Here is a 57,671-nt window from a genome sequence, read left to right as displayed (position 1 = left end):
CTGCGTGGTCTTCTGGATCTCCTGCATCTTCTTCAGGCGATCGTTGAGCGCGTCCTCGCTCTGGGACTGCAGCAGCGCCGGGCCGAGGCTGGCCAGGCCGGAGCTCTGCGCCAGCAATTGCAGGCTCGACGTGAGGCGCGGAATCTCGCGGTCCGAGAGCTCGACCATGGTGCCGCCGACGTGTCGCAGCATCAGTCCCGCAGCGACGCTGATCGCGATCGCCATGCCGGCGATCACTGCGAAGGCTGCGAACAGGCTGCCGCGGACGCCCCATCCAGGTCGCAGGACTCCGAGCACCCTGCTGAAGCTGAACCGAATCGCCATCTCTGGTGTCCCCCGATATGCACTACTTGGAGCTGTTGCTTGCAGGCAGTATCGCGGCGGGCGGTTAACAAATCCGGGAAACTACTCGGGCAGTGCTGGGTTTTCTCGCATTTTCGCATTTCACCGTGCGGCATTTAACAGGACGGAAAGGATTGTTGGGCCGCGCTTTCGATAACCTATGACAGAAAGGCCGGCATCGCTGCCGGCCTTCCCGTCGTTTGTTGTTATTTGACGCCTGCGGATCAGTAGCGGGCCGCGAGCGGAGCGCCCCAGTTGAAGCGGTAGTTCACGCCAGCCTTGAAGGTGTGGTCGTCGGTGGTGAAGCTGCCGGTCGGGACCAGCGCGGCGGGCGCCGTGAAGGTGGCGCTGCCGAAATTGTAGTACTGATACTCGGCCTTGGCCGACCAGTTGGGCGCGAACATGTATTCGAGGCCGGCGCCGACGGTCCAGCCGTTGCGGTGGTCGCCGTTGGTTGCGAAGCCGACCGGCGTGCCGGCGAACGTCACCTTCTCGTTGTTGTCGGAATAGGCGTAGCCGCCCTTCACGTAGAGCAGGCCCGGACCCCAGGTGTAGCCGAAGCGGCCGGTGATCGAGCCGAGGCCGCGCTGGCTGTTGGTGTAGACGAGGCCGCCGGGGAAGGCGGCGCCGACGCTGCCGCTCAGCCAGCTGTACTGGCCCTCGGCGCCGATCACCCAGGTCGGTGCGAACTGCCAGTCGGCGCCGACCTGCACGCCGCCCAGGAAGCGGCCGTTGGAGTTGTTGCCGGTGGCGAGGCCGGAGAAGTTGTTGTCGCTGGAGAACGCGCCGCCGAGATGGGCGCCGAGATAGAAGCCGGTCCAGTTGTAGATCGGAGCGGCATAGGCCGGCGGCGCCTTGGTGGCGTAGGGATAGGTCCGGGCGCCGAGATCGGCGGCGACAGCGGACTGGGCCGAGGCCAGCGCGGCGACTGCAACGGTTGCGAACAGGATCTTCTTCATGGCGGGTCTCCGATACTCAACTAACAAGGCTCGCGCAGCGCGCGCCGTCGATGGATCGGAGATAGATCGCTTTCGAATAAAATGCTGTCACTCGCGCAGCACACTGGCCTCCAACCCGACCTTCTGCGGGCAAAGGTTCTGGCGTAGTTAGCAATGCACTAACGAAGGCTGGAGCAGGAGCTGACGCCGGGCCTTGCTGTGCCGTCGCGGCACAACCGGTTAAGGCGCGTTAAGAGCTCGATGCAAGGCCGCGACTGCGTCGCGCAGCTGCTCGCGATGGATGATGTCGTCCTTGGGCATCGAAGCGATGCCGGCGGCGAGCTCGTGAAGGATCGCGGCGAGCAGTCCAAAGTTCAGATGCATATGGATCGATTTGCGGACGTCCTCGGGGCCGGGGCGCTCCAGGGTCAATGCCAGGCCAGATGATTCGAGATGGGCTTCGAACCGCGAGGAATGCTCGAACGTGCCGGCATAGAACTTGTCGGGATATTCGAGCGCGATCTCGGCCTTGTCCGGGATGGGTTTCGACATGGTGGCTCCTGAGCGGCGATGCGCGGATGTTCGCAGATCCGCCTCCCGCCGCCTTGCGCCAGGTCATAGTGGGCGGAGCGCCTGCGTCCCCCGATCGAGTCGGGCCGGACCGCATTTCTACGGGGGCGGAAATTTACCTTACCCTGAGAAAAGGTTGTGCACGCTGATCAAATTGACGACTCGATGCCGGTCGTTCCGGACGGACCAGCTCCATGCAAGCGAGCGGAGAGGGCTCCGGCGGGGCGACGGCGGGTGCAGTCCACCCTCCAGCGAATGTGCCGCCGACATGAAGATGCGTCTCTCCATTTCCACGTTCATTGCGGCTTTTGGCCTTGTGCTCGCGCTCGGCTTCGGTGCGGTCGTGCTGACCAGCGCCTATGCGCTGCGCGAGCTCAAGGTCGGCGGGCCCCTCTACGACAAGATCAAGCTCGGCAATGATCTGGTGGCCGACATCCTGCCGCCGCCTGAATATGTGCTCGAGGCCTATCTCGATGCGACCCTCGCACTCCGGACGCCGAAGGATCTCGACACGCATGTCAAGAAGCTGGCGCAACTGAAGATGGACTATGAGGATCGCAAGACGTTCTGGACCGGCTCGGCGCTGCAGCCTGATCTGAAATCGCTGCTGGTCGAACGATCGGACGGCGAGGTTCGGAAATTCTGGCAGGCCCTGGAGGCCGAGTTGATCCCGGCGCTGCGCTCCGGCGACATGGCGAAGGCCGATGCCGCCTATGCCCGGCTGGCCGAAGCCTACGCCGCCCACCGCGCGGTGATCGATACGCTGGTCGACAAGGCAAACAAGCTGAATTCGGACATGGAGGCGACGGCGGCGACCCAGGATCGCAGCATCTCCATCGTCGTGTGGACCGTGTCCGGCATCGTTCTGGCTCTGGTCGTCGCCGGCATGTCCGGGCTGGTGATCGGCGTCGTCCGTCCGCTGTCGCGCATGACCGGCCTGATGCGGCGGATCGCCGAGGGCGATCTGTCGGCCGACATTTCCTATTCGGAACGCGGCGACGAGATCGGCGCGATGGCGGGCGCGCTGAGCATCTTCAAGACCAACGCGCTGGAGAATGCGAGCCTGCGCGACAAGCAGGAGCGCGACCGTTTGGCCGCCGAGGAGCATAAGAAGCGCGCCATGCTCGAAATGGCCGACGTGATCGAGCGCGAGACCGAGACGTCCGTCGAAGCTGCGGCCGGCGCATCGCGCCAGGTCGAGGCCGTCGCCGCAGGCCTCTCGAAACTGGCCGAGGAGCTGTCGACCGATGCGCAATCGGTGGCCGCAGCGTCGGAGCAGTCGCTCTCCAATGCCCAGACGGTCTCGTCGGCAGCCGAGCAACTGAGCTCGGCGATCCGCGAGATCTCGAGCCAGGTGGCGCGCGCCAGCACGATCACCAAATCGGCGGTGACGGAGCGCGAGAAGGCGAAGAACACGATGCTCTCCTTGTCCGCGGCCGTGGACAAGATCGCCGAGGTCTCCAACCTGATCGGCGGCATCGCCGAGCAGACCAACCTTTTGGCGCTCAATGCCACCATCGAGGCGGCGCGCGCCGGCGATGCCGGCCGCGGCTTTGCCGTGGTTGCGGCCGAGGTCAAATCGCTGTCGGATCAGACCGCCAAATCGACCGAGGAGATCTCGCGCCTGATCGGCGAGGTGCAGACCACCACGCAGGCGACCGTCGACGTCGTCGAAGGCATCGGCAGCCAGATTTCCGAGATCGACGAGGTCGCAGCCTCGATCGCCGCGGCGATGGAGGAGCAGCACGCGGCGACCCAGGAAATCAGCCGCTCGGTCCAGTCGTCGGCGAGAGCGGCGCGCGACGTGTCGTCCAAGATCGGCAATGTCGGCAGGGACGCCGGCATGGTCAACGATCGGGCCGCCGAGGTGCGCAACGCCATCGGCTCCGTGGCAACGGGCCTGACCTCGCTCCGTGCCACGCTGGTGAAGGCCGTCAGGACGGCGACCGCCGAAGCTGATCGCCGTCAGTCGCCGCGGCTGAAGTCCAGCCTGGCGATCAAGGTCGTCGACGATCGCAAGGGCGTGGTGAAGGCCGATCTGGTGGATATTTCCGAAGGCGGCGCCTGGATCCGGTTCGATCCCGAGCCCGGCATCGGCGATCGCGGCGTCATGGAGTTCAGCGGCTTCGACGGCCGCGTGCAATATCGGGTCTGCGCCCGTGACAAGGACGCACTGCATGTCGAGTTCGACCCCGGCCAGAATCGCGAGGCGTTTCTGGCGTGGTTCAGGCGGACCTTCGCACGGCAGGCGGCGTAGACGGAGCGCCGTCGCTTGCCTCCGCTCTCGGCCAAGAGAACGGAGGCTTCGTGCCGGTCCTCAACGCGCCATCGTCATTGGCGCGAGACCAGATCGCTGATCCGCACTGGGAAGCGCCTGATCCGAATGCCGGTCGCATGCGCCACTGCGTTGGCCACCGCCCCGGCGGAGCCGGTGATGCCGATCTCGCCGACGCCCTTGATGCCGAGCGGGTTGACGAACGGATCGTGCTCCTCGACCGTGAACGCCTCGATCGCCGGGACGTCGGCATTCACCGGCACATGATACTCGCCGAGATTGGCGTTCATGATGCGGCCGCTGCGCCGGTCGGTGACGGCCTCCTCGTGCAGCGCCAGCGAGATGCCCCAGATCATGCCGCCGATGAGCTGGCTGTTCACCAGCTTCGGATTGATGATCCTCCCGGCCGCAAACGCGCCGACCATCCGCGTCACCCTGACCTGGCCGAGATCGGGATCGACCTTGACCTCGGCGAAGACGGCGCCATGCGAGCTCATCGCGTACTGCTCGTTGGCGGCGGGATCGGGCACGCCTGAGCCGGAGCCCTCGATCTCGGCGAGACCGGCGCGGGCCAGGATGTCGGCATAGCTCTCGCCGCGGCTGTCATCGTCGCGCCGCAGCAGCCGCCCGTTGCGAGCGATCACGCCGGCATTGCCGGCGCCGAACAGTGGCGAGCGCTCATCCGCCGTCGCAAGCCCGGCAAGCTTCGCGATGACCGCGGCTCCCGCATTGTGGATCGCGGTGCCCACGGTCGCCGTGTGGGCCGAGCCGCCGGCGATGCCGGCATCCGGCAGATCCGACGTTCCGGCCTTGAACGTGACCTGGTCGAGATCGAGCGCGAGAGAATCCGCGGCGATCTGTGCGAACGCGGTCCACGCGCCCTGGCCCATGTCGTGCGCGCCGCTCTCCACCACGCCGCTGCCATCGCGCCGGATCACCGCGCGCGCCTGGCCTGCGAACATCAGCGCATGGAACGTCGCCGTGCCCATGCCCCAGCCGACTAGGAAGCCGTCCTTGTCGCGCATCGTGCGCGGCTTCAGCGGCCGCTCCCACCAGCCGAAACGCTCCGCACCTTGTGTGTAGCACTCGCGCAGCGCCTTGGACGAGAACGGCTTGCCGGTGGCCGGCTCGACCTCGGCGTAGTTCTTGACCCGGAAGGCGAGCGGATCGAGGCCGCAGGCCTCGGCCATCTCGTCGACGGCGCTTTCCAGCGCGATCGAGCCCGGCGCGATGCCGGGCGCGCGCACGAACAGCGGCGTGCCGGTGTCCATGCGCACCGCGTCATAGGTGGTCGCGATCGCCGGCGCGGTATACAGCGTGTGCGTGACATGCGCCGCCGCCTCGTAGAAATCCTCGAAGCTCGAGGTCGCGATCCGCGCGTGATGATGGATCGCCGACAATTGTCCCGCGCCGCTTGCGCCGAGCTGCAACGTCTGCCGGGTCGGCGAGCGATGGCCGAACGGACCGTAGAGCTGCTCGCGGCGCACCACGAGCTTCACCGGACGTCCGGTCAGCTTCGCGGCGAGGATGCCGAGGATCTGCGGTCCCGCGATGAGGCCCTTGCCGCCGAAGCCGCCGCCGAGATAGGGGCTGCGGATCAGGATGCTCTCCGGCGCGATGCCGAACAGCTCGGCGAGGCGCCCGCGCATCATCACGAGGCCCTGGGTCGGCGTGTCGATGACGAGGCGATCGCCCTGCCATTCGGCGACGATCGCATGCGGCTCCATCGCGTTGTGATAGTGCGCCGGGGTCTCATAGGTCGCGGTGATCTGCCTGTCGCTGCCCGCCAGCGCGGCCTCGACATCGCCATGGTAGCTCTCGGCAGGAAATCCCATGCCGACCACAGGCGGCACGTAGGCGTCGCTGGCGTCGAGCCCGATGCGGGCCGGCTCGACTTCGTAGCGCGGGGACAGCAGAGCGGCGCCTTCGGTCGCTGCTTCCAGGCTCTCGGCGACGACGAGCGCGATCGGCTGGTTGGCGTAGCGCACGCGATCGTTCTGCAGCGCCTCGAACCGGAACGCGAACGGATTAGGCTTGCCGTCGGGATCGGCGTGCAGCGGCGGCCGGTTGGCGGAGGTCATCACCTCGACCACGCCGGGATGAGCCTTGGCGGCTTCGACGTCGAGCGAGACGACGCGGCCGCGCGCGATGCTGGAGACGGCGAGCACGGCATAGAGCAGGCCGGGCGGATTGTTGTCGGCGGCGTAGCGTGCCGTGCCGGTGACCTTGGCGCGGCCATCGACGCGCGACAGCGACTGGCCGATGTTGGAGCCGTGTCTGATATGGGCGGGATCGCGGGAGAGATTGAGCTCAGGCGTCATGAAGCACTCCTGGAACGGAGGAGAAGGGAGAGGCCGGCAGCGCCGGCATGCGCGACGGCGTGCCTTGGCTCGCGGCTTGCAGCGCGCGCACGATCAGGCTGCGCGCGAGCGGGATCTTGTAGGCGTTGTCGCCGGAGGGCTTTGCGTCGTGCAGCGCCGCCTCGGCGGCGCGTTCGAACAGGCGCGCATCCGCGGGCTGCCCTGCGAGCAGTGCTTCGGCCTGGTGGGCACGCCATGGCTTGGCAGCGACGCCGCCGAGCGCCAGGCGCGCCTGCTTGATGCTGCCGTTCTCGATCACGAGACCGGCTGCCGCCGAGACGATCGCGAACGCGTAGGAATTGCGCTCGCGGACCTTCAGATAACGCGCATGCCTGGCGAAGGCGCGTGCAGCCGCCGGCAGCCGGATCGCGACGATCATGTCGCCCGACGCGAGCACGGTCTCCTTCTCCGGCGTGCTGCCGGGCAACAGATGCAGCGCCTCCAGCGCGACCTCGCGCCGGCCCGCTTTGCCTTCGATCTCAACCACGGCATCGAGGGCGGCGAGCGATACGCAGAAGTCGGAGGGATTGGTGGCGATGCAGGCCTCGCTCCAGCCCAGCACGGCGTGCTGATGGTTGTCGCCGCCGCGGGCGTCGCAGCCGGCGCCGGGCGTGCGCTTGTTGCACGCCGACGCCGGGTCGTAGAAATAGGCGCACCGCGTCCGCTGCAGCAGATTGCCGCCGACGGTGGCCGCATTGCGCAATTGCGCCGACGCGCCGGACAGCAGCGCTTCCGCCACCGCCGGAAAGTCGCGCGCGAAGCCTGAATCATGCGCGAGATCGGCATTGCGCACCAGCGCGCCGATCCTGACATCGCCATTGCCGAGCGTCTCGATGCGCGTGAGCTCGGCGAGATGCGAGATGTCGACCAGCCGCGCCGGCCGGACGACATTGCCCTTCATCAGATCGAGCAGGTTGGTGCCCGAAGCGAGATAGGCGGCGCCGGGTGCGCCGGCGGCGGCAATCGCTTCGGCGACGCTCGACGGCTTCACATAGTCGAACCGGTTCATGCCGCGCGCTCCTTCGTATCAGAGAGCGTCGCCTGCGCGTCGAGCACCGCCTCGACGATACCGACATAGGCGCTGCAGCGGCATAGATTGCCGCTCATGCCTTCGCGCACGCGCTCGGGATCGGAGCCCGCCTGGCCTTCGTTGATGAGCCCGACCGCGCTCATGATCTGGCCCGGCGTGCAGAAGCCACATTGCAGGGCGTCATGATCGATGAACGCCGCCTGCACCGGGTGCAGCTGGTCGCCTTGAGCAAGTCCTTCGATGGTGGTGATCGCGGCGCCGTCGAGGCTGACGGCCAGCGTCAGGCAGGAGTCGATGCGGCGGCCGTCGACCAGGACGGTGCAGGCGCCGCACTGGCCGCGGTCGCAGCCCTTCTTGGTGCCGGTGAGGTGGAGGCGCTCGCGCAGCAGGTCGAGCAGGGTGACCCTGGGGTCGTCGAGCGCAAGCGTTCGCGGCTCACCGTTGACGGTGAGTCTGACAGTCCAATTCATGCGTTGTTCCGATCGAAGCGATGGCCTAATCGGATCGCAGCGGGCACCGCCTTACGAGCGGTGGTCCGTCCAGATCCAGCGACCGCGGGACGACAGCTCAGGAAGGTTGGCTGTCCCGGGTGGCAGGTCTATTTATACGGAGGGTTCCTCCGTTTAGCAAGGGGACATGAACGGTCCGTCATCAAGAGCTGGTGAGATGCAGACGAAACCACAAGAGCGGCCGCGCAAGCCGCGCGCCGATGCGCAGCGAAATCGCGAGCGCGTGCTGGAGGCCGCCAAGGCGGTGTTCAGCGCCGGCGGCGCCGAAGCCAGCCTGGAAGCGGTGGCGCGCCAGGCCGGCGTCGGCATCGGCACGCTGTATCGTCACTTCCCCACCCGCGAGGACCTGTTCGAGGCGGTGTACCGGCGCGAGGTCGAGCAGCTCTCGGAGCTCGCCGAGGCGCTGAAGAGCGAGCCGTCGCCGGTCGAGGCGCTGCGGCGCTGGCTGCGCTCGACGGTGCAGTTCGTCGCCACCAAGAAGGGCATGATGGCCGCACTGGCGATCGTCATGAACGCGAACTCCGAGCTCGCCGCCTATTCGCACGGCCATCTCACCCGCTCGATCGGCGCGCTGCTGTCGCGGGCCGTCCAGGCCGGCGAGATTCGCAGCGACATCAGCGCCGACGACGTCCTGCGTGCGCTGATCGGCATGTGCTACATGCACGACCAGACCGGCTGGCAGCAGAGCGTGCTGCGGCTGTTGGATGTGTTCGTGGATGGGTTGCGGGTGGGGAAGGGAAGAGTCAGCGAAGCGTAGTTGGCTTTCCGTCCTGGCTTAGCGGGGCGGGAATAGCAACAACGTCAACAATGTCAGGAAAGTTTCCTGGTTTTGGACGCGAGCGGCTTCGAAGCTCGCCAATGCAGCTCTCGCCATTCTGATGGCGAGCTGCGCATCCAGGGTTTTGACGCGGATCATCGGATTATAGTCGGCTTCATGGCGCTTCTCTTGCAGCTCCAGGACAGCGAATGCGAACGCTTGAAGGCTTGCTCCAAAGCCTCCAGAGGGCGCAAACGGGAGATATTTGGCGGAGAGCTTCGACTTTTTGATCTCCTCGCATAGCAATCGGAGGTCTCGATGATCCACGGCTCTATAGACGAGGGCGTATGAAGGTGTCCCTTGTTTCGTCTTGCCAACGAATTGATCTGCAGCGGCGATGAGCGTTGCATGAAACAATCCATAGTACGCAGCCGAAATTGCGCGACGGATGTTCACCTGCCGTGGTGGCCCCGCCGCAGGCGGAACGATCAACTGCTCAGCCTGCTGAAACAGATGCTCCGGATTAAGTATCGCCAACGGCCTCGTTCTCCGCCTCGTATTCGATCAGCGGAAAGCGGTCCTCGCCTGCGGCCTGGAGCTGCTCTTGGATCTGGACCAGCGTATCCAGTACTGCTTCTCCCTCGATGTTGGTCCCTTGGATGGGGCTCAATACGATGGTGATCCGCAGCGCGTCACGGCCTTCGGAGTCCGCATAGGACGCCGTCGTGACGTCTGTTACCGCGGCGGAGCTGCTCAGATTCGCAGTGGCGACCTCGCGGGCGATCTTGGCGATTTTGGCGTTATCCAGCATTGTCGCAATATACGCTGCATTCCGGTGAGTTGCCACCGGCCAGCGTGCGGAGTCTCATATGGCTCATTGGCGATCTCACCCCCTGAGCCACTCCATCAGCGCCTGCGCGGTCTCCTCCGGCTGCTCGGGCTGCGGCAGGTGGCCGCAATTCTCCAGCACGACGAGCCAGCTGCCGTCGATGCCGTCGGCCATCTCCTTCGACAGGCTGTTCGGGATGGTGTTGTCGGTGTCGCCGGTGAGCACCAGGGTCGGGCAGCGGATCGCGGTCAGTGTCGGCCGCGAGTCCGGGCGCGACATGATGGCCGTCAGCTGCCGGATGAAGCCGATGACGCCGACCTCCTCGGCCATGTGGTGCACCAGCTGGCGCAGCCGCGGATCGTCCTGGCGCGACGGATGGACGAAGCCTGAGAACAGCTCGTCGACCACGCCGTGATAGTCGCCCTCCTTGGCGCGGGTGATCATGGTGCGGCGGCGCGCGCTCGCCTCCGGCGTGTCGGGCCTCGCCTGGGTGTTGATCAGCGCCAGCCGGCCCACGCGCTCCGGCGCCTGGCGCATGATCTCGAAAGCGATGTAGCCGCCCATCGAATGTCCCGCGAGCGCGAAGCGCGGCGGCGCCTCGGCCAGGATGCGGCGCGCGATCGCGGCCATGCTGTCATCGCGGACGTGGTTGGCCACCATCACCGGCCCGAGCCGCCACAGCGCGGGGATGACAGGCGCATAGATGCGGGGCGACGAGATCAGTCCAGGCACCAGCACGAGCGGCAGCGCATCAGTCATGGGTCTTCCCCCGGAAACGGCGTTCACCTGGTCCGGGTGTTTTCCACCCGGCATGCCATTTACGCGCGTGAGGCGGCCGATGTCCAACGATGTGCCCCGCTTCGCGCCCGCCGCCCCGGGGCGACGACCTCGTCCTCAGCCTTGCCCTGGCTCCTCCTGCGCCTCTTCGCGACGGCGTATGGCCGGACGGACGCAGTGATCGGGTCGCACGCGATGCTGCTTGGGCCGCGGCGCCTTTGGCTTTCGTGATTGCGGCGCCATTCGCGGCAATCTGGTGGCGTCGTCCGCAATTCGCGCGCGAGGCGGAGGTCGAACTACTTCCGCTCCGGATCATGCCACCATTGCATGCAGCGCGATGATACCTGGATGGATCGTCAATCGTGGCAAACAGGGTCGGGCGTCACGATAATATCACGTAATGGGCGTGGGGCCAGGCGTCGGAAGGCTTGCGACTACAACGATTAGTTCGGGCAGCCGGTAACTTCACGTGGCCGGCGATGGCCGGCTCTCTCGTGCTGCTGCGGCGATAAGTTGGTAGCACCGCGCTGTCGGTGATGACATCGGAACGATTGTCGCGCGAAGTCCGACTCTCACGAGAACGGCGAGTGCGCCGATCCGCGATGCAGCGAGGGGCGGGACGACGTGCTCGATCAGCGGCGCGACGATGCCTCTCGGCGATGTCGCTGCCGGATGGAGCAGCGGCGCTCGTGGCCGCGAGTTCGATGCGAAGGTTGCGGTGGCGTGACCTGATGCGCGAGCGAGAGCCAGCGCGCCAGCGGCCGAGGCCTCTCCCCGACAATCAGACGAGCAGTGGCTGCGCCGTGGCTGCGAGCTTCTTCAGCAGCGGCAGGAAGCGCTCCTTCATCTCGTCGACGCCGATGCGATCGACGTGGCCGCCGATGTTGACGGCGGCGATGATGCCGCCGTCATAACGGCGAATCGGCACTGAAATCGAGCGGAAACCCTGCTCCGCCTCACCGTCGACGAGCGAGTAACCGTCGTCGCGGACGGCGATGATCGACGCGAGCAATGCTTCCTTGTCGGTGATCGTCTGCGGCGTCATCTCGGTCAGCGTCATGCGCTCGACGGCCTGGCGCAACTGATCGTCCGGCATCCGGCTCAGCAACACGCGGCCGACCGACGTGCAGAACGCCGGCAGCCGATAGCCGATTTCGAGCCCGGTCGAGAACATCCGCGCCGACGTCGCGCGCGCGATGAAGACGACCGACTCGCCGTCGAGGACGGCGAGCGAGCAGACCTCGCGCGCCTCGCCGGCCGTGTTGTCCATCAACGGCTGCATCACGCTGTTGATCTGGTTGGAGGCGAGATAGCTGGAGGCCAGCAGCAGCACGCGCGGCGTCAGCGAGAACAGCCGATCGTCGCCATGGACGAAGCCGGAGGCCTTCAGTGTCAGCAGAATCCGTCGCACCGTGGCGCGGGCGAGGCCGGTGAGTTCCGCGGCCTTGCTCAGCGTCATCGGCCGGCCCTCGCGGCTGAAGGCTTGTATCACCCGCAGGCCGCGATCGAGCGCTTCCACGAACTCGGGACCGTCGCCCCGAGCCTGCTTCTTCTCCTCATCAGTGCGCTTCAGTTTCGGCATCGGCCTGACATGATCCGCTGTTGTTGTTTTCGGCTGTAGTGAAGCTGCAGTCCGTTTGCCCCTCGGCTTCGGTTGTAGCTTTTTCACTTGCGCTTCTCCCCACTTAAAGCGAATCTAATCTGGGCGAACATGTGTTCGTCTAGCGAACATTATTAGATGATCGCGTGACGCTCAACGCCCGACTTGCGACGGAACAGGAGAGACGGCCATCATGATGAGCCAGGAGCAGAACGACCTGATCACGCGCGTCGGACCCGGCGCGCCCGCCGGTAAACTAATGAGGATGTACTGGCAGCCGGCGGCGCTGGTCGATGAGCTCGCGGGCGAGCGGCCGGTGCGCGCGGTGAAGCTGCTCGGTCAGGACTTCGTGCTCTTCAAGGATGCGCAGGGCCGCTACGGACTACTTGATCGCGATTGCCCGCATCGCGGCGCAGATCTCGCCTTCGGACGGCTGGAGAACGGCGGGTTGCGTTGCGCCTTCCATGGCTGGCTGTTCGACGCTGACGGCAATTGTCTGGAGACGCCGGCCGAACCGGCCGGCTCGCCGCTGTGCAAGAACGTCAAGCAGCGCGCTTATCCGGTGGTCGAGAAGGGCGGCATCCTCTGGGCCTGGCTCGGCGATGGCGCAGCCCCGGCGTTCCCGGATCTCGACTGCTTCACCGCGCCCGACGCCTACACCTTCGCCTTCAGGGGCCTGATCGAATGCAACTGGCTGCAGGCGCTGGAGGTCGGCATCGACCCGGCGCATGCCTCGTTCCTGCACCGCTTCTTCGAGGACGAGGATACGTCGACCGCCTATGGCAAGCAGTTCCGCGGCGCCTCCGCCGACAGCGAGCTGCCGATGACCAAGGTGCTGCGCGAATATGATCGTCCGATCATCAATGTCGAGCGGACCGAATACGGCCTGCGCATCATCGCGCTGCGCGAGATCGATGCCGAGCGCACCCACGTCCGCGTCACCAATCAGCTGTTCCCGCATGCCTTCGTGATTCCGATGAGCACGGAGATGACGATCACGCAGTGGCACGTGCCGGTCGATGACGAGACCTGCTACTGGTACGCGATCTTCACCAGCTACGGCGCGCCGGTCGACCGGGCGAAGATGCGGGCACAGCGGCTCGAGCTCTATGAGCTGCCGGACTATCGCTCGCGCAAGAACAAGAGCAACGACTACGGCTTCGATCCACGGGAGCAGGCGACCGCGACCTACACCGGGATGGGCAACGACATCAACGTGCACGACCAGTGGGCGGTGGAGTCGATGGGCCGGATCCAGGACCGCACCCGCGAGCATCTGGGCCAATCCGACAAGGCGATCATCCAATATCGCCGTCTGCTGCGCGAGCAGATCGAGAAGGTCGCGGGCGGCGAGTCGCCGATGCTGTTCCTCGATGCCGCGGAGGCCCGCAGCGTGCAGGGCCCGGCGACGATGGACGGCATCGGGCCGACGCGCGGCTGGGAGACCTACTGGATGGAAGTCGACGTCCGCCGCCGCCGCAACGCCCCCTGGGCCCCGCCGGTGCCGGCGGATATCATTCGGCTGGCCCCGCATCTGAGCGCGGCGGAGTAGCTACTTTGCTCCGAGTTGCCGTACGGTGGCCAAGGCCGGCGGAACGGCGCAGCGTGCCGTCCGACGGCGTGCCCACCATTCACGTGCACCGTCGCGGCGGTGGGCGCGTCGTGTTCGCAGCGTCCACTGGCGCAACGGCGGAGGCCGCGCCGCGAACGCGCCTTTGCCCGTCCTACGATTCGAGGAGCCATCGTTGAGTTTCGTCGACAAGCATCAGTTGTGGACCGTGGAGCAGGCCGAGGCCGCAGTGCGCATGCGCCGCCTCGCCGAGGAGCACGGCCTCACCACCATCCGCTTCTCGTTCCCGGACCAGCATGGCATCCTGCGCGGCAAGACGCTCACCGTCGATGCGGCGCTGTCCTCGCTCGAGGACGGCTGCTCGATCACGACGACCTTGCTTGCCAAGGATACCTCGCATCGCACCGTGTTTCCGGTGTTCACCGCCGGCGGCGGCTTCGGCATGGCCGAGATGCAGGGCGGCAGCGATGCACTGATGGTCGCCGATCCCACCACCTTTCACGTGCTGCCCTGGGCGCCCGGCACGGGCTGGGTGCTGTGTGATCTGTACTTCGCGAATGGCGCGCCGGTGCCGTTCGCCACGCGCAATCTCTATCGGTCGGCATTGGCGACGCTCGACCAGCGTGGCTATCAGTTCAAGGCCGGCCTCGAGGTCGAGTGCCACATCTTCAAGGTCGAGGATCCCAGGCTCGCGCCCGGTGACGCCGGCTCGCCCGGTCAGCCCGGCGTGCCGCCGACGGTCAGCCTGCTGACCCAGGGCTATCAATATCTCACCGAGCAGCGCTTCGATCAGATGGAGCCGGCGCTCGAGATCATCCGGGCGAACCTCGTCGCGCTCGGCCTGCCGTTGCGCTCGATCGAGCTCGAATACGGGCCGAGCCAGTGCGAATTCGTGCTGCAGCCGGGCATCGGGCTGGCGCCTGCAGATACGATGGTGCTGTTCCGCAGCGCCGTGAAGCAGATCGCGCAGCGCCACGGCTATCACGCCACCTTCATGTGCCGGCCGCGCATCCCCAACGTGATGTCGTCGGGCTGGCATCTGCACCAGTCGCTGGTGGCGCGCGACGGGAGCAACGCGTTCATGACGGAGGACGCCGAAGGACTGTCCGCGCTCGGCCGCCACTACATGGCGGGCCTGCTCGCGCATGCGCGCGCCTCCGCGCTGTTTTCGACGCCGACGATCAACGGCTACCGGCGCTACCGCGCCTATTCGCTGGCACCGGACCGCGCCATCTGGGGCCGCGACAACCGCGGCGTCATGATCCGCGTGCTCGGCGGCCCCGGCGATCGCGCCACCCGCCTGGAGAACCGCATCGGCGAGCCCGCCGCCAATCCCTACCTCTACATGGCCTCGCAGATCGCAGCCGGCCTCGACGGCATCGACCGCAAGATCGATCCCGGCCCGTCCGCTGACGTTCCCTACGAGACAAAGGCAGATCTCCTGCCGAAATCCTTGGGCGAAGCGGTCGATGCGCTGAAGCAGGACGCGTTCTTCCGCGAAGCCTTCGGTGCCACCTTCATCGACTACTACACCTTCCTCAAGACCGCCGAGATCGAGCGCTTCCAGGCCGAAGTGTCGGACTGGGAGCAGCGCGAATATTTCGAGATGTTCTGACCACGATGCAGCGCATCGCACGCTGCGCGTCAGCCCGCCGTCGACCCGGATGCTCTGCCCGGTGATGTAGGCCGCGCTCCGTCGGCGGACGCGCAACATCCTCGTCGCGCGCGCAATGCGCCGACGATGATGCGGCGCGGGCATTTCCATATCCGCCGGTTTTGTTCCCCCGCCGCCTCCTCGCATTTTCGTGAGCCCTGTGTCCGCCATCCCGCGCGCAGGCATGCCTGCGGGAACCCGATCCCATCCATCGGCATATCGAAGGGGCGCGTTGCGCAACTCACGCCGGTGCCGGCGCGACCCTGCATGTCATGGAGAGAGAAGGCGGAGCAAGGAAGCATGTTGGAACACAAGCCGCAGCGCGATCGCGCGGTCGTCGACAGCGGCGATGCATCCGATCTGTCGTCGGAGCGCCACGACATCTTCTTCGCGGCCGTCGAGACCACGCGGATGCCGATGATCGTCACCGATCCGCGCCAGAACGACAATCCGATTCTGTTCGCCAACCGGGCGTTCCTGGAAATGACCGGCTACGAAATCTCCGAGATCGTCGGCGCCAATTGCCGCTTCCTGCAGGGGCCGGACACCGACCGCGACACCATTGCAGCGATCCGCACGGCGATCGCCAACCGCCAGGACATCGCGGTGGAGATCCTCAATTATCGCAAGAATGGTGCTGCGTTCTGGAATGCGCTGTTCGTCAGCCCGGTCTACAACCGCGACGGCGAGCTGGTCTATTATTTCGGCTCGCAGCTCGACGTGTCGCGCCGCCGCGACGCCGAGAGCGCGCTGGTGCAGTCGCAGAAGATGGAGGCGATCGGCCAGCTCACCGGCGGCATCGCGCACGACTTCAACAACATCCTGCAGGTCATCATCGGCTACACCGAGACCCTGCAGGGCGCCGTCGCCGATCTGGCCCCGCGGCACCGCCGCGCCGTCGAGAACATCCGCACGGCCGCCAATCGGGCCGCGACCTTGACGCAGCAGCTATTGTCGTTCGCGCGCAAGCAGCGGCTCGACAGCCGGCCGATCAACCTCAACAACATGATCGAGACCATGGTGCAGATGGCGCGCCACACGCTCGGCGACAGCGTGCGCATCGTCGTCAAGGCGCAGCCGGGCCTGTGGAACAGCCGCGTCGACCAGACCCAGGCGGAGGTCGCGCTGCTCAATCTGTTTGTCAACGCGCGCGATGCGATGCCGCACGGCGGCACGTTGACCATCCGCACCGAGAACAAGGAGATCGCGGAGGAGGACATCGTGCAGTTCGGCGTGCCCAAGGGCGGGCGCTATGTCGCGCTGAAAGTGTCCGACGACGGCGTCGGCATTCCGCACCATATTCTCGCGCGAGTCGCCGAGCCGTTCTTCACCACCAAGGAGGAGGGCAAGGGCACTGGGCTCGGCCTCGCCATGGTCTACGGCTTCACGCGGCAGTCCGGCGGCAGCACCTATATCTACAGCGAGGTCGGGCTCGGCACGACCGTGCAGCTGCTGTTTCCGGCGACCGAGCAGGCGATCGCCGCGCCCTCGATCCGGCCGCAGATGGCGATGGAGCGGTCGGGCAGCGAGCGCATTCTGATCGTCGAGGATCGTCTGGATGTGGCCGAGCTCGCGCGCTCGATCCTGGAGGATTTCGGCTATCGCATCGAGGTCGCCGCCAATGCGCATGCCGCGCTCGAGCTGCTGGATTCGGAGGCCCGCTTCGATTTGCTGTTCACCGATCTCGTGATGCCCGGCGGCATGAACGGCACGGTGCTGGCGCGCGAGGCGCGCAAGCGTCAGCCGAAGCTGAAGGTGCTGCTGACGACCGGCTATTCGGATGCCGCGGTCGAGCGCGCCGATGCCAACATCGGCGAGTTCGAGATCATCAACAAGCCGTACCGCCGCACCGATCTGGTCCGCCGCGTCAGGCAATTGCTCGACGGCCCGACCGGCGTGACCTGATGCGACGCTTGACCCGGCGAGTCCGCGCGTCGAAAGTCGGTCCGGAAAGCGGAGATTCAGCCATGCGTCCCGTCACGATGCAGACAGCGGCCGATGCGCCGGCCGTGCCCACGCGCGGCGCGTCGCGCGAGCCCGGCGTGGTCGCGGCCAGCGTCTATGCCGATGGCCGCCGCGTCGCCGACATCGCCATCGAGGAGGCCGGCGCCTGGCGCAGGCGGCCGGGCCATGTAGTGTGGATCGGGCTGCATGAGCCTGATGCTGAGCTGCTGCAGCGCGTGGCCGAGCAGTTCGGACTGCACGAGCTCGCGATCGAGGATGCGTCGAAGGCGCATCAGCAGCCCAAGGTCGAACGCTACGGCGATGCGCTGTTCGTCGTCGCCCGCACCGCGCAGCTCGTCAACGAGCACATCGTGTTCGGCGAGACCCACGTCTTCGTCGGCCCCGGCTTCGTCGTCTCGGTGCGCCACGGCGCCTCGACCTCCTATGGCGCGGTGCGCGAGCGCTGCGAGAGCTGTCCCGGCTCGCTCGCCAAGGGCGAGGACTACATCCTCTATGCGATCCTCGATTTCATCGTCGACAACTACCGCCCGGTGACCGAGAGCATCATGGCGGAGGTCGAGACGCTGGAGGAGGTCGTGCTGCAGCGGCCGCTCGCGCGTCACGAGGTCGACCTTCTGTATCGCCTGCGGCGCGACCTGCTGCGGCTGCGCCGCGCCGTCGGCCCGGTGGTCGACGTCTGCAAGCGGCTCGAGCACGTCGACAACGTCGCGATCGATGCCGAGATGGCGCCGCTGTTTCGCGACGTCCTCGACCACGCCAAGCGCGCCGAGGAGGATGCGGATTCCCTGCGCGAGATCCTCGCCTTCGTGTTCGAGGCCAGCATGATGGCCGGCCAGGCGCAGCAGACCGACATCGCCCGTCGGCTCACGGCCTGGGCCGCGATCCTTGCGGTGCCGACCGCGGTCGCCGGCATCTACGGCATGAACTTCGAGCACATGCCGGAGCTGAAATGGCAATACGGCTACTACGCGGTGCTCGGCTTCATCGCCACTGTCTGCAGCGTGCTGTATTGGCAGTTCAGGCGGCGCGGGTGGCTGTGAGTTGACGGACCGTCGGTCCCTCCTCCCGAAGCGGGGCGGGTCACTTGCGAGCGGCGCGAGGCGTTGCCCCGAATCCCTGCGCCAAAGCGAGGCGCGATGCCAGCGCACTGAGTGCGGTGGCGCCGAGACCGCCGAGCACGTCGTGGCGGCGTGTGGCATCGAAATCCGAGCTGCTCATTGGACCCGCCTTGCGGCATGATAGGTTTGCCGTTGAGGAGGCAGGCGCGTGCCATGGCGCAGCGGTCACGCCGCCGCGGATCGCCCCTGATGCGCGAACCACCACGCGGCGATGGCGTCCGTCAGTTCGTCCCAGATCGCGGTCGGCAGGTCGGGCACAGCGACGCGCACGCTGTAGCGATCCGTGGTGGCGTCGTGAAACCATTCCGTCGCAGCGAAATCGAAGCCGAAGCTGCCGGCGTGGCGGATCGGCAGCCCGGCGCGCCGCAGATCATCACTCATGGCGGTTGCGGCTTGCCGCGCGGTGGCCTCGTCGAGCGGCGCGCGACCGGCGAGCGTGACGTAGAGGCCGTGCGCGAAGTCGAGCTCCGCGGTCAGGCCGTGCAGCGCGGTCGCGAATTGACGCCGCACGCGCCGGCTGTTGCGCAGGATGCCGGCGCCGCGCCGCGCGGTCAGCTCGCGATAGGCGGGCATTCCGACATAAGGCGGGAAATGCGCGGGTAGCGCCGCGCCGCCGAGCAGCCTGACGGCGTTGCGCGTCTCGCCCGGCAGCGCTTGAAGCGCAACGCGGCTTGCAGAGCCGGCATTGGTCCAATCGCTGAAAGCGACCGAGCCGAGCCGGCCGTACTCGGCGCCGAGCGAGTCGAGCTTGGTGTGGCTGCGCACCATCACGACCGGCACGTCCCAGCGCCGCGCCCAGGCCAGCACGCGGCGAATGCGGCCGGAGCCATTGGCAAAGCAGGTGGTGTCGAAGATCAGGAGATCGATCGCCGGGCGGTCGCAACTCAGCGCGGCTTCGAAGCGCGGCGCGGTCGCGCTGGAATCGATCAGCAGCAGCCGCGGCGCCGGCGAGGGCTGCGCCAGCGCGGCGGCAAGGTCGCGGGTCAGCGTCACCGGGCGCAGATGCCGCGCATGCGCCGCGACCAGCTCCTGCGTCTCGCCATAGGAGCCCGGCAGCATCAGCAGGTCCGCCGTACCGAGAACGGGCCGCGTCGCCAGCAGCAGCGCCGCGATCGCGGCCATGCCGGAGATGGTGTAGATGGTGTCCTGACGGCTCTCGCCCACCGCATAGAATGACGGCCCGCGCACGTCGAGATCCGCGCGCTGATAGTCGTAGCTGAAGGCGAACGGGCCGGCGCGATGATCGGCGGCATCCGCCCAGGCGGTCTCCGTCGCGGTCCAGTCGCCCAGCGCGTGCTCTGCCTTCAGCGCGGCCGTGAGCTGAAACTTGCGCCGGATGACCTCCATCACGGCGCGCGGCGCCGGCAGCGCATGCGGTCTCCGCAGGCAGCCGTTCAGGAGCTGCAGCTCCTGATGCTTGCGGGCGAGATAGGCTTCGATCGTCTCCATCTGGCTCTTCACGGGTGATGCGGCCGGGATGCAACGCGCAGGAACTTCCATGGATCCAACGGAGCGCGGCAATGCCGCGCGATTTGCTGTAGTCTGGCCGGACGAGGAGGAGATGATGAGCAGGGAACTGGAAGGCAAGGTGGCGGCGGTCACCGGCGCGGCGTCGGGCATCGGGCTGGCCAGCAGCGCGGCGATGCTGGCGGCCGGTGCGCGCGTCGTCATGATCGATCGCGACGCCGCGGCGCTGGCGAGCCTGCGCGAGCGGCACGGCGACGCCGTGATCCCCGTGGTCATCGACCTGCTCGATCCCACGGATTGCGCCACCCTGCTGCCGCGCGTCCTCGATGCGGCCGGCCGGCTCGACATCCTCCACGCCAATGCCGGCAGCTATCTCGGCGGCGATCTCGTCGACGCCAGGACCGACGCCATCGACCGCATGCTGAACCTCAACGTCAACGTCGTGATGAAGAATGTGCGCGACGTTCTCCCGCACATGATCGCGCGCGGGTCCGGCGACATCATCATCACCAGCTCGCTCGCGGCGCATTACCCGACGCCGTGGGAGCCGGTCTATGCGTCGTCGAAATGGGCGATCGACTGCTTCGTGCAGACGGTGCGCCGCCAGGTGTTCAAGCACGGCATCCGCGTCGGCGCGATCTCGCCGGGTCCGGTGGTGACCGCGCTGATCGCGGACTGGCCGGCCGAGAAGCTGAAGGAGGCGCGCGAGTCCGGCAGCCTGCTGGAGCCGGGCGAAGTCGCCGACGTCGTGCTGTTCATGCTGACCCGCCCGCGCCATATGACCATTCGCGACGTCGTGATGCTGCCGACGAACTTTGATTTGTAGGCGGGGCGGGCCGGGCGCTCGGTCCGCTCGCGGCTCGAACAGCAGCCCGCTCGGATGGCCTGGTGCACATACGCTGGGGCCAGCCCCCGTTGAAATACGGGATTCGATTTAAGCACAACCTTAATCATAAGGAACCTAGCGTGGGCCCGCGTAATCCGGGGGCAATGATGAAAATCGGCCGACTTTTTGCAATTTCGATGCTTTCCGTGACGGCTTTGGCCGTCCTCCCTGCTGCACAAGTCGTGATCGAGCAGGTGAAGGCGGTCAGCGACAAGGCCGAAGCGATCAAGACCGTCGAGGCCTTCGGCGCGGTGCTGCTGTTCGCCCAGGATGTCGTGGGTCACCGCGCGCCCTACATCACGCCGATCTTCCAGGAAGGTCCCGCAACCCCCGCGCAGCTCGAAGGCGTGCGCAAGATCAGGCAGTCGTCCGAGGCGTCCTTCGCGAAAGCGCGCGCACAGTTGACGAGCGTGTCCGACAGCGAGGCGATCACCCGCAGCCTGGACCAGGCGTCGTCCAAACTGTCCGAGATTCTTGCCAAGGTGGACCCCGCGCTGACCGCGCCGCTGAGCGCGCGCGACCCGGCCGCGATCAAGAGCTTTCTCCCCGGGGTCACCCAGGTGGCCCTTGCCATCGAGCCGATTCTGAACCGTCTGCAGAACCGCATCGCCAATGCCGACGCGTCGCTGACGACGCTGCTCGACGTGGCCCGCACGGCACAAGACCTGCGCGTGACCGCCGGCGGTCGTGCCGCCGCGCTGTCGCCGGCGCTCAGCGCCCGCCGCGCCGTGGCTCCGGCCGAGAAGGCGGCGATGGATCGCGCCCAGGGCCGCACCGAGGTCGACCGCGAGCGCCTGGAGGCCGGCATCGACCAGCTCGGCAATCCGGAGCGCCTGCTCACGGCCTTCAAGGACGCCCGGGAGGCCTATTTCGGACGCGCCGTTCCGATCGTCGACAAGGACATCGCCGCCGGGCTCGGCGATCTCAACTACGCACTCACCGCTGACACCCTGGCCGATGCGGTCGTCCCGGCCGTGCAGAAGTTCTTCGTCGTGCGCGACGCCGCGATCGCCGAGGCGCGCGACCGCGCCGTCGCGGCGCGCGATGCAGCCTATCTGATGCTCGCGCTGGCGACGGCGGTGGTCGTTGCCCTCGCCGGCATTCTCGTGTTCGTCACCATGCTGCTGCGCCGCCGCGTGATCAACCCGATCGTGAACCTGACCGGCCTGATCGGCCAGATGGCGGCCGGCAATGACGACGTGGCGATTCCGACGATCAATCGCGACGACGAGATCGCCGCGATGGCCGGCTCGCTGCAGACGTTCAAGGAGGCGCTGCTGGAGAAGAAGCGCGCCGAGCAGGCGGCCGCAGCCGACGCGCAGGCCAAGATCGAGCGCGGCCAGCGCGTCGAGCGCTTCACCCGCGAGTTCGAGATGGCGATCGGCGAGGTCGTCGGCGTCGTGTCGTCGGCGTCGGCCGATCTGGAACGCTCGGCCTCATCGCTGACGACGACGGCGGGTCGCTCGCTGGAGCTCGCCACCGTGGTCGCATCGGCCTCCGAGGAAGCCTCGACTAACGTGCATTCGGTTGCCGCGGCCGCCGAGGAGATGAGCTCGTCGGTCACCGAGATCAGCCGCCAGGTGCAGGACTCCGCGCGCATCGCCAACGAGGCGCTGGCGCAGGCGCGCAAGACCAACGACAACGTCGCGGAGCTCGCCAAGGCCGCGGCGCGGATCGGCGATGTCGTCGAGCTGATCAATGCGATCGCCGGACAGACCAACCTGCTCGCGCTCAACGCCACCATCGAGGCCGCCCGCGCCGGCGAGGCCGGACGCGGCTTCGCGGTGGTCGCCTCGGAGGTGAAGGCGCTGGCCGAGCAGACCGCCAAGGCGACCGGCGAGATCGGCCAGCAGATCGGCGGCATCCAGGCGGCGACCCAGGAGTCGGTCGGCTCGATCAAGGAGATCGGCGAAACCATCGCCCGGATGTCGGAGATCGCCTCCGCCATCGCCTCCGCCGTCGAGGAGCAGAGCTCGGCGACGCGCGAGATCTCGCGCAACGTCCAGCAGGCCGCTCACGGCACCCAGCAGGTGTCGGCCAACATCGCCAGCGTCCGGCAGGGCGCCGACGACACCGGCTCGGCCTCGTCGCAGGTGCTGTCCGCCGCGAAGTCCCTGTCCGGCCAGAGCAGCCGCCTCCGCGACGAGGTCAGCCGCTTCCTGAACTCGGTGCGGGCGGCGTGAGGAAGCGCCGACCGCGGCGTGGCGGTCCGCTGATGCGCATAGCCCGCATGAGCGTCAGCGACATGCGGGGGGCCTTCGTAGGTGTCGCGAACGTACAACCCAGGTTGGCGACCTCTGCACGGTCCACGGTCGAACGTGAGAGACAATGACCCGGACCGAGCCTTCTCAGTGGCCGTGTATAGACAGGCTCCTGCGCTGCTCCGCGATTTCCCTGACCGCGCCGAGCATGCGCCGGCGAATGAGGCCGCTCGTCGGCCGTATCAACAGCCAATGTGGCAGGAACATCAGATACGACGTGCGGTCGGGACAATGCACGCGCGTCTCGGTGATCAGGCGCGTGTGCTCGCCTTCGGGCTCCGCCGCTCGCCGCGGCCGCTCATCAAGGCGCGGATCAGCCAGACGCTGAAACCTTTGACCTGCTCGAGTTCGGACGAGGTGATCGACCTGGCGAAGGAAAATCTGCTGCCGCGATGAGATGTGAGCGGAAGCAGCCGAGTGAAAGAGGGAGTGCGCCGGCGCGTAGTTCGAGCCCAGCTCTTGTCTCGCGCGAGCGCTCCACTCCCTTCCCCGCGTGCGGGGAAGGCTCGCTGTGTATCAGCCGCGTGAGCAGTTGTCGCGGGAAATCGCCCCGACCAATTGTTTGCTGAGCCTTGCGACACGCCGGGCATGGCGGGTCTATTGCCCGCCAACACGACCAAGGAATTTGCGGAGTGTCCGTTTGATTTGCCGCTCGTCTTCAAGCTCGCATTGCCATAGCACCAAGGTTCGCCAACCGAGATCACTCAGCTCTTGCAGGACACGTGCATCGCGTTCCTTGTTCTTCGCCAGCTTGGGGCCCCAGTACGAGGAGTTGGAGCGCGGCGGTCGACCATACCGGCAGTTCTCATGCCCGTGCCAGAAGCAACCGTGCACGAAGATTGCGGCCCGACGTTTGACGAACACAAGATCGGGTGATCCCGGCAAATCTCGACGCGAAAGGCGATACCTGTAGCCGAGCCCGTGTGCGATCTTCCGGACCCGAAGTTCGGGCCCGGTGTTCTGCGACTTTACTTGGCGCATTATGTGCGACCGAACCTGCGCCCGGTCTTTAAGCGGCCTAGGCGGGTGGGGGCTTGCAGTGCGACGCGTCACAGTCATTGCACAGCCTGCCCCGTGACTACTCCGCTGCCGATGCGAGTGCGACTTTGCCCAAGGACGCGCCACGCATCCGTGCTTTTCTCTGAGCAACGCGTTCTTCGTCTGACATTGTCATCGGGGCGGCCCGATTGGTCGGGTCGCCTTTGAACCGTCTCGGTGACAGCGTCCATCGCATCTGCTCTGCAACGCATTGGGCAATCGCCGCGGCAAGAGGAGGAGGAACCGCATTGCCGACCTGTCGGTACTGCTGAAGGCGAGGGATGCGATCCGGCCAAATGAAGTCGTCGGAAAAGCCCTGAAGCCTTGCGCTCTCGCGAACGGTCACGACGCGGTCGTACTTGTAGTGGATCGGTCTCAGAGGGGAGAAATTTCCGCTGCCAGCACGAAGGGTATACGACAGGCGATCGGGGTGGAGTCGGTCATGGAATGAGCCACGTTCACGGCGTCCCTGCTGAAGTGAGCGGAATCGCTCCACCATGTCGGCGCTGTGCATTGTCGGCTCATGATTGTGAATGCCGGTACTTCCGAACTCGCCAGCATCCGGAAGATCGCCGATCGCTTGCTTCGTGGTGGTGTACGGCTGCAAGTTCGGCCCATGTGTTGCCGTGGGACCTCGGACATTCTTACGGCCTAGAATGCCGATTACGATCAGTCTCTTTCGCGCTTGCGGCACGCCGAAATCCGCAGCAGACAGCACGTCGTGCCAAATCCCATAGCCGAGGTTAGAAAGCCCCCGCATCGTCTGCTCGAAGATTTCGCCCCCACCCAACTTCGCTAAATTGGGTACGTTCTCTAAGACGATTGCTTTGGGCCGCAGTTCGCCAACAAGCCGAACGTAGTGCCCCATCAAGTCTGCGCGTTCGTCGGCCGCCCCACGCCTCTTGCCTACAATAGAGAAGGGCTGGCAAGGCGGGCCACCGATCAGGAAGTCGATCGAGCTGAGCCCCGAAAGCTCAAGCAGCTCACTTCCCGACGCTGTCGCTAGGTCGGCGACGAATCCTTTGCTTCCCCGGTACTCATGGTTGTAACAGAAGGCGTCGACAGCGCGGCGGTCGATCTCAAATCCTGCGGCAATATGCAGGCCAGCGTCGAGGAATCCGGTAGACAGCCCCCCGCAACCTGCAAACAGTTCAATACCGATCTTTTGACCATGTGACATTGGGTTACTGCTTCGGAGCGTTGGTGGCGCGAATCGCGGCGATCTGCGCCTCTGAGGTGGCGATGGTGTAGCTTTTGGCCCGTACGACCTTCAAGTCCGCGGCCTTATTGGGAGAGTTGAACTCCATGATGTGAACGACCGACTGGTAGTCGACTTTCACCGCAAGGGGGCGCACGGTGAGCCCTGGAAAGTAACGGCGTGCATACTGAACCATGTTGTGAATCTGGACCCTGTTGAGGGCGTCTGCCACGGCCTTTGCCTCAATCGGGAAAATGATGGGGACATCGTCGTCGGACTTCGCGATGCCGACGTCGATTGCGTCCAGTTCGGCTTGACCGACGCCCGGCACCGATTTCCGAACGTGGGAGCGAAGTCGGTAGATCGTCATGCCCGTGAAGTGGTCAAGAATTCGGCAGTAGCTGATGACAGACAATAGCGCTTGTTCGTCCATCTCGGCCACCGTTTCCGGTAACAATCGCCGAACGGGCATAGGGGTCGTATCGATGGCGGACGTCGGCGCCGTTGCCGGAGGCTCGATGATGCCTGCGGTAGCCTTTTCGAACTGGTATTGACCTCGGCCGATCGGTCGAAGGATGTGGAATCCGAGATTGAGAATTTCATCCGGCAAAACCGTACGTGACCGCATACGATAGACCACATCCGCCGGATTGCGTGAGGAGATCGCGTTAGGGTCTTTCGATTCCGCTCGAACCTCCTCCACGGCGTTTCGCACATCGTCGAGGCTAAACAGCACGCTCGATGCACCCGGTCGGTATCTCGCCTTAAAAATCTTCAAAATTACTGGAACGTAGACCTTTGAGTTCTTGCCATGGCTTTGCAGGGCCTTGACCTTCTGCGGCGCGATAGGCTCAGCTATAGCATCCGTGACCTGATCTGCTTTTGACGCACGTTTGCGGGCTTCTTTCTGTGAGCCGTTATCTTCGCCGCCCATGGTACTCGTCCGCCCCAATTGTTCAAATCACTATTGCCCGGAATGTATCGGCACGTCGACACGGCGCAGAATACACCTTGGGGACAAAAGCACTGATTGCAGGGAACTGGAATGATCATCCCCAAATTGCGCAGGAGTCGATCCCGCGTTCAGCTTGACGACCCTAGTCGCGGCAGGTTCATCCTAGCCGCTATCGGCTGTAATTCTTGATAACATGCGGGCGACCCGTGCTGGCGCCCATAAATCTGAACCGCGCGGAGTGGCGATACGCCGTTCGTTCAGAGCCCTCGCGATGCCGCTCAGTGAGGTGACGCCGGCTGCCCGTATCTCCTGAACGATTGGAGCTAGATCCCTGGTCCGCTCAGCGGCTCGAACTGCCTGCGCCTCCCGATCGGCCTTGCGGGCAGCATGAGATAGTCGCGCTCCGCGGTCCCCGCCGAGCTGCACGCCGCGCTTCTTCGCCGCCGCCAGGGATTACGGTGACGGATTACGGGATTAGGGTGACGCTGCACCAAACAAAGCCCCCTCCGCCGCTCGCATCCCAGCTCTGCTAAAACTGCCCGTCGTGCCACTCTGCCGCACTCATTCCCCTTGTGTCGTCGGGCAAATCACCTGCACATTTCTGGCCGTCCCGTGCCCATCGAAGAGGGGCGTTCGCGAGTCGTCACGAGCGTTGGGTGTGGGATGCGGTGGCCGGGTCGGAGTTGCAGCGCGCATTCGCGAGCGGACGAACAACTTCGAGTCGGACGGTGAAGTCGCGTGGTCCTGGCCTCCCGATGCTGAGGTCAAGCTCGCTGATGTGCGTCAGTGCATCGCGGGTGATGGGGGCAACAAAGCCCGGTCCCCAGGGAGAGCGCGTATAAATCGTAAGCCCATTGCGCAGGGAGGGCCGGGTGTGTTCGGCCAGACCTGTGGTACCTGCCGCCTGCATTTTTTTCCGCAGGCGGGCCACGGGCGCGGCCAGCGCCCGGCCTTCCCTGCGCCCTCGATTTCCGGAGAGGGCGGTGCTGCAGCAGAGCTCGGACGCAAATTGCGCCGCGAGGCCGATGACGCGCATCTGTGCGTGGCCTGCGGTCCCGAGGCGTCGCCGAAGATCATGTCGGGGAAGAATGCCCTGGTGCTGCCGGACAGGATTGAACTGTCGACCTCTCCCTTACCAAGGGAGTGCTCTACCACTGAGCTACGGCAGCAAAGGGACTGGCGGGGACGGGCCCGAAGGCCGCGACCGAACGCGGGCGGTTCTTGCCACAAGGTCCCCGCCTGCGCAAGCGCGGCTCGTCCGGTTTTCGGGGAAAGACGTCAGCGTGATGCATCGAAAGGGAGCGAAAGACCTCCGAAATCGGAGCGAAATCGCCCGTTCACAGCGGATTCTCGCGGTTGGCCGCCCTTGGCGTCCCCAATGCCCGGGTCGCGCCGGCAACTCCCCATCCGGGCAGGCGACGGCCGGTCGGGCGGAACCTAGCGTCTGCGTCGCCAACGCCTCTTGGCTTTCGCATCTGCGGCCCCAATTGTGCCTCTGGTATGGGGTGACCGGGGGAAGGGGATGACGGAGAAGACCGGGAAGGCGGCGCCGAAGGGCGCGCGCGAGGAGCGGCTGAAGCAGGCGCTGCGCGAGAACCTGAAGCGGCGCAAGGCGCAGAGCCGCGAGCGCAGCCAGGCGGTCGCGGCCGAGGAGGACGGCTCGGACGAGGCCGCTGCCGGCGGCCCGAACGATTCGAAGCATTGAGCAGATGGCAGGCGGGGTGGGCGTGATGGCAGCGGATGAAGGGATGACGGTGGAGACGGGGGCACAGCGGGCGGAGCTGGCGAAGACGCTGCCCCGCTTTGAGCAGACCTTTCCAGAGCTGACGCCCCAGGAGATCGCGCGTCTGCGCGGCTTCGGCGAGATCCAGACCTATCGCGACGGTGAGCTGCTGTTCGAGACCGGCAAGCCCGGCCCCGGCATGTTCGTGATTCTCAAAGGCCATGTCGCGATCACCCAGCGTGACGGCCTCGGTCACGTCACGCCGGTCATCGACCAGGGGCCAGGGCAGTTTCTGGCCGAGATCGCCCAGCTCTCCGGCCGCGTGGCGCTGGTCGACGGCCATGCCGAGGGCGACGTCGAGGTCATCCTGATTCGTCCCGAAAGGTTGCGCGCGCTGCTGATCGCCGAGGCCGAGCTCGGTGAGCGCATCATGCGGGCGCTGATCCTGCGCCGTGTAAATCTCATTCAGGGCGGCGCCGGCGGCCCGGTCATGATCGGCCCGCCGCAATCGGCTGCGATCGCGCGGCTGCAGAGCTTTCTTACCCGCAACGGTTTTCCGCACCATCTGCTCGATCCCGCTGATGATCACGACGCGGCCGACCTGATCGCGCGCTATTCGCCGACGCCGGCCGAGCTGCCGCTGGTGGTGGTGTCCGACGGCAGCGTGCTGCGCAATCCCAGCGAGACCGAGCTGGCGCGTGCCGTCGGCATGATCGGTGGCCCGCGCGGCGAGAAGATCTACGATGTCGCGGTCGTCGGCTGCGGGCCGGCGGGCCTGGCCACCGCGGTGTATGGCGCCTCCGAAGGTCTGTCGGTGGCGGTGCTGGATTCGCGCGCGTTCGGCGGCCAGGCCGGCGCCAGCGCGCGCATCGAGAACTATTTCGGCTTCCCGACCGGCATCACCGGCCTGGCGCTGACCGCGCGCGCCTTCAACCAGGCGCAGAAGTTCGGCGCCGAGATCATGATCCCGGTGGCGGTCAATGCGCTCGACTGCGAGCGCAAGGCCGGCGCCTTCGTGCTGGCGCTCGAGGGCGGCGACGAGGTGCGGGCGCGCTCGGTGGTGGTTGCCAGCGGTGCGCGCTATCGCCGGCCTGATCTCGACCGGCTCAAGGAGTTCGAGGGCCGCGGCGTGTGGTACTGGGCCTCGCCGATCGAGGCGCGGCTGTGCGCTGGACAGGAGGTTGCGCTGGTCGGCGGCGGCAACTCCGCCGGCCAGGCCGCGGTGTTTCTGTCGGGGCACGTCAAGACGGTGCGGATGATCATCCGCGGCGGCGGGCTTGCCGCGTCGATGTCGCGCTATCTCATCGAGCGCATCGAGGCGACGCCGAACATCGAGCTGTTGTTCAATACCGAGGTCGTCGCGCTCGATGGCGGGGCCGACACGGGGCTCGAACGCATCACCCTGAAGAGCCGGCTGTCCGGCGAAGAGACGCCCGCCGACATCAGCAATCTCTTTCTGTTCGTCGGCGCCGATCCCGCCACCGGCTGGCTCGACGGCTGCGGCATCACGCGCGACCGCGCCGGCTTCGTCGTCACCGGCGCGCAGTCGGAGCAGAATGCCGGGCGGATGGCGTCGCCGCTCGAGACCTCGGTGCCCGGCGTCTATGCGGTCGGCGACGTCCGCTCCGGCTCGGTCAAGCGCGTCGGCGGCGCGATCGGCGAGGGCGCCCAGGTCGTCGCCGCGCTGCACGGGTTTCTGGCCGATGCGCTCGTACCGCCGGTCTGATTCGCGCGTTCCCGCCGCGGCGGGCCGCACCGTCAGGGGATGAATTCCCCGGCGATGCGACCTGCCGTTGCGAACCCATCAAATCGCCGTAATGTCGGTCCTGTTGCGCCGACCTTAGCCCAATTTCCCGGCCAGCCCCACAGGACCAGCATGGATCGCATTCGCATCGTCGGCGGCAACCCGCTTCGCGGCACCATCCCGATTTCGGGCGCGAAGAACGCCGCCCTGCCGCTGATGATCGCGGGTCTTTTGACGCCGGAGACGCTGATCCTGGACAACGTCCCGCGCCTTGCCGACGTCGCGCAGCTTCAGCGCATTCTCGGCAATCACGGCGTGGACATCATGTCGGTCGGCAAGCGTCCCGGCGATGGCCAGTACCAGGGCCAGACGCTGCAGATCTCGGCGGCCAACATCATCGACACCACGGCCCCCTATGAGCTGGTGTCGCGGATGCGCGCCAGCTTCTGGGTGATCGCGCCGCTCTTGGCGCGGATGCACGAGGCGCGGGTGTCGTTGCCGGGCGGCTGCGCCATCGGCACGCGGCCGGTCGACCTCCTGATCATGGCGCTGGAAAAGCTCGGCTCCAGCATCGAGATCGATGCCGGCTATGTCGTCGCCAAAGCGCCGGGCGGCCTGCGCGGCGGCACGATCGATTTCCCCAAGGTCACCGTCGGCGGCACCCATGTCGCGGTCATGGCCGCGAGCCTCGCGAAGGGCACGACCGTCATCGCCAACGCCGCCTGCGAGCCGGAGATCACCGATCTCGCCGACTGCCTCAACAAGATGGGCGCGCACATCACCGGCGCCGGCACGCCACGCATCGAGATCGAGGGCGTGGCGTCTCTGCACGGCGCGCGTCACACCGTGCTGCCCGACCGCATCGAGGCCGGCACCTATGCGATCGCCGCGGCGATGACCGGCGGCGATGTCCGGCTCGCCGGCGCGCGGCCGGAGCTGTTGCAGTCCGCGCTCGACGTGCTGATCGAGGCCGGCGCCGAGATCACGAGCGACGCCGAAGGCATCCGCGTCGTCAGAAACGGCCACGGCATCCGCCCGGTGCAGGTGACGACCGCGCCGTTCCCCGGCTTTCCGACCGACCTGCAGGCCCAGCTGATGGCGCTGATGGTCTGCGCGCAGGGCGCCTCGGCGATCACCGAGACCATCTTCGAGAACCGTTTCATGCATGTGCAGGAACTCGCGCGGTTCGGCGCGCGGATCAGTCTCGATGGCGAGACCGCGCGGATCGAGGGCACCTCGAGCTTGCGCGGCGCACCTGTGATGGCGACCGATCTGCGCGCCTCGGTGTCGCTGGTGATTGCCGGGCTTGCCGCGGAAGGCGAAACCATGATCAATCGCGTCTATCATCTCGATCGCGGCTTCGAGCGGCTGGAGGACAAGCTGAAGGCCTGCGGCGCCACGATCGAGCGCATCCGCGAGTGAGGGCGCTGCCAAGAGGATGAGACCGTGACCGACCGGCTCAAACTGATCGCGCTTGATGCCGACGATCTCGCCGTGATCTCGGCCCATGTGCAGGATGCGCGGGTGCAGGCGGCCGACATCATCTGGCGCCAGGCCGAGAAGCGGCTGGTGATCGGCATGAACCGGCTCGACTGGGACCAGGCGCTGCATGGCGAGAGCGAGCCGCGCCGTCTGCTCGCGGCGCTGCGGTTCGACCGGGTGCTGGCCTGCAAGTCGCGGCGGATCGAGGTCGATGCGCCCGATACTGTGCTGGAGCTGATCGGCATCGAATTCCATGCCGGCGCCGAGCCGCCCGGCGGCAGCGCGCTGCTGCTGTTCTCCCATGGCGGCGCATTGCGGCTCGATGTCGAATGTCTGGAATGCGAGCTGACCGATCTTGGCGAGGACGATCTCGGCACCAGCGATATCGATGGCGGTCCGCCGCTGACCCGGTAGGCGCCTGTTCAAAGGGTTGACGGCCCCGCGCTGCCGCGCCATTGAGCAGGGGGTCGGGGGCAGCCACCCCTTCGGAAAGTGCCAGAGATGCCCATTCGCCTGTCCCGCGCCAGCACCGATTTCGACACCCAGTTTCGGCAGTTTCTCGCCGCCAAGCGCGAGACCTCCGCCGACGTCGAAGCCGCCGCCCGCGCCATCGTCGACGACGTCGCCAAACGCGGCGATGCGGCGCTGCTCGAGGCAACGCGCAAGTTCGACCGGCTGGAGCTCGACGCCTCCTCGTTGCGCGTCAAGCCTGCCGAGATCGAGGCCGCCTTCAAGGCCTGTGACGTCGCGACCTTGGATGCGCTGAAATTCGCCCGGGACCGCATCGAAGCCTTTCACCTCAAGCAGCTGCCGCAGGACCAGCGCTTCACCGATGAAGCCGGCGTCGAGCTCGGCTGGCGTTGGAGCGCGATCGAATCGGCAGGGCTCTATGTGCCGGGTGGCACTGCGGCCTATCCGTCCTCGGTGCTGATGAACGCCATTCCGGCCAAGGTCGCAGGCGTCGCGCGCCTCGTGATGGTGGTGCCGGCGCCGGACGGCAGGCTCAATCCGCTGGTCTTGGCCGCCGCCCATCTCGGCGGCGTCTCCGAGATCTACCGCGTCGGCGGCGCCCAGGCCGTGGCGGCGCTGGCGCATGGCACCGCGACGATCGCTCCCGTCGCCAAGATCGTCGGCCCGGGCAATGCCTATGTCGCCGCGGCAAAACGGCTGGTGTTCGGCAAGGTCGGCATCGACATGATCGCGGGCCCGTCCGAGGTGCTTGTCATCGCCGACGACAGCGGCAATGCCGACTGGATCGCGGCCGATCTGCTCGCGCAGGCCGAGCACGACGCCAGCGCGCAGTCGATCCTGATTACCGACAGCCGCCGCCTCGCCGATGATGTCGCCCGCGCCGTCGAGGGCCAGCTCAAGACGCTTCCTCGCGCCGCGATCGCCGGCGCGTCGTGGGCCGATTTCGGCGCCATCATCGAGGTCGAGCATCTCGACCAGGCGGTGCCGCTGGCGGACGCCATCGCCGCCGAGCACCTGGAGATCATGACGGCCGATCCCGACGCGTTCGCGGCCAAGGTCCGCAATGCCGGCGCCATCTTCCTCGGTGCGCACACGCCGGAGGCGATCGGCGACTATGTCGGCGGCTCCAATCACGTGCTGCCGACCGCGCGCTCGGCGCGGTTCTCCTCGGGCCTCGGCGTGCTCGACTTCATGAAGCGCACGTCGCTGTTGAAATGCGGCCCCGAGCAGTTGCGCGCGCTGGGGCCAGCGGCGATGACTCTGGGCAAGGCCGAGGGTCTCGACGCCCATTCACGCTCCGTGGGAATACGCCTCAACCTGCCATGACCCAGCACCCGCCAGGCGACGACCGGACCAATCGCATCGTGGCGGTGACGCTCGACGAGGAGTCGATCGGCCGCTCTGGTCCGGACATCGAGCATGAGCGGGCGATTGCGATCTACGACCTCGTCGAGGAGAATCTGTTCGCGCCCGAAGGTGCCGACGGCGCCGGTCCGTTCACCCTGCATCTCGGCATCACCGCCAACCGGCTGATGTTCGACATCCGCCGCGAGGACGGCACGCCTGTCGTGACGCATCTGCTGTCGCTGTCGCCGTTCCGGCGGATCGTGAAGGACTATTTCATGATCTGCGACAGCTACTACCAGGCGATCCGCACCGCGACGCCCGACAAGATCGAGGCCATCGACATGGGCCGCCGCGGCATCCATGACGAGGGCTCGCGCACCCTGCAGGAGCGGCTGAAGGGCAAGGTGCGGGTCGATTTCGAGACTTCGCGCCGGCTGTTCACCCTGATCACCGTGCTGCACTGGAAGGGCGAGGGCCAGTGATGCCGTCCGCGCTGCGTCATCGCCTGCTGCCGGGCCCGGCCACCTTCGCGGCCGAGGGCGCCTAGGCGCATGGCTGAGGTGCCGCCGCGCGCGCGCCAGCCGCAGGCGGTGCTGTTCGCCTGCGGCCAGAACAGCGTGCGCTCGCCGATGGCCGAGAGCCTGCTGCGCCAGATGTATCCGCAGGCGCTCTATGTCCGCTCCGCCGGCGTCAAGAAGGGCGAGCTCGACCCGTTCGCGGTGTCGGTCATGGCCGAGCTCGGCCAGGACATCTCGCAGCACAAGCCGACCACCTTCGAGGAGCTCGAGGACTGGGAGGGGCTGAATTTCGACCTCATCATCACCCTGTCTCCCGAGGCCCATCACAAGGCGCTGGAGCTGACCCGTACCATCGCCGCCGACGTCGAATATTGGCCGACGCCCGATCCGACCGGCGCCGACGGCAACCGCGAGCAGAAGCTCGCCGCCTATCGCGAAGTCTGCGACGGCCTGTTCACGCGGATTCGCAAGCGTTTCGGCAAGCCCGGGCCGGCGGGCTTGTAGGGTCCCGGTTCCTGCACAGGTGTCATCGAACCGAAATACCAACGTCGTCCGCCGCTCAAACTGAGGCCGTAGAGCAGGCCCGTCTCGGCCTTGTCGCACGCCTCGCGGGTTGTGGAATGGCAGCCCTTCCGATAGGTTCCGCGCGCCCGCCCCACAGCTTCCGAATCCCCTAGCGAAATCAGCATGCTCGGCCGTCCCAAAATCGTTCTTGCATCCGGTTCGCCCAGGCGTCTGGCGCTGCTCAACCAGGCCGGCATCGAGCCCGACGCGCTGCGCCCGGCCGATGTCGACGAGACGCCGAGGCGCGGCGAGCTGCCGCGCGCCTGCGCCAATCGCCTCGCCCGCGCCAAGGCCGATGCCGCGCTCAAATCCGTCCAGCTCGACGACGAGCTGCGCGGGTCGTTCATCATCTCCGCCGACACGGTGGTCGCGGTCGGCCGCCGCATTCTGCCGAAGGCCAATCTGGTCGACGAGGCCTCGCAGTGCCTGCGGCTGCTGTCGGGCCGCAACCACCGCGTCTACACCGCGATCACCCTGGTGACGCCGAAGGAGGCGTTCCGCCAGCGCCTGGTCGAGACCCGCGTCCGCTTCAAGCGGCTCAGCGAGGACGACATTCAGGCCTATATCGGCTCCGGCGAATGGCGGGGGAAGGCCGGCGGCTACGCCGTCCAGGGCATCGCCGGCTCGTTCGTGGTCAAGATGGTCGGCTCCTACACCAACGTCGTCGGCCTGCCGCTGTACGAGACCACGACCCTCCTCGCCGGCGAGGGGTTCCCGATCCGCTTCGGCTGGCTCAACACCGTCGGCGTCTGACCATTTGCGTGCGGGGGTGCATCCGCGCGTCCAGCCCATTAAATAGCCGCCGATGTCCGACGAATCGCCCGACCGGGGCGCCCCCGCTTCGAAATCCGCCAAGCCCATCCGCCGCTGCCCGATCTGCAACCGGCCCGCGGCCGAGGCCGTCCGCCCGTTCTGCTCGCCGCGCTGCCGCGACGTCGACCTGCATCGCTGGCTCAGCGGCTCCTATGTCATCCCGGCCGCCGAAGGCGACGAGGACGACGTCGAATAGTGTCGTGTTTTCATCATCTTGCCCCTGCGGTGCCGGCCGGTCGGGACGTGCGTCCCGCGCCGCCGCGCAACCGCACAAGGAATGTGAAAACTTGCCCTCAGGGCGGTAGACAGCGCGGTCCGGTCCCACTATAACCCGCCGGCTCGCCGGGCTTTTTTGCCCGCAAGAGACCTGCCCAGGTAGCTCAGTTGGTAGAGCATGCGACTGAAAATCGCAGTGTCGGTGGTTCGATTCCGCCCCTGGGCACCATCATCCCCTCCGAACCCGTTCGTTGTCGTTCGCGCAGGTTCGCGGCGCGACGATAATCGCCATAAAATCAAGCGCTTCCTTTGATATTGTCGCCCGGTACGGTTCGCGACCGTTCGGGAGCATCCGGCGTTTTCGGGTACACTGTGGGTACACTGAAACGGCCGGGTACACTGGCGGGTCGCTCGATGGCGGGGGACCTTCCCATGGATGAGCTGAGCGACACGAAGATCCGGAACGCGACGCCGGCGGCCAAGGAATACGCGCTTGCCGACGGGCAAGGCCTCAGCGTCGTCGTTCGGCCCAATGGCACCAAGCTCTGGCTGTATCGCTACCGTTTCGGCGGCAAGCGCAAGAACATGTCTTTCGGCACGTTCCCCGGCGTTGGCCTGAAGGCCGCGCGTGACAAACGCCATGGCGCCGAGAAGCTGCTCGACCAGGGCCAGGACCCGGTCGCAGTGCGCGAGGCCAAACGGCAGGAAGACGAAAAGCTCGAGCACACCTTCCGCGCGGTCGGGGAAGAATGGGTGCGCACGAAGCTCGAAAAGGAGAACAAGGCCAAGGCAACGATCAAGCGCGAGCGCTGGAATCTCGATCAGCTCAATCGTGAGATTGGCGACCGGCCGCTCTGTGAGATCGCTCCGCCTGAACTGCTGATAGCACTGCGTCGGGTCGAGGCGCGCGGCAGGTTCTACACCGTCGGGCGCCTACGATCGACCGCTTCGCGGGTGTTTCAATTCGGCGTCGGAGCCTCCTACTGTAACAGCGATCCCACCCGCGACTTGAAGCACGCCCTGACCAAGGCACCAAAGGGCAATCCGCGCCCGGCGCTGACCGATCCCGACGCCGTCGGCGAGCTGATGCGCCGGATTGAGGCCTACGACGCCAAGAACGGCGGATTGGTCCGCTACGCGCTCAAATTGATCGCTTTGACCATGGTGCGGCCCGGCGAGTTGCGGCTGTCCGAGTGGACTGAGTTCGACGAGAAGAACTGCATCTGGCTGATCCCCGCCGAGAAAATGAAGATGCGCGAGGATCACGAGGTGCCGCTCTCTCGCCAGGCCCTTGCGATCCTCGCTGAGCTGCGGCCTTTGACTGGTCGCGGCCGCTATCTGTTCTCCCATGACGATGATGTGCCGATGTCAGACAACACCATCAACAAGGCGTTGCGGATCATGGGCTACGACACCGGCCCCGGCGGGGACCACTGCGCGCACGGCTTTCGTTCCAGCGCCTCAACCTTGCTCAACGAAGAAGGCGTTTTCGACGGCGATGTCGTGGAAGCTCAGCTCGCCCATGAAACGGACGAAAAGAAAAGGCGGCGGCGCGACGAGGTGGTGCGGCGCCAGCTCGCCAAAGGCGACAAGAACAAGATTCGCGGTATCTACAATCGAGCCGCCTATTGGAGCGAACGCGTGCGTCTGATGCAGCATTGGGCCGATCGGCTCGATGGGCTGCGCAAAAAGGTTGCCGGGCCGCTGCGCAAGTCGGCCTAAAGCGCAGCGCGGGATTCGACCGGTGGCAGCGAGGCATGATACTCATCGACGCTGTCGAGATCGATGAGTGTCTTGCCTCCCATCTTGTAAGCCCTGATCCGCTCCCGTGCGATCAACTCATACGCTTTTGTTTTGCCGAATTTGCCATAGCGGCAGCCGTCCCTGAATTCGACAAGCCGGCGCCGCTTGTTGTTGTCGGTTTCTGCCATGGTCTTAGCGACTTTGATCTTGACGATACGAAGCGTACCGGACCGGTTGCGAGAGAAAGCGACTTCCCTTGCCAGGTTCGGAGCGTGCTGACTTTGTCGTGCCAATGATAACGAACAAAAGGCTTGTCGATGAAGCATCGAACTATCGCGTACAGAATAGTAAGATCGGCGCTCGCTAGCTGGCATGGGTGTCGCGTCCAAGCCGGGGCTGCACCTCACTCCGGCTATTGATCGAGGAGACGAGATTGTCTGAGGAACGGACATCGAAAGCGGTCGGGAGCGCGCGTACAACCCGGCGCGCTTGCCGCCATTCATCGTTTCAAATGCAACATTGAACGGCTTTCCAAACGAGATTGGGCGCTGCGTCGTTCGAAAGCGCAAATGGGAGATTGGCATCCCTCCCGCTCTCTTTGTGTGAACTGAGGTGGGGCCCGTAAATCTGGACAGGACGATAAGCGGAGTATCTGCCTGGGCGATAATGGCCACGAACAGGAGAGACCATGAAGAGACGACCCCGCCGGAACCACTCACCGGCGAAGGTGGCTCTGGCAGCCATCAAGGGCGATCGGACGATCGTCCAATTGGCCGAGCATTTCGACGTTCACCCCAATCAGATCACGGCGTGGAAATCGCAGCTTGTGGGCAGCGGCTCCCAGGTTTTTCGGGTCGGGAGCCGGAGCGCCGGGCATCCCAGCGATCGATGTGAAGTCGCTCCATGCCAAGATCGGGGAGCTGACGCTGGAGAGCGATTTCTTAGAATGCGCGCTCACCAAGGCGGGATTGCTGAGCGCAAAGCGATGATCGACTGTGATTACAAACTGTTGATCACCAAGCAGGCAGAGATTCTGAAGATCAGCCGGCGCAGCGTTTATGATCTACCGCGCCCGGTCTCTTCAGCTGACCTCGAGGTCATGCAGCAAATTGATCGGCTGCATCTGGAGTACCCCTTGGCCGGTTCGCGTATGCCGCGAGGCCTGCTAGCTTTGCGGGGGGGCAAGATCCGCCGCCGACATGTGAAGATGCTGATCCGGCGGATGGGGATAGAGGCGCTCTATGGGCGTCCGCGCATCACAAAGCCCGAGCCCGGCAACAATATCTATCCGTATCTGCTGTGCGATCGTGCGATCTGGAGATCACGCGACCGAACTAGGTCTGGGCCATCGACATCACCTATATCCCGATGGCCCACGGCTTCGTCTATCTCGCCGCGGTGCTGGACTGGGCGACCCGTCGTGTCTTGTCCTGGCGGCTGTCGATCACGATGGAGGCAGCCTTCTGCGTCGAGACATTGGAGGATGCTCTCGCGCGTCATGGCAAGCCGGAAGTCTTCAACACCGACGAGGGCTCGCAGTTCACCGGTGCGGCCTCCACCGGCGTGCTCACCGACAGCGGCATTGCGATCAGCATGGACGGGAAAGGAGCCTGGCGGGACGACGTGTTCGTCGAGAGGCTGCGGAAAAGCGTCAAGTACGAAGAGGTCTACCTGTGAGCCTACGAAACCGTTGCTGAGGCGCGAAGTTCGATTGGGAGATATCTCGACTTTTACAATAACCGCCGTCTGCATTCGAGCCTTGATGACCGTACCCCGGATCAAGCCTACTTCGATCTTCCTCCGCTCCGCACAGCGGCCTAACCCCGGCAGAGGCGTCACTTATCGACGTGCAAAACCTGTTCACACAACCAGGGCCACGCCAAATCGCTTGCGACTCTTCGCCATACGGTACATTTCGTTGGAGAAACCTTTTAGCCGCACTGCAGCCGCATTTCGGGAAGTCGCAATCAAGATCGCCGATTTCGCAGAGGTGTTGACACGAATTCTCAACTTTCGGAAGGCGAAGAATAACATTCTGAATCCACATAGCCAATCTTGTCAGCGTAGCTAATCGCATAACTGAAAAACCTAATCAAAACTTTCGGAGCGAGGGAGGTCGATTGATCGAAAGATACTCTTACATCGACATTTTCGTATTTCAACCGCATCTGCTCCGGTTCGACCAGCAAACGTGGAGGGCGCAATCAACGGCTGCGCTTGGTTAATCCGACGCGGTCTCCGGTGATCCGGCTCGCGCGTTGAGATACAACCGGCGCGAGTACCATCTGCTCAGGGGCAGCCCGACTGCTCGGCGAGGTCGGTGTGTGGCAGCCAGACGACTCCTCCCAAGCACGGGATCTCCAAAGCAATGAACTACAAGGGGAAAGCCAGTTAGGCGTCATGGCGTGTCAGAGGCCACGTGCTCTAAACGGCAGCGCCGTAGAAGGACCGCGCCCAGCGACGCTCGGTGATTAGTCCCTCTGCAACAATGCCGATCACAAGCGCCGATCAGCAGGCTCGCCTTGACCGGGGGCACCTCTTCAGGCTCCGCACGGAAGCGACAGCCACAATCCATCAGGGAGAATGGTGGGTGCTCAACCGACGCGACAGTATCCCAAATCCGGCTGGCGGTCGCAGGAGCCTCAGGGTCATGACCCAGCCCGCTGTAGCAGAGATGCTAGGCAAACTGTTTGTCGGCACGCCATGGACATCTTGCTTTCGCCGCTCGAAACACAGATGGTAAAAGTTGTTCAAGTATGTTTTTTTATGGAAGCTGGTCACACTTTAGGCTAGTCTGAAGTGGGAGTCGGATATCAGTGTCAAGGTGGTGATACTATGAAAAACTCGGAGGAAGCTACCGTGCGGCGCCGACTTTCTCCACGAGAGGTGATCGCCCGATCCTACCCCGGATGGGATTATCATATGGCCGACCGCCTCCTTGCGTGGCTGGATGAATGTGGCTACGAAATTGTCGAGAAGAGAAAGTCAATTGGTCAAAAAATCTAGACTTGAGATTTGGAGAACGAGGTGTTCGCGCGGCTGACCATTTTCGTGCCCCACCGATTCAATAAGGTTTCGAAGAAGGACTCACCGGGCCGCCATCACTGCCGCGCTGAGTTGGGCGATTGAAGCCGCCAAACGTGACCACCTCAAAGAGTTTGAGAATGGAGGCATTTCGGTCACCTTACCGATGGTCGGACAGCAGAACCGCAGCGTCGCTCCGAGTAATGAGATCGAAGAGGCGCTCGCGATGATCGCAACCATCACCACGGTCTAAACCATCTTCAGCCATTCTGGCGCTCCGATCCTATGTGCTGAACAGAAACTCGCAATTGCGAAGCGTGGGCTTGGACACTGTATCGGCAGAAGTGTTGGATTGAACGCAGAATGTCTCGAGCCTGCCGTGCCGGCACGTCGGTTATCGACGGCCGTTTGCACTGCTGCGGTAGGACCGCGAGCCCTCAGGCATGAACCGCATCCGCAAGCTCTATCAGGAGGAGGGGGTTGTCGTGCGCGATCATGTCCGCCGCGACCTGTAGTGTCCGCGCGTAGATCCTGTCGGCAGCTATGCCGAATCTGCGCTGGTCTCCGGACTTCGCGTTAGACCAGTTCGCCGGTCCGGCAGCTTCGTATCCTCAACGTCGTTGATTGAAGTCAACACGAAGTGCCTGGCGGCGATCGCCCACGCCTTGATCTGGGGGCGGTGGGTAGCGTGGGAGCTGACCTCGATCGTCGCTCCGCTAGGGAAGCCGGGCTCGATCATCTCGACAGGGGCATCGAGTTCGCCTGCAAAGCGATGCTGGCCTGGTGCAAGGACACGCCATCTAGTGGCACTTCATTGCACCTGCAAGCAGATGCAGAACGCGTCGAGCTTCAACGGCCGGACCCACGAGGAGCACTTGAACGAGACGGTGTCTTACTGTCGCGACGACATCAGGCGCAGGCTCAGGTACGGGTTGCAATTATGACAATGAGCGACCGCACTTAGCGCTGATGACGCCAACCCCGCGCGGCTTACCCCGCCAAGCTTACTGCAACGAGTGATCGGCAACCCCGACCAGTTCCATCCCCCCTCGTCCGCGGCTTCCACCCGCGCCAATCGGCGTACAACCCACTGGGGACTCTACTTTAGCTGAATGGCAGGTCATTGGACGCAGGGACTCCGACGAGCAGCAAGGTGATTCAAGCTGCCACTTGGAGGAGGCAGGCTTGCTTCCAAGGTGGAAAGGGTTTCTTTTGCGATTGAGAATGATTGACGGGCGTCGCAGCGAGATTGTTCAAAGGCGTCTTAGTAACACCAGCATGAAGTTTGGGCATTGGCCGACGGCGACCAATCTAGATCAACTATCCTGGTTCATCAGTGCCGGCTTCGATTGCGATCTGAAAAGTAACTGGCAGGTATTGGCTGCCAATAAATACCGGCCTATCACTATTTATGACATCGAACACAAGCATATTGTCTCGCCATTCGTAGTTGTTGTCGAAATGTGTATCGCTGCTGACGAGGGCCGGCGAGAACGAATAAGATCCGGGTCCGAACATACAGGAGAACCCCATAGTGTAGGTAACGTGCTGCCCGGCTCCTAACGACCTCACAATCTGCTTGGTATGCCAGGTATTAGTGCCCCACATGACGTGGCCGTTGCGATGGCGAAGCATGAAGCCAAGCACCAAGGCCGGCACGGCTTCTTGAACGTCGGCCTTCAGCACCAATTCAAGCTCTTGGCCTGTTCTTGCGACAGAAACCTCCGCCTTGGTCTCCGCGTCTCGAAGCACTAGCGAACGTATGATCACCTCGCCCGTGCCCGACTTAGTTTCGACCCAACCGTGCTTGGCGCGACGCTGTTCGATTGTTAGCTTGGCACTTTCCTTCTCAGCGATCATGGCGTTGTAATAGTCTATGACCTCACCAGGATCGCCGTCGCGAATGACCTGACCTTTATCCATTAGAAGTACCCGATCGCAAAGCGACCGGACATCTCCTAGCCCATGTGTCACGAGCAAGATGGATGTGCCCTCTGCCTTAAACTGACGAATCCGGTCAAAGCTCTTGTGCTGAAAATAGCTATCCCCAACAGAGAGTACTTCGTCGACGATCAATATGTCGGGTCGAACTGCGGTAATAAGCGAAAACGCAAGGCGAGCCTGCATTCCACTTGAATATACACGCAATGGTTGGTCTATGAAGTCGCCGATCTCAGCAAAATCCTCGATTCCAGTCATCAATGAATCGAGCGCTTCGGCTGAGAAGCCGAGCAGCCCACCAGAGTGGTAAATATTCTCCCGGCCGGTGAACTCAGGATTGAAACCCAGTCCCAGTTCTAGAATCGAACAGACCCGGCCGCGTAAGCCGATCGCACCGGTCGTTGGTTTCACGGTGCCGGTCACCAACTTGAGAAGAGTGCTCTTGCCCGCGCCGTTTTGGCCGATCAGCCCTAACGCAGCGCCTGGTTGGAGTACAAAATTGACATCGCGGACCGCCCAATACTCACTTTGGGGCGCTATATCTATGCCCAGCCAAGATAGGAACCTATGCGAGGACCGTTTGTACGTAGTGTAGCACTTGCCGAGGCCGGCCGCGCTCAGAACAGGTTCGGTCATAGTGCGTCTACAATTTCAGGGCTCGCACGGCGAAACAGCACAAAACCTATGATGACAGCGAGAAGCGCCAAGCATGCCGGAACGACCAGCGTCGCCGGATCTGGCCAGCTATCCGCTAGGAAGCCGTCCTGGTAAATCTTGGCGAGCCAGGTCATTGGATTGGCATCGATCAACCACTGTACATAGCTGGGCACGGCACCTCTCGGATAGACAAGAGGCGTCGTCCAGAACCACAACTGCATCAGGACACTCATCACTTGATTCACGTCGCGGCTGAACACGTTTAGAATTCCCGCAGTGACGCCGATGCCGAGCCCTAGGCATGCAATAAGAACGGCGCCCGCGGGAAGGGCGAGTAAAGCCCATCCTGGAAAATAACCAAGAAAAGCGAGCACTACCATGGTCGCCGCGAGTAGCAGAGCGTGGTTCACCAGCGCGCCTCCTAAGACGATCAGCGGGAGCGCTATACGAGGGAACGCAATCTTCTTCATAGCATTGCCGTATTCGAGGAAGATCGACATTGAACGATTAATGATCTCGGCGAATAGCCCCCATGCTGCCATGCCAGCCATCAGATAAACGGGAAAGGCAAGCTTGCTATTGTTTGTAGGCAAGCGCGCACCAATGACTTCCGACAGCACCATCGTAAAGATCAACGCCTGCGCCAGCGGTTGAAGCGCGAACCACAGATAGCCAAGGCGCGAGCGCGCGAAGCGTGATTTCAGCTCTCCTTTGATCGCGGCGGCAACAAACGTACGGTATGACCAAGCAGCGCGGAGAAGTGCACGCATTCGGATGTGGCCACGAAAAAAAGAAGGAACGCGAACGAGCGGCATATGGTGCGGTAATCTCCATTCACTTGCACGAACGAGCAGAGTGACCGAGGTGCAGGAAGATTCACAAAGCTCCAACGCAACCAAAGTGTCATTTCGCTGGGGCGCAGCGCTGTCGGCAAGACCGACCGGATGCCGGCTACCGCCCTCAAGTCACCGCCTTTTATCCTGATGACGCGTCTCTCGTCAAACCCAAGTAGGAGACGGGGTGGGGCATAGAGATAACATTGACCTGCCCCTAAGAAAGTCCCCGAAGTCGAGCTAGACTCCGCCCTGAGGAAGGACGGATAGATCAAGCGAAAGCGGTTCGCCGAAGTCGTGCTCCGAAGCTGGCGGGACGACTATAGTGACGCTCGGCACACTTCCAGATCGGATGGAAGATTCCATCCGAGTTCGCCACCACCGGCAATCCGCGTCGGGATCTGGCGCTGCGCAATGTCGAAGGCTCCGCGCCAGCTCCCGCCGCTATCACGGCCCGGACGGGGCACATCCAACCGCCCGAACGAACTCCGACCTGGATGAAAACTTGGGGCAAGGTCAGCCAGGCTCTCCTTGAGGCTTGAGCGCTAAGCCCGCGCATTCGTGCTCGATGTTGACAAGGAAATAGGCCAGCCGCCTCCGCATCGCGTTGACGCCGACTTTGGTCGGCACTCCCGCTTGGTGACGAAGGCCCCGATCTCCGCCTCACGCAGAAACACCGCGCGCAGGCTCTCGCGCGTCAGCTCGATCATGATGGCTCCGACAAGGTGAAAGATGGGGAAAGGGGCAGCGGCGGCGCGAAGACGATCGACCTCCACGGCTTCACCCCAGATTTACGGGGGGCTAGCCGGCACATGCATTGGGCGATTGAGACGAAAACCGGCCCACCGCATCCGGATTTTTTAGCGGTTCTCAAAGGGACCAGGCTGTGTCATAGCTTTCATACTACTATGGGGAATCTCAGCCGTGAGCGCGGCCCGCGCGGGATTTTTGGTCAATCGCCAGCCAAATTGGCATCGGCCCCATGAAGATGGCGGCAACGTCGGTGGTGTCGAAGCCCCACTGAGTGGCCACGTGGCATCTTCTCGGTCATCGCGGCGCGATGTAAATCAATGTGCCTATCGCCCCACGGCCAGATTGTCATCACCCGCCTCAGAAAAATCGGGACAGGTCGAGCGCGGGCGGGGCACCTGTCATGATCTGCTCAAATTCAAAGAGATGTGGCGGCCGGTTCAAATCGACTGCCGCTTGCGTACGGCATTTGCCGTCATCTAGTCGTGGAAGTCTGAAGACGCGAACGGACAGGGAAACGTGGGGACGTATCGATTATTGCTAGCACTCTGCGTGCTTTACTCTCATGTCTTTGGTCAGATCGCCGGATGGAACATCGGCGTTGTCGCCGTGATTTCATTCTTTATCATCAGCGGCTATGTCATGTCGCTCCTGATCGTGCGGCACTACCCGGACCGCAACGATCTCCTGCGCTTCTATGCCGATCGATCTGCGCGATTGTTCCCGCAATTCTTGGCGTATCTCGCGCTGACCTTGTTGGCAATGAAGCTAGTTGGATTCACGGACGTCTTCTTGCGGGATGTCGGTCCCATTCAGATCGCGCTCAATGCGCTGATGCTGCCGCTCGGCTTTTATATGTTCGGCCTGGAGCACGCATTAATCATTCCACCTGCGTGGTCACTAGGGTTGGAAGTTACGTTCTATATCGTGTTTCCTTTTTTCCTTGGCCTGAAAAGGGGCGCGAAGGTGATGGCGATAGCCGCGTCAGTTGTTGTTTTCTGTGCAGCGTTCGCAGGGTTCATCGATACGGACTGGTTCGGCTACCGGTTGTTGCCGGGCTTATTCTTTATCTTCGCAACCGGGAGCGCCCTCGCTCAGCGCAAGTGGCCGCCGGCACTTACCCTCTCCTTTGCATGCGGGGCCATGTTGCTTCTCCTGTTCTTGCCGAACCTGTATACCAAACTCTACAATAAAGAAGTAGTTGCCGGGATCATCGTTGGTATCCCTGCCGTCTACTTGCTGGGCAGGATTCCATTCTCAAGCTTCGACGAACTAATGGGCAATCTGAGTTACGGCGTTTTCCTCAACCATTTTCTGCTGTTACGGGTCATAAATCACTTCGACGGCAGCCGCATGCTCGTTCCGCTTCTATCGCTGGGCCTCGCATGGATCAGCTATGCGCTGATTGAGCGGCCCGCGCTGCAGCTTCGCAGAAATTTGAGAAGGAGCTCCCGAGAAAGCAGGATTGACCGAGGTTGTGGCAACTCAAACGTCCCCGAAAAGGTGATGATCTGGCCGGATACCACGGGGTAATTCATCAGCAGGGGCACACTTGACAGCCGTTGTTGGCTAACTGTGATGTCAGAGCCGGTCCCGGAATTCTGCACAGGGCGATAAGTGGAGTTTCTGCCTGACAGCCGGCACGCTGTGCCTGCGAATCAGGAGCGACGATGAGCAGAAGAACGCGCCGGAACCACACACTGGCCTTCAAGGCGAAGGTGGCACTCGCCGCCGTGAAGGGCGAACGAACGCTGGCTCAGCTTGCCGAGCAGTTTGACGTCCACTCCAATCAGATCACAACGTGGAAAGCTCAGCTGGAGAGCAAGGCGGCCGACGCGTTCGGCGCCGGCGGTGGGCCCGGAGTGGAGCCGTCGGCGGTCGACGTGAAGTCGCTGCACGTCAAGATTGGCGAACTGACGCTGGAGAACGATTTTTGGAAGGAGCGTTCATCAAGGCGGATTGCTGAGCGCAAAGCGATGATCGACCGTGAGCACGAGCTGCCGATCACCCGGCGGGCGGAGGCTTTGAACATTCGTCGCGGCAGCGTGTACTACCTGCCGCGACCGGTGCCGGCCGCCGCCTCGCGATCATGCGGCGTCTCGACCGGTTGCATCTGGAGTTCCCATTCGCGGGCTCGAGAATGTTGCGAGGCCTGCTAGCTGCCGAGGGGTGCAAGATCGGCCGCCGGCATGTCGAGACGCTGATGCGGCGGATGGGGATAGAAGCGCTCTATCGCCGGCCGCGCACGACAAAGCCCGAGCAGGGCCACAAGATCTACCCGTACCTGCTGCGCGGAATGGAGATCACGCGGCTGAACCAGGTGTGAGCGATGGACATCGCCTACATCCCGATGGCGCGCGGCTTCGTCTATCTGGCGGTCGTGCTCGGTTGGTTCAGCCGCCGCGTGCTGTCGTGGCGCGTATCGATCACTATGGAGGCGGCGTTCTGTGTCGAGACGCTCGAAGATGTTCTGTCTCGTCACGGCAGGCCGGACGTCTTCAACACGGATCAGGGCTCGCAGTTCACCGGGCAGGCCTTTACCGGCGTGCTCGCCGACAACGGCATTGCGATCAGCATGGACGGCAAGGGAGCCTGGCGGGACAATGTGTTCGTCGAGCGGCTATGGCGCAGCGTCAAATACGAGAAGGTCTATCTACGGGCCTACGATACCGTCAGCGAGGCCCTCTCGTCGATCGGCAGATACCTCGACTTCTTTAACGGTCGGCGCCCGCATTCGAGCCTTGACGGCAACACGCCGGATCAAGCCTGCTTCAACCCGCTGCCACTCCGCTTGGCAGCCGAACCTTGGCAGAGGCTCCAGTTATCGACGCGGAATTGCTGTTCAGACAACCGGGACCACCTCTGTCGCCACGAAGACGCGTCAGCTTGTCCCTGGCGTAGTAGTGCAACGTCCCGCTGGCGATCGTGATCGTACCAGAGCCGCCTGAGTGCCAATACCCTCCGTCGGCAGAGATATTGGTCGTAGAGTCGAAAAAGGCTTTCGTCGTATGTCGATGGCATTGATGCCGTTGCCGGCATCGAAGATCAGTTGCGCACCGCTCAGATTGAGCGCGCCGTTCTTCTAATTGTTTACCTTGAAGCCGTTCCCGCTAGAGTTGGTCTGGGATACGCTCTACCCCTGGAAAAAAAAGTCTTGTTGCCTCAGCAATGTCATCGAGATTGATGTCGGCGTCGACGCAAGTCTCGATCATGGTGAGCTGTTGCGAAAGATCTGGTTTGTGTCTGCAGCATTGAGGCTGGTATCGACCTGAAAGCCAACCCTGTAGCCGAAGATGCGCCTGCTTAATCAATCGCAGTCACCGGTCATGTGGGTGAAGGACTTTATCTAAAGCCGCCGATACTGATACGGTTACAGACTGTAACGCCGTCATCTATGGTGATGATGTCTGCGCTATCCGCCGGCGCGGCGGAAGCCACAATGATCTCCAGCGACACAAACTGACGACGAATTGATGGAGAAGTCGTCAGGCCGAAGGCGTCCGATCTTCGCATTGGCGGCAAGATAAGCGATCCATCTGTCGATGCGCCGACGTATCATCGGCCACGTCGAAATCGCGCGCATCGATCCAATCCTGGTAAAGTGTGATACCAGCCGCCAGATGCCATTACCCCGCGACCTGAATGTTGCCACGTCGCCCGCATTGAACTGAACATCCGTTCCAGTGGGGCACATTGGGCGCGAAGAGTTCAGGAAACTCGCCTGTCCTTGGAAAGACAACCTCAGTGACGTGCCGCGCGGCACCGAGCCTCCCCGCGGGGCAAAGTCAAATGTGAGGGTTATCGCCTGATCGTTCAGCGCGAGGGCAAGAGCGTGCGCCTGTTCTCCAAGAATGGCTGCGATTGGACTAGCCGCCCCCCCTAGATCGCCGAGGCCGCCCTCAAAAACGAGCACCATCGATTCGTCATAGACGGCGAGGCCGTGGCGCTCGGCGTCGATGGCAACGCGGACTTCAATGCTCTACGGTCCCGCAAGCACAATCATAAGGTCCAGCTTTACGCTTTCGACATCCTGGCGCTCGATGACGATGACCTGCGCGACCTGCCGCGCCCAATCGGCAAGACCAATCTCGCGCGCCGGCCCGACGGCATCTTCGTCGCGCCGTTTGAGACAGGCGAGATCGGGCCGGACCTGTTCCGGGCCGCTTGGAACATCGGACGCGGCGACACGGTCTCGAAACGAAGCGATCGACCTACTGCCCCGCCCGAGTCGAAAGACTGGATCAAGGTGAAGAACCGCACGGATCCTGTGATGTCGCGTGTCACCGATACGTTTTACTGATTGGCCCGGAAGGTCAATTGCGGGCGGCTATTGCTCGAGCCCGGCGTCGCGCTCTCTGCCCAACGTAGTTATAAGCGGGCGGCGGCGATGTTGTCGCGCAGGCGCTCCCGCCACTCGGCAAGCCGCTCAGGTGATATGCCTTGCTCGGCGGAGCGCGATTTGAGAGCCGACACGTGCCGCCGATGGAAAAAGGTCTCTTTATCATAGAATGAAAAACCGATATCCTCAAAATCGGGTCCTGGTGTCATGCTGTCCGTTCGTTGTTTGACGATCGATTTGCGGTAGCCGCGCGCTATCCGCAGCACGCTCACCGGCCCAATGCCTGGGCAGGCCGTTCGCGCCATCCTCCAAGCCGCGAGCCACGGCAAGCGATCGATTTCATCGTATTTCACGATGAGCGCATGAGCACGCAAGTTGCAATACATACCCAACCAATTCCGCATCAAATCGATTGCCGCGGCCTCGCCCGTTTCTCCAAACGCCGTGAGCCATGAGGCCAAAGCATCCTCGACGCGGCGAACAGTGATGATAATCCGCGCTCCGCCAGCCTTGGCTAGTTCGGTGGACGGGCCATCTAGCTCATGAGTTTTGAGCAAGACGTGGTCCGCTCCATTTGAGCGATCAATGGCCCCGAGTAGGTCGTTAGAGGATTCATGATAGACCGTTCCACGCGTTCGGAGGGCCTCACGCACGATGTTAAAGGCAAACGTGGAGCCCGATCGGGGCATGCCGGCCAGTATTACAATCATTGAGTCCAATGCCCCGCTCTAAGCCGAGAACCTCCGATCAGCGCTTCGATGCCAGACGCGTCTGACTCTTTGCTGCAGCGGCGTCCGTTTCGAGGCGCAGCACGTTCCGCAATGACCATGCTACGTGCGCCGATAGAAGCTGTTGTGAGGCGGCCCATAGCACATCTGCCTCATCGGCAAACGGAAACCCATCTAGCTCGCTCTCCTAAACTTGGCAAGCGAGCCCGACGGTACGCCGCAGGGGCGGTCGCAGGCAATCCGGCCTTCGGTACGAGAGCACCGATGACGGTGCCGCTGCTCCCGAATGATCGCTGGTCGCTCGACTCCGTGTCGGACCAGATGTCCGATGGTGGGCGCTCCGCATCGTGACCGTGGTCAACGACTGCACCCGCGAGTGTCTGGCGCCGGTGCTCGACACCTCTCTTTCGGGCGCCCGGGTCGCTCGCGAGCCGGATCGGTTGGTCGCCGAGTCCGTTATGGGCCATGGGACTAAACCGCTCGCGCGGTAGAGCACGACAGCCGGCAGCACGGCTGAGAGGATAGCGCAACGAGGCGTCCAGTCTTGAGATGAGAGGTTCGCAACCTTCACCCAAGACAGGAGCATCCCCATGACCGACGAGGCCATGAGCCCTTTGGGGCGGCGCATGATCGAAGACATAACGATCCGCAAGTTCGCGCACAAACCCAACATGACTACGTGCAGCGGGTCAAGGACTTCGCAGCCTTCCTCGGACGATCGCCGGATCTGGCCGGCTTTGAGGATGTGCGCTGCTATCAGCTCCATCTGGCATCGTGCGGCGTCGGCGTACCGACCATCAACCAGACGGTCTCGACCTTGCGGTTCTTCTTCAAGGTCACGCTGCGGCGTCACGAGATCGAGCATACCACTTCATCCACGAGCCGCGCAAGCTGCCGGTGGTGCTGAGCGTGGAGGAAGTGGCGCGGCTGCTCGATGCGGCACCCGGGCTCAAATACAAGGCGGCGCTCAGCGTGGCCTATGGCGCGGGCCTCCGTGCCAACGAGGTCGTTTCGCTCAAAATCTCCGATATCGACAGCAAGCGCATGATCATCCGCGTCGAGCGGGGCAAAGGCGGCAAGGACCGCAACGTCATGCTGTCGCCGAGCCTGCTCGACCTGCTGCGCGCGTGGTGGAAGGCAGCGGGTCCCCAGGGTTGGCTATTCCCTGGGCGTGATCCGGCGCAGCCGATGACGACACGCCAGCTCAATCGTGCCTGTCATGCCGCTGCCCAGGTGGCCGAGATCCACAAGCGCGTGTCGCTGCATACCCTCAGGCAGAGCTTCGCCACCCACCTGCTCGAGCAAAACGTCGACGTTCGCGTGATCCAGGTGCTGCTCGGTCACGCCAAGCTCGATACGACCGTGCTCTATACCAGGGTCGCCGCCAAGACGATCAGCGAGGTCATGAGCCCGCTGGAGCACATTACGATCAAGCTGAAGGAGGCCCGGCCGCCCGGCTGACGCGAGGCCCGCATGCCTCGTCCGGCTCTGGAGGTTGCGGATATCTTCCGCGACCATGGTCCGGCGGAGGGTTACGCATGGAACGCGCCGCAAGGCGATTACAGCAGCGAGCGGTCACACTCCGCACTGAAATGTCAAACCCCGGTCGGCCCACGCTCCCATCTCATCGCAACGGGGAGACCAGCCGCGCTCGCGCGACCAAATCCGTCGATCCGCGCTCGCTCCACCTGCGCTAATCGGCGTAAACACCAGCATCCAGACCTGCGGATGGATGAACTTCGGTGGAAGGTCACTTCCCACCAACAGTGTTACCGCTCCTTGGCCGAATGCATTGGCTCACAGGATCTACGGTCTAATGCGATTAAGCATTTCGTCTAACCGAAGGAAGTCCGACTGAGGCGCATGCCTGCTCAGCAGGTCCTGCCTGACGGCGTTCGCCCAATGAGGCTCGACTTCACTTCTAATCACGCGACGTAGGTGATAAGTCTCGGGTGACGGCGGAGGGAAAATCTCCTCAACGACATTCAGGAGCCCGTTTATCTGTATGTCTAGCCGTGCAAGCATACCAGCATTTGAGAAGCTATCATTGCCGCCCCGCCTGTGTAGTAAAACATCATGAAGATAAACGAGCTTGAAAGGATCGTTCAGCATTGACCACAGCCGTCCAATATGTGCCCAGTTCGATCCGTTGAATCGCGAGGTGGGCTTGTATTTGAACCAGCGGCTTCGGTTAACGATCAGAGTACCCATGAACGAGAAAAAGGCTTCTGAGGAACGGGCAGCGTCAAGATAGACGCGTCTATCGTCTGGATCGTACAGATCGAGGATCTTGTCCTCTGCGAAATCCAGAACGGGCCAGTCTCTGAGGACCGACATGTCCACGAGACATTCATTGTGCCGCCCCAAGAGCAGATCAGGCTGCCAACGCTTTAATGACTCCATAACCCTCTCGATGGCCCCTGGTAACATTACGTCGTCACCAGAGAAAAGCCAGCAATAGGGCGCACTTACCAATTCGACGCTCCGTGCCATATCGGCGTCTATGCCGCCCTTCTTCAGAGCGCGAACATAGCGCAAGTTCGTATATCGTTTGAGGTACTGACGCACAACGCTCAACGTGTTATCCGATGAGCCACCATCAAACACGAGCACTTCGACATTCTTCGTAAGCGCCTGATCTAGGACGCTGTCCAATGTTTCAGGCAGAAAGGCCCCAAAGTTGTAAACGGGAATCGCAACAGATAGCAATCTTTGGTCTTGTGAAGCGGCGATTGTCGTCACTGCATTACAGCCTTCAAAGTTTCGCTGGTTATCTTTGCGAGCGGGTGCTGACTAGCCAAGGCCTGCGCGTAGATCATCTCGATCTTTGGATAGAGCTCGCGAAACTTGCTGAGGTGCCGTGAGCGCCGGATGAAGCGCACGATGTCGAACGACCTGAAGGACGGATCGAGCTCTGAGTTGAAAAGGATCTCTAAAAAGCCCAGAGTCATCTGCAGCGTGTGCTCGCGCCAATGATCGACCCCCTCTTGGGTCACACCGTTCAGCTCGGCAAAATCATAGACCTCGGGAAGTCGCTCTAGGACCCAAAGAGGCGCGTACTTTCCCCAGGACACGTTCATATTGATCGTAATCAGAGGCTCGTTGATCCAATAGCCAGATAGTTCCATCATATGGGACAAGATGTATTTTGATGACGGAACGCACGTTTGCAGGCTGGAGAATGGCTCGCCGCTAGTGTCCTGGTTGAAGATTTTCTGCGCGTATTTCCTCTTGACAACGAAGGTGTATATAGCCGTGTAGAAATTCTCGTTGAAGGAGGAGATTTCCTTAACAAGCCCGCAAGTCGAAGCAGCACCCTCGGCAATCTTGATGGCCGTCGAAAGATAGTGCTCCAAGCCGTCGCTCACCGGCGGCTCTGGAGTTGGGGTGTAAGCGTAATTGACGTTGATCAGATCTGGCCCGTGGGTATCGATGATGTCGATGAGCCTTTCGAGCGCCCCTCGGTGTATAATGTCGTCGTCGCCGATCAGCCACACGTACTCACCCCGAGCGCGCGCAGCTGTCTCCGGCAAGTTATTCAACATACCGACGTTGGCGGTGTTGCGGAAGTAGAAGAAATTGTCCTCTCCGATGTAACGAGTGGCAACCTCAAATGTCTCATCCGTCGAGCAATTATCGCACACAACGATTTCGATGCGCTCTCGAGTGGCCCTCGAATTCCGCATTAGACTCTCAAGGTTGATCGACAGCCAGGCTGCTCTGTTGTAGGTGGTTATGCAAATTGAAAGCACCGGACGCGCGGCAAGCTCATATCGCGGGACAGAAGCGATAGCTGGGGGGGGCGATCGTCGGTCCTGCCCTGCGGGGCGGATGCAGGACGATACTTCCGCAGCGTATTCTTCCCAGCTCTTGAAGTGCCGACTACGAATTTCCTCCTTAAGCTGTCCAATTCTGTCAGAGTCGCTCGCCAAGCGTACTATTGCATTGCAAACTTCTTCGATGCTTAGCACGTCGACAGTTTCGCAGCCGCCGGATGCGGCGAGCTCAGCCATCTGGCCCGTTCGCGAGCATATGCACGGAATCCCGAACCACAGGCTTTCCATGATCGGAATCCCGAAACCTTCTTCGATTGATGGAAAGACGGTGAAATGCGCTTTCTCATACTGATCTCGGAGGATGGAATCTGAAGCCTTCCTAATCCACGTTATGCTCTTGCTATCTCCAATAAGCTTCGTGATCTTGCCGGGCAGATCCTTGTCGAAGGATTCATCTCCCCCAACGATCGTGAGCTTCAGAGGCCGTGGAGAAATCTTCTCGGCTTCGATGAAGGCGCGGATCAGCGTCTCGTGATTCTTGCGGGGCTCAACGGTTCCCACCGCCAAAACATTACAGACATTGCCAATTCCGGTCGCAGGGGGCTCGCTTCCTGTTGATCTCTCAGGAAACTCAGCCGGAAGATCGATCGCTCTAAGGCGGTTCTCAAGCGCAAGGGCTCGCCTACCACTTGTGCTGAGGAAGCTCTCAAGGTCTTTGGCGCTTGTGCCCGAAATCGGAAGAATGAAGTCCATTCTGTCAAGAAGCTCCATGTAGGCCATGTGAGCTTTCGTGAAATCGGGGGGGTACATCGATGCGAGCTTGTAAGGAATGGCGTCGTAAAACACCGCGGCGCAACGACTGACGGTCTGCTTGAAGAAGGTAACGACTCGTTCTTGAACATCGAGAGATCGGTTGAGCGGTAGCTCAACCAATAGATAGATACCCTCAGCATCAACTCGAGTCTGGTCGAATGACGTGACCCATCCATCAGTAGGCGGGCCGTTCCAGCGAGCAAGGTGCTCAAGATCGTCCCTGGTTGCGAGAACGATGGAAGCCGAGCTTTCATCCCACTTGATCGGCACCAGTTTGCATCCCTGCAAGATGAGGTGCCGCGCGAGCTGACGGTTGACTCGCTGGATGCCAGTATTGTTGTTGGTAGCTAGAGTGGCATCTACCCAGTAATAGACTAGGCCATTGTAGAGTTGGCCAAATTGATGACGATTCATATCGTCAACTATCTGACCGGCGTACTCAAACCACGTCTTCACCTGTCGTCGGAGGATCTCTTCCAGCTTAGTTTGATATAGGTTCTGATCCTCTATGAGGGCTGCGATGGCGCCAAGCAGAGCATCAACGCTATGAGTATCAACTGCAACACATCCACCCCTCACAGCGATTTCGGCCATGGAGCCGAAGTTAGCGCAGATGCAAGGCTTTAGATTCCAGAGGCTTTCGACAATCGGGAGGCCGTAGCCCTCCTCGACAGATGGGAAAACAGTAAAGTCACAGTTTAGATAGAATCGCTTTATGTCGTCGTCGGTTGCATGGAAGTGAAACTCGATCCGCGGGTTCTGAGAAGCTTCCTTCTCGATCACGTTTTTGTATTGATCTCGGATCATCCCGACGATGTGCAGTGTGAGATCCATCTCGGGGTGTTTCGCACAGTATTTGTTGAACGCCCTGATCAACGAAATTTGGTTCTTGCGTTCGTCAATCGTTCCAACGCAAACAATGCTGCGGCTTTCCGTTTTGGTGTAAGCGACTTGTCGCGGCGTATCCATTTCCTCAGCCAACGTAGCAACCGAAATAACAGGCATTTCGGCATCGCTCAGGCTGTCGTATCGACGGTAATAGTCGATCAGGAGATCGGCTGTCCAACGAGAGATCGGCCAGATGACATCTGCCAAGCCGACGGTCGATGTATACTCCGCGTGCTTCCGCGCGTTCTCCGAGGCATCGCTGCTGAGAAAAGGTATCACATCATAGTAGATGACGCCCACGCGTAAGCCAAAATCACGTGCAAGCTTGATCAGTCTAGATGTTGGCGGATTGGGATGCCGCGTGTGATAGGTAACTTCCGGAATGAGGAGCCATGGTGGACGCGATTGGCCGCGCAGGTTCGTAAGCATTGCCTCAAACGTACCCGGATCATAGAAGCGATCATCTTGAGCGGTCCCATGACCCGCTTGCTTTGAGAAATGCGCGCGCTCGCTAGCATTCAGCGGAGTGAATCTGAGAGTCCTCGGATCCAGCTTAACGAGGATGAGTATCTCGCCCTGGCTTTCCAACATTCCAGCGAGCTTGTGGCATACCCGCTGGATACCCGTAATCCTATCGAATAGCGCAGTAAACTCGACATAGAACAGAACGATTCGTTCGTTGTGACGAAGAACGCGAGTCGGCAATGGTGCCGGCGATGGTAGAAGAGAGGGAACAATATCGGTATGGGAAGCGCGTTGAGATAGCCCCATCTGGCGCCGGATAAGGATCGAAAGTACCCGGTGTCTGAGACTTGGAAAGCAATTGAGAATGGCCGATGCCGCTCGTTTGAGCGTATGGTTCCTCACTACAAGTGGATGCAAACGGAAAATCAAACGCCTCAGTGCGCCCTTGACAGCACGCACCGAGTTCGCAGCTGCTTCGTGACGTCTTAAATTCGCAACTCGAAGAGGCTCGGTTATTCTCCAAGAAATCGATCCGTAGACGCGCTTGAGCTCGTTTTCGAGAGCCGAGGCTTTCTCTTGTATCTCCAGAACGTCGGCGCGCTGTGCTTCCGCTTGAAGAATCTCTCGCGCAATTTGCTCCCGTAGAGCCGCTGCTTGCTCGATCAATTCAGCCGATTGTCGCTCAGACTGCTCAAGGCGAGCGTTACGATCGCGCAATTCCCTTTCAAGCAACTCCAGCTGCGCACGCTGATCCGCTAGTCGACGTTCCAACTCCTCCAGCCGTGCGTCCCGCTCGATGACTAGCCGCTCGGCTGTCTTCAGTCGCTCATCCCGGTCGCGCAGTTCACGTCCAAGCTCCTCAAGCTTCGCTTCACGCTCGATTGCCAGTTGCGAGGGCGCCAGACGCTCGTCCCACTCAATCAAATGACGTTCAAACTCCGCAAGCTTTCTGGCGGTCACAGCAGCAACTGCCTCTGACGCCTTGAGCCTGCCGTCCCAGCCACCAATTTGCTGACAAAATTGCCCCAACTGGACACCAAGGTCGGCCGCGCGCTTTTCGGCCGCCTTCACCAGTTCGTCGCGGATGGCGAGCTCTTGAAGAGCCTGCTGCCTTTCCTTCTCTAGGGCAAGCTTCGAAGCAGGCACGTAATCGTCAATCACGTTCGGTGGCAATGAGAACGCAGAACTCAATTCCTCGTGCTCTTTGGCAACGAAAAACTTGTTGAGACCGTCAAAGTAGGCAAAGAGGTACCCTCGGTCTAAAAGATACGGCTGCCAAGCGTGCGAGATATCCGTGTTTGAAAATGGAGCCGTTGCTTCGATCACGAGTATCCAAGGTCGATACTTAGTAAATGCAGCTCCCTTCAGAATGTCAGCCTCGGCTCCCTCTGCATCGATTTTCAGAAAATGAACTGTCTGAACGTCATATTCAGTGCACAACTCGTCTATGGTGGTCGAGCGGACCTTGGTCAATTCAGGCTGGCCAAAGCCGGCCTTCACGATTTTCCGCATTTCCGCTTTGGAAATGGTTGACAATCCAGTATTCCGGAAGAGGAATAGGTCCCTCTCTCCTGCCTTATCTGCAGCTACAGCACGGATGTTGATATCTGCCGGTCGCTCCTGTTGCAGCTTATCAAACCACTCCTGGGTCGGCTCGACGTTGATCCCGCGCCAGCCCATGTCGTAAAACGCTTTTGTGACGGAATACTCAACTGGATCGTAGGCGCCAATGTCGATGTAAAATCCGGCTTCTACACGCTTTAGCGCGCGCCAAAGCATAAGATCTTCGAAGTTCTGGGCGTAGGTGATGAATGTCATTTGGCTGCTTCGGCAATGCACCGCTGGATAGCTCGCGCGACGCAACCTATGATAGGTCGCCGGCTCGTTTAACGCGGCACATCGCCGAATGTATCCAGATTTGTCAATAGCGCAATTTGAACGGTTGAAGTGAAGCGAGGCGCTTCCACGGGTCTGGCCTTTGTCCGCACTCTGGGTAAAGAAGTCACTCCGCAGTAGACTCATGGCCCGGACCGAAGGCAGCGATTTCTGCGATCGCTTGAGCCTAGATTCGGTTCTTCTGATTATAGGCACCCACCTCAGGATGCGTCCGCAGCACCTCGTTGACCGCCTTGAACATGTCGTGCATGCGCCGCTCGGATACCGGGCTTTCGACTACCACCACGAGCTCTGGCTTGTTCGATGAGGCTCGCACCAGACCCCAGCTGCCGTCCTCGACCGTGACGCGAACGCCGTTGACGGTGACGAGGTCGCGGATCTTCTGCCCCGCCACCTTGCCGCCCTGCTGCTGCAGCGCCTGGAAGTGCTTCACGACCGCGTCGGCGACACCGTATTTGACCTCGTCGCCACAATGCGGCGACATGGTCGGCGACGACCAGGTCTTTGGCAGCGCGTCCTTCAGGTCCGCCATCGACTTGCCCGACGCCCGGTCGAGCATCTCGCAGATCGCGATCGCCGAGGCCAGACCGTCGTCATAGCCTCGCCCGAACGGGCGGTTGAAGAAGAAGTGGCCGGATTTCTCGAAACCGGCGAGCGCGCCGAGCTCGTTGGTGCGCCGCTTCATGTAGGAATGGCCTGTCTTCCAGTAGGCGGTCTTCGCGCCCTGCGCCTGCAGCACCGGATCGGTCATGAACAGGCCGGTCGATTTCACGTCGACGACGAACTGCGCATTCTTGTGGATCGCCGACATGTCGCGCGCCAGCATCACGCCGACCTTGTC

43 protein-coding genes, 2 tRNA genes and 6 pseudogenes (1 of these 51 running past the window's edge) are annotated in these 57,671 nt (G+C 63.0%); 27 read left to right on the top strand and 24 right to left on the bottom strand.

The genetic code is table 11. From position 1 onward, the window contains the following. The 3 genes from QX126_RS26420 to QX126_RS26410 all read right to left on the bottom strand — a co-directional run. On the bottom strand, positions 1-324 hold the 5' portion of the coding sequence (locus QX126_RS26420) for a HAMP domain-containing methyl-accepting chemotaxis protein (RefSeq protein WP_315784733.1). The gene continues 1,815 nt to the left of window position 1, outside the view; only the first 324 of its 2,139 coding nucleotides appear in the window; it begins with the start codon at positions 322-324; the stop codon falls past the left edge of the window. 242 nt (positions 325-566) lie between these two features. Further along, positions 567-1,301, bottom strand: coding sequence for a porin family protein (locus tag QX126_RS26415; protein ID WP_315784731.1), 735 nt, complete (start codon positions 1,299-1,301; stop codon positions 567-569). Between the two features lie 219 nt (positions 1,302-1,520). Then, a complete protein-coding gene (locus QX126_RS26410) occupies positions 1,521-1,832 on the bottom strand; it encodes a hypothetical protein (protein ID WP_315735943.1) in 312 nt (103 codons plus the stop codon). A gap of 286 nt (positions 1,833-2,118) precedes the next feature. On the opposite strand from QX126_RS26410, the gene QX126_RS26405 reads away from it, so the two are divergent. Next, positions 2,119-4,107 (top strand): methyl-accepting chemotaxis protein, encoded by a 1,989-nt coding sequence (locus QX126_RS26405; protein ID WP_315784726.1) that lies wholly within the window; start codon positions 2,119-2,121, stop codon positions 4,105-4,107. A 74-nt stretch (positions 4,108-4,181) separates the two neighbouring features. Here QX126_RS26405 and QX126_RS26400 read toward each other — a convergent pair whose 3' ends face one another. From QX126_RS26400 to QX126_RS26390, 3 genes are read right to left on the bottom strand one after another with little or no spacing between them, the layout of a single operon-like run. After that, the gene (locus QX126_RS26400) at positions 4,182-6,446 is read right to left on the bottom strand and encodes a xanthine dehydrogenase family protein molybdopterin-binding subunit (RefSeq protein ID WP_315784723.1); all 2,265 of its coding nucleotides are present in this window, start codon (positions 6,444-6,446) and stop codon (positions 4,182-4,184) included. Continuing rightward, positions 6,436-7,494, bottom strand: a complete 1,059-nt coding sequence (locus QX126_RS26395; RefSeq protein WP_315784720.1) for a xanthine dehydrogenase family protein subunit M — start codon at positions 7,492-7,494, stop codon at positions 6,436-6,438. Before QX126_RS26395 ends, QX126_RS26400 begins: the two co-directional genes overlap by 11 nt. Further along, the gene (locus tag QX126_RS26390) at positions 7,491-7,985 is read right to left on the bottom strand and encodes a (2Fe-2S)-binding protein (RefSeq protein ID WP_315778413.1); all 495 of its coding nucleotides are present in this window, start codon (positions 7,983-7,985) and stop codon (positions 7,491-7,493) included. The genes QX126_RS26395 and QX126_RS26390 overlap by 4 nt, the downstream gene beginning before the upstream one ends. 196 nt (positions 7,986-8,181) lie before the next feature. Here QX126_RS26390 and QX126_RS26385 point away from each other — a divergent pair, with 196 nt between their 5' ends. Next, positions 8,182-8,781 (top strand): TetR/AcrR family transcriptional regulator, encoded by a 600-nt coding sequence (locus tag QX126_RS26385; RefSeq protein WP_315778412.1) that lies wholly within the window; start codon positions 8,182-8,184, stop codon positions 8,779-8,781. An 18-nt stretch (positions 8,782-8,799) separates the two neighbouring features. Here the strand turns inward: QX126_RS26385 and QX126_RS26380 are convergent, their stop codons facing one another. The 4 genes from QX126_RS26380 to QX126_RS26365 form a co-directional block, all read right to left on the bottom strand. Next, positions 8,800-9,318, bottom strand: coding sequence for a hypothetical protein (locus QX126_RS26380; RefSeq protein ID WP_315784717.1), 519 nt, complete (start codon positions 9,316-9,318; stop codon positions 8,800-8,802). Then, positions 9,305-9,592 carry a hypothetical protein gene (locus QX126_RS26375; protein ID WP_315735958.1) on the bottom strand — a complete coding sequence of 96 codons (288 nt, stop codon included), beginning with the start codon at positions 9,590-9,592 and terminating at the stop codon, positions 9,305-9,307. The genes QX126_RS26380 and QX126_RS26375 overlap by 14 nt, the downstream gene beginning before the upstream one ends. A gap of 75 nt (positions 9,593-9,667) precedes the next feature. Beyond that, positions 9,668-10,369, bottom strand: coding sequence for an alpha/beta fold hydrolase (locus tag QX126_RS26370; protein ID WP_315784714.1), 702 nt, complete (start codon positions 10,367-10,369; stop codon positions 9,668-9,670). Positions 10,370-11,168: 799 nt separating this feature from the next. Beyond that, the gene (locus tag QX126_RS26365; protein ID WP_315784711.1) at positions 11,169-11,969 is read right to left on the bottom strand and encodes an IclR family transcriptional regulator C-terminal domain-containing protein; all 801 of its coding nucleotides are present in this window, start codon (positions 11,967-11,969) and stop codon (positions 11,169-11,171) included. 211 nt (positions 11,970-12,180) lie between these two features. Here QX126_RS26365 and QX126_RS26360 point away from each other — a divergent pair, with 211 nt between their 5' ends. From QX126_RS26360 to corA, 4 genes are all read left to right on the top strand, one after another. Then, complete coding sequence (locus tag QX126_RS26360) at positions 12,181-13,539, top strand: aromatic ring-hydroxylating dioxygenase subunit alpha (RefSeq protein WP_315784708.1); 1,359 nt, start codon at positions 12,181-12,183, stop codon at positions 13,537-13,539. A 193-nt stretch (positions 13,540-13,732) separates the two neighbouring features. Then, entirely contained in the window at positions 13,733-15,172 is a 1,440-nt protein-coding gene (locus QX126_RS26355; RefSeq protein WP_315784705.1) for a glutamine synthetase family protein, read from the top strand. Between the two features lie 339 nt (positions 15,173-15,511). Continuing rightward, the gene (locus QX126_RS26350; RefSeq protein WP_315757565.1) at positions 15,512-17,116 is read left to right on the top strand and encodes a hybrid sensor histidine kinase/response regulator; all 1,605 of its coding nucleotides are present in this window, start codon (positions 15,512-15,514) and stop codon (positions 17,114-17,116) included. A 62-nt stretch (positions 17,117-17,178) separates the two neighbouring features. Beyond that, a complete protein-coding gene (gene corA / locus QX126_RS26345; protein ID WP_315757564.1) occupies positions 17,179-18,216 on the top strand; it encodes a magnesium/cobalt transporter CorA in 1,038 nt (345 codons plus the stop codon). Between the two features lie 243 nt (positions 18,217-18,459). Here corA and QX126_RS26340 read toward each other — a convergent pair whose 3' ends face one another. Next, positions 18,460-19,743: a hypothetical protein gene (locus tag QX126_RS26340; RefSeq protein ID WP_315784703.1), complete on the bottom strand. Its 1,284-nt coding sequence runs from the start codon at positions 19,741-19,743 to the stop codon at positions 18,460-18,462. A gap of 115 nt (positions 19,744-19,858) precedes the next feature. Between QX126_RS26340 and QX126_RS26335 the strand changes: the two genes are divergently transcribed. The 3 genes from QX126_RS26335 (at position 19,859) to QX126_RS26325 (ending at position 23,304) form a co-directional block, all read left to right on the top strand. Next, on the top strand, positions 19,859-20,587 hold the full coding sequence (locus QX126_RS26335) for an SDR family oxidoreductase (protein WP_315784836.1): 729 nt from the start codon (positions 19,859-19,861) through the stop codon (positions 20,585-20,587). 167 nt (positions 20,588-20,754) lie between these two features. Further along, a complete protein-coding gene (locus QX126_RS26330) occupies positions 20,755-22,830 on the top strand; it encodes a HAMP domain-containing methyl-accepting chemotaxis protein (RefSeq protein ID WP_315784700.1) in 2,076 nt (691 codons plus the stop codon). A 309-nt stretch (positions 22,831-23,139) separates the two neighbouring features. Further along, positions 23,140-23,304: a hypothetical protein gene (locus QX126_RS26325; RefSeq protein ID WP_315784697.1), complete on the top strand. Its 165-nt coding sequence runs from the start codon at positions 23,140-23,142 to the stop codon at positions 23,302-23,304. A gap of 201 nt (positions 23,305-23,505) precedes the next feature. On the opposite strand, the gene QX126_RS26320 is transcribed toward QX126_RS26325, so the two are convergent. The 6 genes from QX126_RS26320 to QX126_RS26300 form a co-directional block, all read right to left on the bottom strand. Then, entirely contained in the window at positions 23,506-23,967 is a 462-nt protein-coding gene (locus tag QX126_RS26320; protein ID WP_315784694.1) for a very short patch repair endonuclease, read from the bottom strand. A gap of 19 nt (positions 23,968-23,986) precedes the next feature. Next, on the bottom strand, positions 23,987-25,126 hold the full coding sequence (locus QX126_RS26315) for a DNA cytosine methyltransferase (protein WP_315784691.1): 1,140 nt from the start codon (positions 25,124-25,126) through the stop codon (positions 23,987-23,989). A 4-nt stretch (positions 25,127-25,130) separates the two neighbouring features. Next, positions 25,131-26,078 (bottom strand): hypothetical protein, encoded by a 948-nt coding sequence (locus tag QX126_RS26310; RefSeq protein WP_315784688.1) that lies wholly within the window; start codon positions 26,076-26,078, stop codon positions 25,131-25,133. A 183-nt stretch (positions 26,079-26,261) separates the two neighbouring features. Beyond that, positions 26,262-26,525, bottom strand: a complete 264-nt coding sequence (locus QX126_RS33610) for a recombinase family protein (RefSeq protein WP_409999127.1) — start codon at positions 26,523-26,525, stop codon at positions 26,262-26,264. Positions 26,526-26,742: 217 nt separating this feature from the next. Continuing rightward, on the bottom strand, positions 26,743-27,135 hold the full coding sequence (locus tag QX126_RS26305; protein WP_315784684.1) for a hypothetical protein: 393 nt from the start codon (positions 27,133-27,135) through the stop codon (positions 26,743-26,745). A 58-nt stretch (positions 27,136-27,193) separates the two neighbouring features. Further along, positions 27,194-27,268 (bottom strand) — tRNA-Thr (locus tag QX126_RS26300). 353 nt (positions 27,269-27,621) lie between these two features. Here QX126_RS26300 and QX126_RS26295 point away from each other — a divergent pair. From QX126_RS26295 to QX126_RS26245, 11 genes are all read left to right on the top strand, one after another. Beyond that, complete coding sequence (locus QX126_RS26295; protein WP_315784682.1) at positions 27,622-27,804, top strand: hypothetical protein; 183 nt, start codon at positions 27,622-27,624, stop codon at positions 27,802-27,804. Positions 27,805-27,847: 43 nt separating this feature from the next. Continuing rightward, on the top strand, positions 27,848-29,548 hold the full coding sequence (locus tag QX126_RS26290; RefSeq protein ID WP_315784680.1) for an FAD-dependent oxidoreductase: 1,701 nt from the start codon (positions 27,848-27,850) through the stop codon (positions 29,546-29,548). Between the two features lie 150 nt (positions 29,549-29,698). Beyond that, positions 29,699-30,988: a UDP-N-acetylglucosamine 1-carboxyvinyltransferase gene (murA, locus tag QX126_RS26285; RefSeq protein WP_315784677.1), complete on the top strand. Its 1,290-nt coding sequence runs from the start codon at positions 29,699-29,701 to the stop codon at positions 30,986-30,988. 24 nt (positions 30,989-31,012) lie between these two features. Next, on the top strand, positions 31,013-31,462 hold the full coding sequence (locus QX126_RS26280) for a DUF2948 family protein (protein WP_315784674.1): 450 nt from the start codon (positions 31,013-31,015) through the stop codon (positions 31,460-31,462). An 87-nt stretch (positions 31,463-31,549) separates the two neighbouring features. Beyond that, entirely contained in the window at positions 31,550-32,845 is a 1,296-nt protein-coding gene (gene hisD / locus QX126_RS26275; protein ID WP_315784671.1) for a histidinol dehydrogenase, read from the top strand. After that, positions 32,842-33,348, top strand: a complete 507-nt coding sequence (locus QX126_RS26270; protein WP_015663966.1) for a UPF0262 family protein — start codon at positions 32,842-32,844, stop codon at positions 33,346-33,348. Before hisD ends, QX126_RS26270 begins: the two co-directional genes overlap by 4 nt. Positions 33,349-33,417: 69 nt before the next feature. Beyond that, positions 33,418-33,888, top strand: a complete 471-nt coding sequence (locus QX126_RS26265) for an arsenate reductase ArsC (protein ID WP_315735995.1) — start codon at positions 33,418-33,420, stop codon at positions 33,886-33,888. A gap of 183 nt (positions 33,889-34,071) precedes the next feature. Beyond that, the gene (locus QX126_RS26260) at positions 34,072-34,701 is read left to right on the top strand and encodes a Maf-like protein (protein ID WP_315735997.1); all 630 of its coding nucleotides are present in this window, start codon (positions 34,072-34,074) and stop codon (positions 34,699-34,701) included. Between the two features lie 52 nt (positions 34,702-34,753). Continuing rightward, positions 34,754-34,957, top strand: a complete 204-nt coding sequence (gene yacG / locus QX126_RS26255) for a DNA gyrase inhibitor YacG (protein WP_315784669.1) — start codon at positions 34,754-34,756, stop codon at positions 34,955-34,957. Between the two features lie 173 nt (positions 34,958-35,130). Next, positions 35,131-35,206, top strand: a tRNA-Phe gene (locus QX126_RS26250). Between the two features lie 203 nt (positions 35,207-35,409). Then, on the top strand, positions 35,410-36,699 hold the full coding sequence (locus QX126_RS26245; protein ID WP_315784667.1) for a tyrosine-type recombinase/integrase: 1,290 nt from the start codon (positions 35,410-35,412) through the stop codon (positions 36,697-36,699). On the opposite strand, the gene QX126_RS26240 is transcribed toward QX126_RS26245, so the two are convergent. After that, positions 36,696-36,908: an excisionase family DNA-binding protein gene (locus tag QX126_RS26240; RefSeq protein ID WP_315717865.1), complete on the bottom strand. Its 213-nt coding sequence runs from the start codon at positions 36,906-36,908 to the stop codon at positions 36,696-36,698. The genes QX126_RS26245 and QX126_RS26240 overlap by 4 nt on opposite strands. A 500-nt stretch (positions 36,909-37,408) precedes the next feature. Here QX126_RS26240 and QX126_RS26235 point away from each other — a divergent pair. Next, positions 37,409-38,541 (top strand): annotated as a pseudogene (locus tag QX126_RS26235) (IS3 family transposase). 2,523 nt (positions 38,542-41,064) lie between these two features. On the opposite strand, the gene QX126_RS26230 reads toward QX126_RS26235, so the two are convergent. Together QX126_RS26230 and QX126_RS26225 are read right to left on the bottom strand one after the other, a co-directional pair. Beyond that, positions 41,065-42,321: an ABC transporter ATP-binding protein gene (locus QX126_RS26230; protein WP_315784664.1), complete on the bottom strand. Its 1,257-nt coding sequence runs from the start codon at positions 42,319-42,321 to the stop codon at positions 41,065-41,067. Then, entirely contained in the window at positions 42,318-43,157 is an 840-nt protein-coding gene (locus QX126_RS26225; RefSeq protein WP_315784661.1) for an ABC transporter permease, read from the bottom strand. Before QX126_RS26225 ends, QX126_RS26230 begins: the two co-directional genes overlap by 4 nt. Positions 43,158-43,463: 306 nt before the next feature. Between QX126_RS26225 and QX126_RS26220 the strand changes: the two are divergent. The 4 genes and pseudogenes from QX126_RS26220 to QX126_RS26205 all read left to right on the top strand — a co-directional run. Then, a pseudogene (locus QX126_RS26220) lies at positions 43,464-43,676 on the top strand (IS3 family transposase); the annotation flags it as partial. Positions 43,677-44,444: 768 nt separating this feature from the next. Next, positions 44,445-45,458, top strand: a complete 1,014-nt coding sequence (locus tag QX126_RS26215; protein ID WP_315784658.1) for an acyltransferase — start codon at positions 44,445-44,447, stop codon at positions 45,456-45,458. Positions 45,459-45,595: 137 nt separating this feature from the next. Continuing rightward, positions 45,596-46,725 (top strand): annotated as a pseudogene (locus tag QX126_RS26210) (IS3 family transposase); the annotation flags it as partial. Between the two features lie 1,140 nt (positions 46,726-47,865). Then, the gene (locus tag QX126_RS26205) at positions 47,866-48,225 is read left to right on the top strand and encodes a hypothetical protein (protein ID WP_315784655.1); all 360 of its coding nucleotides are present in this window, start codon (positions 47,866-47,868) and stop codon (positions 48,223-48,225) included. Between the two features lie 68 nt (positions 48,226-48,293). Here QX126_RS26205 and QX126_RS26200 read toward each other — a convergent pair whose 3' ends face one another. Continuing rightward, positions 48,294-48,821: a hypothetical protein gene (locus QX126_RS26200; RefSeq protein ID WP_315784652.1), complete on the bottom strand. Its 528-nt coding sequence runs from the start codon at positions 48,819-48,821 to the stop codon at positions 48,294-48,296. 380 nt (positions 48,822-49,201) lie between these two features. Here QX126_RS26200 and QX126_RS26195 point away from each other — a divergent pair. Further along, positions 49,202-49,444, top strand: a pseudogene (locus tag QX126_RS26195) (hypothetical protein); the annotation flags it as partial. 138 nt (positions 49,445-49,582) lie between these two features. Then, positions 49,583-50,453, top strand: a pseudogene (locus QX126_RS26190) (tyrosine-type recombinase/integrase). A gap of 345 nt (positions 50,454-50,798) precedes the next feature. On the opposite strand, the gene QX126_RS26185 reads toward QX126_RS26190, so the two are convergent. From QX126_RS26185 to QX126_RS26175, 3 genes and pseudogenes are all read right to left on the bottom strand, one after another. Then, on the bottom strand, positions 50,799-51,734 hold the full coding sequence (locus QX126_RS26185; protein WP_315784648.1) for a glycosyltransferase family A protein: 936 nt from the start codon (positions 51,732-51,734) through the stop codon (positions 50,799-50,801). After that, entirely contained in the window at positions 51,731-56,752 is a 5,022-nt protein-coding gene (locus tag QX126_RS26180; protein ID WP_315784645.1) for an FkbM family methyltransferase, read from the bottom strand. The genes QX126_RS26185 and QX126_RS26180 overlap by 4 nt, the downstream gene beginning before the upstream one ends. A gap of 244 nt (positions 56,753-56,996) precedes the next feature. Next, positions 56,997-57,671: pseudogene (locus QX126_RS26175) on the bottom strand (phosphomannomutase/phosphoglucomutase); the annotation flags it as partial.

Origin of the sequence: Bradyrhizobium sp. SZCCHNPS1003, assembly GCF_032381555.1 — a bacterium.
Classification (GTDB): Bacteria; Pseudomonadota; Alphaproteobacteria; order Rhizobiales; family Xanthobacteraceae; genus Bradyrhizobium.
Note: the sequence above shows the minus strand (reverse complement) of the source record. Positions and strands in the feature narration are given on the sequence as shown.

Excerpts from the sequence above, each read along its gene's own strand:
- QX126_RS26415 (WP_315784731.1), bottom strand. The coding sequence starts at position 1,301 with ATGAAGAAGATCCTGTTCGCAACCGTTGCAGTCGCCGCGCTGGCCTCG.
- QX126_RS26410 (WP_315735943.1), bottom strand. The coding sequence starts at position 1,832 with ATGTCGAAACCCATCCCGGACAAGGCCGAGATCGCGCTCGAATATCCC.
- QX126_RS26405 (WP_315784726.1), top strand. The coding sequence starts at position 2,119 with ATGAAGATGCGTCTCTCCATTTCCACGTTCATTGCGGCTTTTGGCCTT.
- QX126_RS26400 (WP_315784723.1), bottom strand. The coding sequence starts at position 6,446 with ATGACGCCTGAGCTCAATCTCTCCCGCGATCCCGCCCATATCAGACAC.
- QX126_RS26395 (WP_315784720.1), bottom strand. The coding sequence starts at position 7,494 with ATGAACCGGTTCGACTATGTGAAGCCGTCGAGCGTCGCCGAAGCGATT.
- QX126_RS26390 (WP_315778413.1), bottom strand. The coding sequence starts at position 7,985 with ATGAATTGGACTGTCAGACTCACCGTCAACGGTGAGCCGCGAACGCTT.
- QX126_RS26385 (WP_315778412.1), top strand. The coding sequence starts at position 8,182 with ATGCAGACGAAACCACAAGAGCGGCCGCGCAAGCCGCGCGCCGATGCG.
- QX126_RS26375 (WP_315735958.1), bottom strand. The coding sequence starts at position 9,592 with ATGCTGGATAACGCCAAAATCGCCAAGATCGCCCGCGAGGTCGCCACT.
- QX126_RS26370 (WP_315784714.1), bottom strand. The coding sequence starts at position 10,369 with ATGACTGATGCGCTGCCGCTCGTGCTGGTGCCTGGACTGATCTCGTCG.
- QX126_RS26365 (WP_315784711.1), bottom strand. The coding sequence starts at position 11,969 with ATGCCGAAACTGAAGCGCACTGATGAGGAGAAGAAGCAGGCTCGGGGC.
- QX126_RS26360 (WP_315784708.1), top strand. The coding sequence starts at position 12,181 with ATGATGAGCCAGGAGCAGAACGACCTGATCACGCGCGTCGGACCCGGC.
- QX126_RS26350 (WP_315757565.1), top strand. The coding sequence starts at position 15,512 with ATGTTGGAACACAAGCCGCAGCGCGATCGCGCGGTCGTCGACAGCGGC.
- corA (WP_315757564.1), top strand. The coding sequence starts at position 17,179 with ATGCGTCCCGTCACGATGCAGACAGCGGCCGATGCGCCGGCCGTGCCC.
- QX126_RS26340 (WP_315784703.1), bottom strand. The coding sequence starts at position 19,743 with ATGGAGACGATCGAAGCCTATCTCGCCCGCAAGCATCAGGAGCTGCAG.
- QX126_RS26335 (WP_315784836.1), top strand. The coding sequence starts at position 19,859 with ATGAGCAGGGAACTGGAAGGCAAGGTGGCGGCGGTCACCGGCGCGGCG.
- QX126_RS26330 (WP_315784700.1), top strand. The coding sequence starts at position 20,755 with ATGAAAATCGGCCGACTTTTTGCAATTTCGATGCTTTCCGTGACGGCT.
- QX126_RS26325 (WP_315784697.1), top strand. The coding sequence starts at position 23,140 with ATGCACGCGCGTCTCGGTGATCAGGCGCGTGTGCTCGCCTTCGGGCTC.
- QX126_RS26320 (WP_315784694.1), bottom strand. The coding sequence starts at position 23,967 with ATGACTGTGACGCGTCGCACTGCAAGCCCCCACCCGCCTAGGCCGCTT.
- QX126_RS26315 (WP_315784691.1), bottom strand. The coding sequence starts at position 25,126 with ATGTCACATGGTCAAAAGATCGGTATTGAACTGTTTGCAGGTTGCGGG.
- QX126_RS26310 (WP_315784688.1), bottom strand. The coding sequence starts at position 26,078 with ATGGGCGGCGAAGATAACGGCTCACAGAAAGAAGCCCGCAAACGTGCG.
- QX126_RS26305 (WP_315784684.1), bottom strand. The coding sequence starts at position 27,135 with ATGCGCGTCATCGGCCTCGCGGCGCAATTTGCGTCCGAGCTCTGCTGC.
- QX126_RS26295 (WP_315784682.1), top strand. The coding sequence starts at position 27,622 with ATGACGGAGAAGACCGGGAAGGCGGCGCCGAAGGGCGCGCGCGAGGAG.
- QX126_RS26290 (WP_315784680.1), top strand. The coding sequence starts at position 27,848 with ATGACGGTGGAGACGGGGGCACAGCGGGCGGAGCTGGCGAAGACGCTG.
- murA (WP_315784677.1), top strand. The coding sequence starts at position 29,699 with ATGGATCGCATTCGCATCGTCGGCGGCAACCCGCTTCGCGGCACCATC.
- hisD (WP_315784671.1), top strand. The coding sequence starts at position 31,550 with ATGCCCATTCGCCTGTCCCGCGCCAGCACCGATTTCGACACCCAGTTT.
- QX126_RS26270 (WP_015663966.1), top strand. The coding sequence starts at position 32,842 with ATGACCCAGCACCCGCCAGGCGACGACCGGACCAATCGCATCGTGGCG.
- QX126_RS26265 (WP_315735995.1), top strand. The coding sequence starts at position 33,418 with ATGGCTGAGGTGCCGCCGCGCGCGCGCCAGCCGCAGGCGGTGCTGTTC.
- QX126_RS26260 (WP_315735997.1), top strand. The coding sequence starts at position 34,072 with ATGCTCGGCCGTCCCAAAATCGTTCTTGCATCCGGTTCGCCCAGGCGT.
- yacG (WP_315784669.1), top strand. The coding sequence starts at position 34,754 with ATGTCCGACGAATCGCCCGACCGGGGCGCCCCCGCTTCGAAATCCGCC.
- QX126_RS26245 (WP_315784667.1), top strand. The coding sequence starts at position 35,410 with ATGGATGAGCTGAGCGACACGAAGATCCGGAACGCGACGCCGGCGGCC.
- QX126_RS26240 (WP_315717865.1), bottom strand. The coding sequence starts at position 36,908 with ATGGCAGAAACCGACAACAACAAGCGGCGCCGGCTTGTCGAATTCAGG.
- QX126_RS26230 (WP_315784664.1), bottom strand. The coding sequence starts at position 42,321 with ATGACCGAACCTGTTCTGAGCGCGGCCGGCCTCGGCAAGTGCTACACT.
- QX126_RS26225 (WP_315784661.1), bottom strand. The coding sequence starts at position 43,157 with ATGCCGCTCGTTCGCGTTCCTTCTTTTTTTCGTGGCCACATCCGAATG.
- QX126_RS26180 (WP_315784645.1), bottom strand. The coding sequence starts at position 56,752 with ATGACATTCATCACCTACGCCCAGAACTTCGAAGATCTTATGCTTTGG.